The sequence below is a fragment of the Paenibacillus auburnensis genome (genome assembly GCF_927798115.1).
In the GTDB taxonomy this organism is placed as follows: Bacteria; Bacillota; Bacilli; order Paenibacillales; family Paenibacillaceae; genus Paenibacillus_AQ; species Paenibacillus_AQ auburnensis.
The window spans coordinates 113,509-171,179 of sequence record NZ_CAKMMG010000006.1; the positions used below are offsets into that span (position 1 = coordinate 113,509).

Below are 57,671 nucleotides of genomic sequence, written 5' to 3' on the forward strand. Positions count from 1 at the left end.
ATCCATTACATCTCTTGAAAGGGGAATACATCATGAACGGACAAGTTAGAGCGGATATCCGTCCCGGACTTGAGGTGGATATTGTGCTGAAGCAGGATCAGGCTACAGGCAAACTCACCCATGGTACAGTAAAAGATATTCTGACCAACTCACCCCGCCATCCGCACGGCATCAAGGTGCGGCTGAGCGACGGTCAAGTCGGACGGGTCAAGAATATTACGGGCTGAATGCACAGCCCGCATCATTATAGTTCCGAAAGCGCTCCGCCTGATGCTATTTTGCCGGTTAATCGGCTAGTATCAGGCGGACGCTTTTTTTTCTGCTCAGCAGCACGGCTCCTAACGCCCCATGAATTCCTCGACATACTGATCCGCTTTGGTCTGGTTGCACAGATTGCAGGCACAGACACAGTTATCGGGAGTGGTATGGCCGCCCTTGGCCCGGGGCAGAAGATGGTCGATGGTATCCCCATACAAGCCGCAAAAATGACAGGTATAGTTATCCCTTGTCAGAATTAAAGCACGGAAATCCTTGTTGCTGTACAGGCGGCGGATGGTACGGCGGTTTACAACCACTGCGGCATGCTCCCGGACGAGCGTAACAGCCAGCTCAAGGTCGATTTCCTGATGCCAGCGCCGCCCTTTATCGCTGTGACCGCGCATGAGGATCATCCCCTTGGCAGAGGGGATAAGTGCGGAATAGTCGCCGGGTTCCGGCCTGAATCCCGCGGTCTGAGGGGGCCTCCGCCGTTGTTCGCCCTGGCGCGGCCGCGCTTTTGCCCGGCTGCCTGCGGCAGCCGCAGGATGCTTGCCTTCCTTGGAGCGCTCCGGCAGGGAATGCTGATGCACCTTAGGTGCGGTTGCCTTGTGGCCCGGCAGACTTGCCGGGACTGCTGCTGTTGATTGCACCGGCTGTCTGGCAGCAGAGGCTGTAGCCGCAGGTGCGGAAGCCCGCGCCAAAACAGAGGCCTCCGCACCCTGGACTTGCAGAAGCCCCTTGGCTGAACCGCTCTCGCGGGCCTTGCGGCATTCGCGGCAGGCCCCGCGGCGGGACTGGCCCTTGGACCGCTTGCCGGTCCGCCTGCGGAATTCGGAGAGCGGTTTATGCTGATGGCAATATGCGCATTGTTTAGATAAAGGCAGGCTGATATCGGTCATAAGTATGTTTGGAAGGACGCTGCAGCAGCGCCTGTCCATTCCCCTCATTTTTAAGATAACTTTAGTATAGCGTAAAGCGCGGCCATTCACACGGCAGGCAAAAAAAGCTGCGAATTTTCTAATTTGTGACATCTGTCTTGGCGGCAATTAGGGAAAACCTGTAAAATCAATAAAAAATACGAAAGCGGGGAAGTGGGTATGAGGCTAAGCAACAGAAGGCCGGCTGCTGTTATTGTACTGTATATTCTTCAGGCTTTTCTGGGGGTAGGAGCGATTGCCGGCGGGGTGATGCTGCTGATTGACCCGAGCGGAGAAATGATGGGAATGCCGGTCTCCGTGCTGGAAAGATCCCCTTTTCCTAATTTTATTATTCCGGGTATCCTGTTGTTCCTTGTTTTTGGCGTTCTGCCGCTGGTGGTGCTTTACGGTCTGGTTAAGAAGCCTGACTGGGGGTGGGCTACGCCGTTGAATCCCTTCAGGGCACTGCATAGTGCCTGGGCATTGTCCCTTTATATCGGGTTTGGGCAGATCATCTGGATTATGGTTGAAACGTACATGATGAATGCTGTCTCTATGGTGCATGTATTCTATACAAGTCTTGGGCTGCTCATTCAGGCAGTCACCCTTCTGCCGCCGGTGCAGAGATATTTTGTGCTGGACGGCCGGCAGGAAAGAAGTTAGAATGGCATTGAACAAAAAAGGGCTTTCATTTGACCCTGGAGGTGAACCGGAATGACTACAATATACGATATCGCCAAAAAAACCGGTTACTCTCCGACTACGGTATCTAAGGCGTTTAATAACTATTCCGATGTGCGGGAAAAGACGCGGGAGGAAATTCTGCGTACAGCCCGGGAGATGGGTTACCTGCCTAACGCGCATGCCCGGACACTGACCACGAAGAAGTCCTGGACCCTCGGCGTATTGTTTGTGGAGGGCACGGGGGTAGGCATCCGCCATCCTTTTTTCGGTGCGGTTATTGAGAGCTTCAAACAGGTGGCTGTAGCCAAAGGATATGCCCTGATGTTCATCTCGAAGGATGTCGGCGGCAAGCAGAGCGGATATTTGGAGAATTGCCGGATTCACGGTGTCGACGGTGTGGTGGTGTTCCTGTCCGACTATGAAGACCCGTATTTCCTGGAGCTGCTGGAGAGCGATATTCCGACAGTGATTCTGGATTATGAGACAGCTCAGTCTCATACGGTCTGCTCGGATAATACAGCCGGAGCAATGCTGGCGGTAGAGTATCTGACTTCTCTCGGACATAGCAGAATTGCTCATATCTCCGGCGGTCTGAACACGATTCCCGGCAGAAGGCGTGAGGAAGGCTATGTGGCGGCGATGAAGACGCACGGTCTGGAGCTTCGTAAGGATTACATCGTGGAAGGCGCATTCTATGCACTGGAGAATGGGTATGCCGCCATGCAGAGGCTGCTGGAATTGCCTGACCGTCCAACTGCTGTATTCGCTTCAGGCGACTTGCTGGCACTGGGTGCCGTAATGGCGGCCAGGGACAGCGGCTTGTCCGTACCGGAAGACATCTCCGTTATGGGCTATGACGATATCGAGCTTGCCAGATACGTTACACCTGCATTAACGACAGTCCGGCAGGATACGGCCAGTCTTGGCACAAGGGCAGCGGAAATTTTACTTGCTTCGATTGACCGCAAGGGGACAGGAATGGAAGCCATCGTACTTCCTGTGGAAGTGGTTGTGCGGGAATCCTGTGCGCCGCCTGGCGAGGTTTAACAGCGTTTCGCCGGGACGCGCTTTTTTTTCGAAACAAATCGAAACCGGTTTCGATTTGGAGTTAAGCTTTTAAATTAACTAAGGAGATGGATTCATAATGGCAGCAACCCGCTCGGTCGTAACAGCAAAAGAAACAGGGGAACGTTTAAGTCCACGGGAAGGTTTGCAGTTTAAGACCTGTACCGCCGGCCAGCCGGCTGATATTCAGCTGCAGCCGGAGAAGGAGTTCCAAAAGGTGATTGGTTTCGGCGGCGCTTTTACAGAAGCGGCGGCTTATACCTTATCGCGGATGAGCCCGGGGAAGCGGGCGGAGGTGATCCGCAGTTATTTTCACCCCGAGGAAGGCTTAAGCTACAGCATGGGACGCGTGCATATTCATAGCTGTGACTTCGCGCTCGGCAACTATACGTACGTGCAGGATGGGGATACAGAGCTGGCTACCTTTGATATTTCCCATGATCATCAATGGGTGCTGCCGCTGATTAAGGATGCCATGGAAGTCAAAGGCGGCACCTTTACCATGCTGGCTTCGCCCTGGAGCCCGCCGGCCTGGATGAAGACGAACGGAGAGATGAATAATGGCGGATCGCTGAAGCCGGAGTATGCCGCTGTCTGGGCACGGTATTACACAAAGTTCATTGAAGCCTACCGTAAAGAGGGAATTCCAGTCTGGGCCGTATCCGTACAGAATGAGCCTGCAGCGGTGCAAACCTGGGATTCCTGTGTATACAGCGCTGAGGAAGAGCGGGATTTCGTCAAAAATCATCTCGGCCCGGCTATGCACGAAGCCGGAATGGCGGATGTAAATATCGTCATTTGGGATCACAACCGCGACATTATGGTAGAGCGCGTAACTCCTATTTTGTCAGACCCTGAAGCTGCGAAGTATGTATGGGGAACCGGCATCCACTGGTACGGCGGTGAGGAATTCGACAAGGTAGCCAAGGTGCATGAGCTTTTCCCGGATAAGCATGTGCTGTTCACGGAAGGCTGCCAGGAAGGCGGAGTCCGTCTGGGAGAATGGTTCACCGGAGAACGTTACGGACGCAATATGATCGGTGATCTGAATGCCTGGACGGAAGGGTATCTGGACTGGAATCTGGTGCTGGATGAGACCGGAGGGCCTAACCATGTGGGCAATTTCTGCGATGCGCCGATTATCGCCGACACGGTTACGGATGAGGTTCATTACAACAGTTCCTATTATTACATCGGGCATTTCAGCAAATTCATCGCTCCCGGCACTGTACGGATCGGATTGGAATCCACGGCAGAAGGCATTCTGTCTACGGCATTCCGCAACCCGGATGGCAGCATAGCCGTTGTGCTGATGAATGAGAGCGGGGAAGCGCGCAGCGTGACGCTTGGGCTGGGGGATGAGCAGGCCGGCTGCCTGCTGCCGCCGCACTCTATTGCCACACATGTGATTTCGTAATTGCGGCGGGAACAACACTGGAAGCAGGCTTCCGTTGCGGGTTGTATTTGAAGGAGATTCGATGAAGTATAGGCTCATAAAACTGAGCATATGCTTCCGATGCCAGTTTTGTACGAAGCTAAGTCCAAGATGTAACGCTAACAAAACCGAGCGTATGCTTTCGAAGCGAGTTTTATTCGAAGGAGAATCGATGAAGTATAGGCTAACAAAACTTTTAGGAGGTCATCAGCATGAGCAATTATTATTTTGATTCCGGCAAATTTGTAATGGAGCAGTTTCATGAGAGCAAGCCGTTTGCCAGCTTTCTGCCCGGGCTTGCGGGGCTTAAGGGGATTCCGATGTGGACCTTTTATGTCAACCGCGGGCAGGGAGTGTGCAGCTTTGGGGTGCGTGACAAAAACTCGCCGATCATGGAGTTCTCACCGGCGAACATTTCCCACAAGAATGTAGCGTCCTCCGGGTTCCGGACGTTCATCAAATTGGGCCATACTCCGGAGGTCTATGAGCCGTTCCAGTCATCCCGGCCCGATCCGGCGGCCAAGCGTAAGATGACGATTCTGCCAAACGGGCTGACGATCGAGGAGTCACATGCCGTTCATGGCCTGAAGACGACCGTACATTATTTCAATCTGCCGAATGACGACTATGCCGCTCTAGTGCGGCGGGTGGAGATTGAGAATACCGGCAGTGGAGTGCTTGAGCTCGAGCTGCTGGATGGTCTGCCGGAGATTCTCCCGTACGGGTCTGCCAACAGCGGATACAAGGAAATGGGTAACCTGCTGCGCAGCTGGATGGAAGTCTACAATCTGGAGAATGGCATTCCCTTCTACAAGCTGCGCTCCAGCACGAACGATGATGCGCAGATCAGTGAAATCCAGAACGGCCATTTCTATCTGTCCTTTACCGGGGAAGGGGAAAGGCTGAAGCCGGTTGTCGATTTCGAGCTGATCTTTGGCGGCAACACCTCTCTTGCTTATCCGGACCGGTTCGCCGGCCTGTCCCTGGCTGAGCTGCTGGAGCAGCCGCAGTATCCGGTGAATAAGGTGCCTTGCGGCTTCAGCGGCCATGCGCGGACACTGGCTCCGGGCAGCAAGCTGACGCTGAACACGATTATCGGGCATGTCAGCGACATCGATAAAATCAACCGGAAGGCGGATCAGCTCTGCCGCGATGAATATATTACCGGCAAGGCGCAGGAAGCGGCTGAACTGACCGAGAATCTGACCGCAGACATCGCCACCCATACATCCTCGGCTTTGTTCGATGCCTATTGCCGCCAGTCATATCTCGACAACTTCCTGCGCGGCGGGTATCCGTTTATTTTTGACAATGGAAAAGACGGCTTTGTGGTCCATCTGTACTCACGCAAGCACGGCGATATGGAGCGGGATTATAATTTCTTCTCGCTGGCTCCGGAATACTATTCACAGGGCAACGGGAACTTCCGCGATATGAATCAGAACCGGCGGAATGATGTGTTTTTCCATCCAAAGGTCGGCAGCTTCAACATCAAAATGTTCTACAGCCTGATTCAGGCCGACGGCTATAATCCGCTCAGTGTGCAGGGCACCAGCTTTGAAGTCCGGCCTGAACATGCCGCGCAGCTCAAAGAATGGATTGCAGCTTCCGCAGCGGATCACCAGGCTGAGCTTGAAGCAATGTGCTTAGGCAAATTCACACCGGGCCGGCTGATCAACTACATCGCTGATCATGATGCGGTGCTGAAGGTGGATGAACAGGAGTTTCTCCGCGGCGTGCTTGCCCTGTCGCAGCAGAATATTGAGGCCGCGTTCGGCGAAGGTTTTTGGAGCGATCACTGGACCTATAATCTGGATCTGGTCGAAGGTTACCTGGATGTTTTCCCGGATAAGCTGGAAGAGCTTTTGTTCGGGGATGAGACCTACACCTTCTATGACAGCCCGGCTTATGTGCTTCCGCGCAGCGAGAAGTATGTAATCAGCGGGGGCAAGGTCCGGCAGTATGGTGCACTGCTGGAAGATGAAGAGAAGCTGCATAAGCTGCAGCGCAAAGCCGGAGATACCCAGTGGCTGCGCACGGAAGGCGGATTCGGGGAGATTTACCGCACGAGCCTGTTCGTCAAAATGCTGTCCCTGACATTGAGCAAGTTTGCTACCCTTGATCCGTACGGCATGGGAGTAGAGATGGAAGGCAACAAGCCAGGCTGGAACGATGCCATGAACGGTCTTCCGGGCTTGTTCGGCTCAGGGATGAGCGAAACGTTTGAGCTGAAGCGGATGATTCTCTTCCTGCTGGAGTCGCTGGAGAGCGGAGAAACCGGTGACAGAGCGGTGGCGCTTCCGGTAGAGATGGCTCAGCTGCTGGAGCAGGTGAATCATGCTGCAGCCACAGTGCTTGCCGGCGGGCTCACTGAGTTCGGCTATTGGGATACTGTAGCTACAGCGCGCGAGACTTATCGTGAGAGTATCCGTTTTGGAATCTCCGGTGAAGAGGCTGATGTTAGCCTTGCAGTGATCCGGGAAGCCCTGAGCAAGTTCCTGCACAAAATTAACGCCGGGATTGACCGGGCTGTTGAGATGGGCGGAGGACTGGTTCCGACGTACTTCCGCTTTGAAGCTGTGCGTTACCAGGCGGTAACGGATGAGGCGGGCAAACCGATGATCAGCGGCTATGGCCTGCCGAAGGCTACCGTGGAGGAATTCGAGGCGATCGCCCTGCCGTATTTCCTGGAAGGCCCGGCCCGCTGGCTTAAAACGCTGGAAAGCACCGGCCAGGCCAAGGAAATCTACAGCAAGGTTAAGGGAAGCGGATTATTCGATCCGGTAACCTCGATGTACCGGACCTCTGTATCCCTGGAGGAGGAGTCGCATGAAATCGGGCGGATACGGGCCTTCACACCGGGCTGGCAGGAGCGGGAGTCGAATTTCCTGCATATGTCCTATAAGTATTTGCTGGAGCTGCTGAAGGCGGGGCTATATGAGGAATTCTTCAGTGAAATGAAAACCTCGCTGATCCCATTCCTTGATCCGGAGGTCTACGGGCGCAGCACGCTGGAGAATTCCTCCTTCATCAGCACAGGCGGCAACCCGGATCCGGGAACCCATGGCCGTGGCTTCGTAGCCAGACTCAGCGGCTCCACTGCAGAGTTCCTGAGCATGTGGAGAACGATGATGGCGGGCAGCCGGATGTTCTCGGTAGAGAGTGGCGAGTTAACGCTGGAACTGGCACCGGCGCTGCCGGGCTGGCTGTTTGACGAGCGGGGCAATCTGTCGTTTACGTTCCTTGGAGGGACGGAAGTAACCTATCATAACCCGCGGCATGCGGATACTTACGGTACGGAGCGTGCAGTCATCAAGCAGCTCACACTGGTCTACAGTGACGGCACTGTCCGGCAGATTGCCGGATCGCAGGTGCGCGGTGAGGACGCCGAGGCGCTGCGCCGGGGAGAGATAACATCGATCCGGGCAGAGATGGTGTAGAGGGAATTACGGGGGGCTGATGAAGCCTCCCTTTTTTATTGCTGTAAGGGTGCGGCTAGTGGAAATGAGGCGGCAGGCGGAAAACAGAGGGAAAAATCCCTCTGATTTCGCGGAAAGTCGGGTAGTCGGCGGAATGAGAGGCACTAATACCTCTGATTTCGTAGAAAGTGTGATATCCGGTGAAATGAAAGGTACTAATACCTCTGATTTCGTAGAAAGTGTGATATCCGGTGAAATGAAAGGCACTAATACCTCTGATTTCGCAGAAAGTGGGGTAGCCGGCGGAATGAAAGGCACTAATACCTCTGATTTCGCAGAAAGTCGGATAGCCGGCGGAATGAGAGGCACTAATACCATCGTCACCCGAAAAATGAGCCCCTAAAACGGAAATTCGCTACCTTACCCTCCGCCGTGAAGACGGTTACAATAAGCACATAGAGCTGCAAGCGCTTTAAATATAGAAAAAGATTGTTCTTGGAGGTCCATACGATGGAGAATAAAACAAGCGGCGGCGTAAGTCCGATGAAAAAGCAGCTGATTCCGGCTGTTATCGAAACCGGTTCAGGTCGCAAAAGCTCACTTTGGAAAAGGCTGCTTGCCCAAAAGCATCTGCAGACAATGGCTCTGCTCGGCGTGGTCTGGATGATTATTTTTAACTACATTCCGATGTACGGGCTGATCATTTCCTTCAAGGATTATAACATCGTCAAGTCGATCGCTGAGGCTCCCTGGGTAGGACTTGACCACTTCAGAGAATTCTTGGATGATGAGGACTTGCGGAACGTGATTAAGAATACACTCGGCATCAGCTTGATCAAGCTGCTCATCGGGTTCCCGCTGCCGATTATCTTCGCCCTGTTTCTTAATGAGGTCCGTTCCCTCCGCTATAAAAAGACGATTCAGACCATTTCCTATCTGCCGCATTTCCTGTCCTGGGTTGTCCTGGGCGGAATCCTTGCTACCTGGCTGGCGGATGTGGGAATTATCAACAATATCCTGCTGGCGCTGAATGTGATTGACAAGCCGATTACCTATTTGGCTGAACCGGGCTACTTCTGGACCATTATTATTACCTCCGACATTTGGAAGGAGCTTGGCTGGTCGGCCATTATTTATCTGGCGGCTATCTCCGGGGTATCGCCTGAAATGTATGAAGCGGCTACGATTGACGGGGCCGGGCGTTTTCAGAAAATGTGGTTTGTAACGCTGCCGTCCATCCGCTCGACAATCAGCATCCTGTTCATCTTGGCGGTCAGCGGTGTGCTGAACTCCAACTTTGATCAGATCCTGGTGCTCCGCAACTCACTGAACGACAGTGCCAGTAATGTAATTGATTACTATATCTACTATACAGGGATTGTATCCAACCGCTTCTCCTATTCTGCGGCGGTCACCTTGATAAAAGCGGTCATAGCATTGATTCTGCTGCTGATTGCCAACCAGGTATCCAAAAAAATCAACGACACGTCGCTGTTCTAGAAGAAGGAGGATCTATACCATGTTTTCTCTCAAACGTAAAACGACAGGTGAGGCGCTATTCGATATCGCCAACAATCTGGTGATGCTGTGCATCTGCTTCATTACTTTATATCCTATCTGGTACGTGCTGATCAATGCCTTCAACGACGGAAACGACGCTATGCTGGGCGGGATTTACTGGTGGCCCCGCATGTTTACCCTGAAGAACTTCGATGCGGTATTCGCCAGTCCCGGCATTATGACGGCCATGGGTATTACGGTGGCCAAGACGGTCCTGGGCGTACTCGTGCACGTGTTCTTCACAGCGATGGTAGCTTACGCGCTGTCCCGCAAAGGCCTGATCGGCGGCAAGCTCTACATTCTGCTCGGTACGATTACGCTGTTCTTCAACGGGGGACTGATTCCGACGTTTCTGCTGAACCGGGATCTTCACCTGCTCGATAATTTCCTGGTCTATATTATTCCGGTAATGTTCAGCTTCTTCGATCTGATTATCTTCATGACCTTCTTCCGGGAAATTCCCGAGGGACTTGAGGAAGCGGCGCGGATTGACGGCGCTAACGACTGGTCGATTTTCCTCCGGGTAGTGCTGCCGGTGTCCATGCCGGTCATTGCGACGATTGCCCTCTTCCACGGGGTGTATCAATGGAATGATTATTTTGCCGGGATTATCTATATCAATAACCCGGACCTGCAGCCGATCCAGACCTATCTGTTCCGGGTAGTGGCCCAGTCCAGCTCCAACCAGATGATGGTTGCTCTGCAGGGCAGCAGTGTTACAAAGACCGTAACCTCGCAGTCCATCAAGCTGGCCACGATGGTGGTGACTACGCTGCCGATTGTGTTCGTCTATCCGTTCCTTCAGCGTTACTTCGTAAAAGGCATGATGATCGGCTCGATCAAAGGCTGATTAGCAGCCGTCTAACACAGGGTAACTCCTTCGGAGTCAGCATAGGGCCGGTTCCGGGGTTGAGCTTATAATTAACATTTTAGAAAAGGGGTAAATAAGCATGGGCATGAAACGCAAGCCGAAATCAATGGTGCTGCTGCTCTTGGGGCTAATGCTGGCTTTCTCGGCGTCAGGCTGTTCAAGCAACAACAATGCCGGTGGCAATGCCAACGAAAATAAGGGGAACAGCAATACGCCGGCTGCAACAGCGGAGGCTTCGACAGCACCTACAGCCGCAGCCGTATCCGCAGATGAGCCGGGCTGGAAAAGCGACACTTCACCAATTACCTTCGACTGGTATCTGAATTTCTCCTGGTTTCCTAATAAATGGGGTGTAGATCCTACTTCGCAATATGTAACGAAAAAGACCGGCGTTAACATTAACTTTATCGTGCCAGCCGGCAATGAGAATGAAAAGCTGAATACCATGATTGCTTCCGGACAGCTGCCTGACTTCATTACACTCGGCTTCTGGGAAGATGCGATCAAGAAAATGATTGAAGGCGACATGGTGCTTCCGCTCAACAAGCTGGCGGATGAATATGATCCGTACTTCTACAAGGTTTCCGATAAAGATAAGCTCGGCTGGTATACTCAGGAGGACGGCAATGTATATGGCTATCCTAACTCTTCTTCCTCACCGGCAGACTATGAAAAATACGGCAAGAACTATGTATCCAACCAGACCTTCGTCGTTCGTAAGGATATTTATGAAGCGATCGGCAGCCCGGATATGCGTACACCGGAAGGCTTCCTGAACGCGCTGAAAATGGCTCAGGAGAAATTCCCTGAAGTGAACGGCCAGCCGCTGATTCCACTCGGTTTGCATGAGTTCACAGAGAACGGTAATGACTCGCTGGAAGGCTACCTGCAGAACTTCCTGGCGATCCCATGGCAAAAAGACGGCAAGGTGTATGAGCGCGAAACCGATCCTGAATTTGTCCGCTGGATGAAGACACTCCGCCAGGCGAATGAAGACGGCCTGCTGGCCAAAGACATCTTTATCGACAAACGTGCACAGATGGAAGAAAAAATTGCGCAAGGCCGCTACTTTGCAATGCTGTACCAACGTACTGACTTTGCTTCCCAGCTCGGTACGATTTTCCAGAAGAATCCTGAACAGACCTATATTGCTGTAGACGGACCTTCCAATGCGGCGCTGGATCAGCCGACACTGAACGGCCCTGGGATCTCCGGCTGGACCGTAACACTGATCTCCAAGAATGTAAAAGATAAAGCACGCGCAATCAAATTCCTCAGCTATCTGAACAGTGAGGAAGGAAATAAAGACTTGTATCTGGGCGAAAAAGGCGTCAGCTATGATACAATTGACGGAAAGGACCAGTTCCTTCCTGAGGCATTTGCTCTGATGAACAGTGACCGTGCGGCATTTGATAAGAAATACGGATCTTCCTTCACTTTCTGGATGATGCAGAACACGAATATTACCGATCAATGGGCACCTAAATCAGTAGAACCGTTCAAACAGCTGGAAGACTGGACACGCGGTAAAGCAATCAACACCTCCGAGTTCCAGTTGATTGACCCTACCGGCAACTCACCGGAAGGTATTATCGCTACCAAGCTGAAGAACCTTCGCGGCAAAACGTTCCCGAAACTGCTGATGGCCTCCTCTGATGCCGAATTCGACAAGATCTGGACTGATTATCTCGCGAAGAAAGACAAGGAAGGCTTTGCTACCTTCGATGCATACAGACAAAACAAATATCAGGAAAACAAAAAGAAACTCGGCATGGAATAATATAGATTAAGCCCAATTGCCCGCTGACCGCGGGCTTTTGGGTTGTTTTCTTCTATATATGTAATTGCAGGACCGATGCAATAACGGGAGAGTGCGTATGCGTAAACGGATTAGAGAGCTTTGGAGTTCCTTCAGCTACTGGTGGGGGCGCAGATCGCTGCAGAGCAGGCTGGTGGCCGCGTATATTTTTATCATCCTCGGTCCGAGTCTGCTCGTCTCCGTGTATTCCTTCAGGACGATCAACAATACGTATGTCCGTGATGCCGTGGACAAGAACAACTACCTCCTGCAGATGGAGAAGCTGCACATCGTCAATCAGATTGAAGTGATGGAGCGTGCGGCCCAGATGGCCGATTCTGATAAAGTGGTTCAGAATTACCTGATGAATGAAGTCGATCCTCCGCTGGGCGAGCTGATTGACTTTAATAATACAACCTATATGAATTTAAACCGTATCCAGGTCATTAATCCGAGTATTGAGCATTTGCGCCTATATTCTCCAAGCCCCAATATGTATGAAATCTGGCCGATTATTTTTCGCGAAAGCCGGGTTTCTGCAGAACCATGGTTCCAGGAAGCCTTGGAGCTGAAGGGACGGGAGCTATGGGTATTCCAGAATAATGACCCGGATCTCATGGAGCGCTCTGCGAATCTGATGACCGAAGAGCGGCCAAAGGTATCTTTGGTCAGGGAAATCAATGTTCCGGCCGGTCACCATATAGGTATGATTCAAGTCGATATGATGCTGAATAACTTCACCCCCAAAACCTATACAAATGTAAGGGACAATCAGTCGCAGATGTTCATTGCAGACAGCGAGCTGAAGCTATTTACACGTACAGACCATTCGTTCACCGAGAATAGTCCGCAGCTGGAGAGTGCCATTGCTGAGCGGCTGAAGAACTATCAGGAAACCGGTGAGTGGAATATTGATTATAAAGAGGGCGGAAAATCTTTTCTGCTGATTCATGCTCCACTGGACCGGATCGGTGCCTCGCTGCTTAATGTCGTATCTATGGAAGATGTAATGAAGCGTATCTCTCATACCCGCAACCTGCTGATCGGCGCCAACATCGGTTTTATTTTTCTGCTCACCGCTATTGCTTATGTAATGAATGCATTCATCCTGAAAAATCTGCGCCGTTTAACCGAAACGATGAAGAAGGTGCGCAAGGGCGAGGCATACACAGGGATCACGATCCGCGGAGGCGGAGAGGTGGGAGAGCTGGCGCATCATTTCTCCAAGCTGATGAATACCATTAATACCTTGGTAGCTCAGGCTGTCTACAAGCAGGCGCTTTCGAAGGAAGCCGAGCTGCGCACGCTGCATAATCAGATTGATGCCCATTTTCTATACAATACGCTGGAGAATATCAAGATGCTTGCGGAGATTGAGGACCAGCGGACCATCTCGGATGCCTTGACCTGGCTAGGCGGCATGATGCGTTATAACTTCAAATGGTCCGGCGAATATGTGAAGCTGCGGGATGAAATCCGCCATATTCAAAATTATATTGAAATAATGAATATCCGCTTTGAACACCCCATCCGTCTGGAGTTAAATATAGAGAATACGTACCTGGAAGTGGAAGTGCTGAAAATGTCGCTGCAGCCGATCGTTGAGAACAGTGTGAAGCATGCCTGGAATACCGGCGGAGAGGAGCTCTCCGGCCGCACCATCCGTATCGATGTGACAGAGGCAGAGGGAGAACTGTTTATCCTGATCCGTGATAATGGCCTGGGGCTAACACCGGAACGGCTGGCCGCTCTGCATGAGGCGATTTACGCCAGGGAAGAGGAAAGTCAGGAGTTCTCCGGTTCCGGAACCGGGGGTTATAAGGCCGGGGGGATCGGTCTCAGAAATGTCCATCAGCGGCTGCAGCTGTTCTATGGCGAGGCATACGGACTGGAGCTGCAAAGTGAGCCGGGGCAATGGACTACGGTATTCATGACGCTGCCTAAAGTACTTTTGACGGGGGATAAAACTTCATGAAGAAACTTCTGATTGTAGATGATGAGAGAATGATCCGCCAAGGTCTGAAGGCGATGATTGAAAGGGAATATCCTTCCCTCTACAGCATTGCCCTGGCCGGCAACGGCGCGGAGGCGCTGGAGCTGTTCCGGCAGGAGCCCAAAGATATCATCATTACAGATATCCGTATGCCGGTCATGGATGGCATTACCCTGCTGGAGCATCTGTCGGCGGAGTCCGCACCCGGTAAAGGCCCGGCTGTGGTTATTCTGAGCGGCCATGATGATTTTGAATATGCCAAAAGCGCGATCCGCCACCGGGTCAAGGATTATCTGCTGAAGCCGATCCGCCGTGAAGAGCTGTTCGAAACGCTGGAGCAGATTAACCTGGAGCGCAGTGGTAAAGAGCAGGAGTCCGGTGTACAGCAGCTGGAGCAGGAAACAGAGGGGTACCTCAGGGAGCTGCGTGCCACGCGTCTTCAGCGGCTGCTGTTGCAGCAGGAGGTACAGCCGTCACCGGAACAGCAGGAGGAGCTGGGCCGTCTGCAGCTGCCTTTTACGGTGGGCGTACTGAATTATTATTATAACGACGGTACACGGATGAAGCCGGGTGAAGTTCAGGGGTTGCTTGAACGGCTGTCCGGGCCGCTGGAGGAGCATTTCAGCGAAATTTTGACGGATTGGGAAGGGAAGCTGGTTCTGGTCAGCGGCGGCAGGGATCCTTTTCGAAACCTTTACCGGCTGGCGGAAACTAAGGAAATTAAGGGTCTGCTTATTGGAGTTGCTGAGGCAGGACACAGCCCCGGGGAGTTCCAGAGCTGCTATAAGCAAGCCTGCCGCGCGCTGCAGTATACCTTCCTGTCGCCGCAGGCGAGCTTTATGGATTATGCCAGTATCCGGTCGGACCGGCTCAGCTTCCCCTCACCGGATGAGGAGCTGCGCAAGCTGCTCAATATGCTGGGTACCGAGCGTGAGAAGGAGCTCAAAAGCCTGCTGGGCACCATTTTTCATACGGAGCATTTGCCGCACCTGGATTTGTCTTACCTGGAGAGTGTCGCGCGGAGCATGAACGAACGAGTGCTGGATGAGGTGTTCCGGGTACACGGGGAGGCTTCCGTAGAGGTGCTTAAGCTGTATCGTACCGTCGGCGACTTGTACAATTACCGCCATTTTCATGACTATTACCGCGCCCTGGAGCATTTGCTCATTAGTGTGAACGATTATATTATTGGGATAAGATCCGCACATACCGAGCATGCCGATATGGAAGCGGCACTGGCTTATATTGAAGAGCATTATGCCCGCCCGCTGAATATGGCGATGGTCAGTAATTATGTGTCGCTTAGCTACTCCTATTTCAGTGAGGCTTTTAAGGCCTATACCGGGGAGAGCTTTGTCGTATATTTGAAAAAAGTGCGCATCCGCCATGCGAAAGAGCTGCTGTCGTCCAGCCGTATGAAGCTGTCGGGAGTATCGGAAGCCGTCGGATTCGAGAACAGCAAGCAGTTTACCCGTGTGTTCAAGGAATTGGAGGGAATCTCTCCGGGAGAGTACCGGGCGAAGCTGCTGGATCCTGGGTCGATTCGTCCGGAAGATAAGGAATTCTATTGATTAAGGCTTGAACGTTTGGGGGATGGAAAGTGGAAGAAGTGCAGGGTAATTTGATTACGGTAGAGACCTTAGCGGCTGATTTCCGCAGGTTAGGGGTGCAGGCGGGCATGACGCTGCTGCTGCATTCCTCGTTTAAATCGCTTGGCCAGTGGGTGGCCGGTGGTCCGGTGGCAGTAATTCTGGCGCTGGAGGAGGTGCTCGGCGCAGAGGGGACGCTGGTTATGCCGACACACTCCTCCGATTTGACCGATCCGGCAGGCTGGAGCAATCCTCCGGTGCCGGAGGCCTGGTGGCAGACCATCCGGGAACAGATGCCGGCCTATGATCCGGATATGACCCTGCTGCGGGGAATGGGCGTTATTCCCGATACCTTCCGCAAGCAGCAGGGGGTTAGACGAAGCAGCCATCCGGTCCATTCTTTTGCCGCCTGGGGGAAGCACCGGGATAAGATTACCAGCGGGCATGAGCTGGAGTTCGCCTTAGGGGAGCAATCCCCGCTGGCCAGGATCTATGATCTGAACGGAAGCGTACTGCTGCTTGGCGTGAATAGTCTGAACAACACCTCTCTTCATCTGGCGGAGTACCGGGCTGATTATGCGGGGAAGCAGGCAGTGACTGCCGGTGCGCCAATGCTGGTGGGAGGAGCCAGGGAGTGGGTGCAGTTCAGGGACCTGAACTGGAATTCCGATGACTTTGCGGAGATTGGTGAAGACTTTGACCGGGAGACAGGCCGGATAACCCATGGTAACGTTGCAGCTTCAGAGGCACAGCTGATCCCGCAGCGGGAGATCGTGGATTATGCGGCAGGCTGGCTGGCGCGGAAGCGGAAATAGCGAAAGACCTGACAAGGAGAGAGCTGAGTTATGGGGACAACAACAGTATATTTGACACGGCATGGCCAGACAGAGTGGAATGTGCAGCAGCGTATGCAGGGACACCAGGACTCGGCGCTTACTCCGCTAGGGGTGCAGCAGGCGCAGTGGCTCGGCCGGGGGCTGCAGGAGGTGCAGCTGGATGCGGTGTATGCAAGCTCCAGTCCGCGCACACTACGTACCGCGGAGCTGATTCTCGGAGAGCGGAAGATTCCTGTAACGGCTTGCGATGAATTCAAGGAGCTGTGCATGGGCGGCTGGGAAGGCCGTGAGTCCTCCGCTATTAAGCTGAGTGATCCGGAGCAGTACCGTTATTTCTGGGAAGATCCCGGGAAATTCGCTGTAGAGGGCAGCGAAACCTTCGCAGAGGTGCAGGAGCGGGCGCTGAATAGGCTTCGGGAGATTGTGGACAGGCATGAAGGACAGACACTACTTATAGTGACGCACACGGTGGTGATCAAGGTGCTGATGGCGTACTTTGAAGCCAGGGCTATGGATAAGCTGTGGGAGCTACCTTACATTTATCCGGCTTGCCTGTGCAGAATCGATATTACAGATGGTGTGCCGGAAATCCTGCTGCATGGGGACATCAGCCATTATGAAATTATCGAAGCCGGAATGGAATCCTAAATTTTTGGTGGACGATGTACCAGCGACTTTCCTATAGCTATAGACGGCAGGCGATGACCTCTGAAAGCGGGCATCGCCTATTAATGCTGCTCATTTTGGGCTGCTTAACCAGCGTCCGGGCAATGCTGAACGGACGGAGGATTTCGGCTGGAGGCGCGAAAGATCGCCATCCAGCGCTTTAAGAGCGGGCAGCAGTGCAGCTAAGCCGGCGCAAACGGCGGAGAGCAGTCCAGCCGCCAGGAATAGAGCGGGTACGCCATAGTGCTCTGCAAGGATCCCGCCGGCAAAAGCACCGAGCGGCTGCAGGGCGCCACCGATTAGGAAACGGATCGAGTTCACCCGGCCCTGTAAGCTGCCGGGAACCAGCCGCCCATGCAGGGAGGAGCTCAACGAGCCAAAGAAGGGGCCCAAGACTCCTGCCGTAAAGACGGCGGTGAGGGCAAACGGATAACTTGGAATAAGCCCCCACAGCGCTGTGATCAGCCCTATTCCCATCAGACTGCCAAGTAAGAAGGGGCGTCGGCGTCTAATCTCCCCGATCAGCGAGACAATACTGATCCCGGTTAAGTAGCCCAGTGCAGATGCCGTAGACAGAGCGCCCAGTACTGACGCATCGCGGTGCAGCACTTCACGGACATAAGGGACCATCATGGTCCAGACGGCAATCGAGCTTAAATTGCTGACCGAAGCCAGGATCATAATGATTAGCATGGCCGGAAACTGCTTATAGAAGCTGAGTCCTTCGGCAATTTCCCGCAGGTATGCCGGGACGGAGAAGCTGACGGCAGCTTCACGGGGCTTGGCTGGCTTCGGAAGGTACAGCAGGGTAGCGATGGCGGCTGCATAGCACAGCGCATTGATGCCGAGCGCCGGCAGAGCACCGCTGCTGGCGGTCAGTACGCCGGCCAGGGCCGGGCCGAGCAGGGCGGCGGCGCCTTTGCAGCCGTCAATGACGGCAAAGGCGCGCATCAGCTTGCGTTCGCCGGCCACGCCCGGAACGATGGCCATGGCCGTCGGCAGGAATAGCGCGGAGCAGGCACCGCTGAGCGCTGCAGCAGCGAAGAGATGCCAGAGCTGCAGCTGGCCGGCCAGGCCCATCCCGAGCGGCAGGACGATGGCCAGCAGACGGATGGCAGCCAGGAAGGCCATGAGTCGCACTCGGTTCAGCCTGTCGGACAGCGGCGAGCCCAGCAGGCGGATCAGCAGCTCCGGAATGCCGGAGCAGAGTACAAGCGCACCCATGGCCAGCTTGGAGCCGGTCAGCTCATAGACCATCCACTCCATGGCCAGGAGTCCAAAAGTATCACCGAAGGTGCTTAAGGATATGGTGGACAGCAGTCCGAAATAGCTGCGTTTTAACATGGGAAGGCTCACCTCTATCTTTGGATTGATTCTGGTTTAGCTCTCCAGATACGTCCCGATTTGATGAGGCAGTTCATTCAGAGCCTCTAATCGCAGGCTGTAGGAGATGCTCTTGCCGTTGTAATGGACGATGACCAGACCCGCCGCACGCAGTGCGATCAGATGGTAGTGGATTGTGCTTTTGGAAAGGCCGACCAGCTTAACAATCTCAGTGAAATTCAGCTGCTTCCCGGTAAGCAGGCGAAGAATGTACAGCCGCGTCTCATCTGAAAGTGCCCGGGTAAGCCGCAGCAGCGCCGGTGCTGGGCGTCCCGCCTCCGGCGGAAGGACATCACAGGAGTAGCTGGTGAACACAAATTCATCATAAAAAGCCGAAGTAACCAGCGGCCGGGGATGATACTGCGGGATAAGGATGACCTGTTTCAGCTGTCCGGCAGGATACAACCTCATGCCTGCCGTGGCCTGCTCGTAGACCTCCATGTCATTGCCGCCGGTTAGCATGTCTTTTCTGGCATCCGCCTCTTGCTGCAGCCCTTCAAGAATCTGCGGATCAATCCCGCTGAAATAGCCGGCATCCCAAACGCGCAGAATTTCAATGGCGGCACTTCGCAGCTCAGCCAAATTCGAGGGGACGGATTGGCCGAAACGGCCAGAGATCTCGTACAGCTCACCCGTGCTCAGTTCATCGAACCAATTCAGGAACCCGCTGACGGTGCGCTGCCCCGGGCAGGTCCAAATATATGGAGCTAAGCTGAAATCCTCGGCTATGGTGATAATCTCCCGCATTCTCTGCAGCTGCACCGGAGCGAACTGCTCCTGTACCTCGCGGACCCAGAGTTTCCCGGCGTCCATGGCGTTATGATTCTGTTTGTAAAGAAAAGCATTCAGGCTGGCGATACATTCATACATTGGCGCAAAATCTACTTGAACCGTATAGCTCATAGGGGATTCCTCATTTCGGTTGTTGTGATGCTAATGAATATATTGTTCTATAAATATAGAACCACTTGTTGGTTTTATTATATGCGAACAAAATTTAGATTTCAAGATAAAGGAAAAATAATATTCAGCTGAGCTGGAAATGACTGCGCCAGTTATGGCAGTAGTAGCATAACCGGAGGGGATTTGCGGGGGGAATTACACGATCAAAAAAAAGGCGGTCCCCGGTGGACGTTATTCACGTCCCGGGAACCGCCTTTTCAAGTGAGGTTAAACGTTAGTTGATAAATCCTAGTGTCTTCAGGGTTTTCTCCAGCATCGTGGCGGCTTCCGCGCGGGTAGCCGATTTCTGCGGAGCGAACGAGCCGTCCGGCTGCCCCTGAATGATGCCCTCAGCGGCAATCTCAGCTACGGCCGTCTGAGACCAGGCAGGGAGGGCTGCTGCGTCACTGAATTTCTTCAGCGCCGAGAGATCCCCATTTAATGTTTTGCCGGTGAATTTCATGGCCTTGGACAAGATCGCTGCCATCTCCTGGCGGGTGATCGGACTGCTTGGCTTGAAGCTGCCGTCAGTATAACCGGTGATCAGTCCTGCTGCAGCTGCCGTCTGCACAGCATCTGCATACCATGCACCCGCACTGACATCACTGAAGGTGGTGCCGCTGCTTGCCTTTGCCAGACCCAGCGAGCGGGTAATCAGGGCCGCGAATTCTGCCCGGGTCACCTGCTGCGAAGGCGAGAATGCTGTGGCACTGGTTCCGGTAATAATCAGCTTGGATGCGAGGAGATCAATTGCTGATTTGGCCCAGTGGCCAGTAATATCTTCGAACGTCTTAGTAGACTGGACAACGGTGTAATAGCTGTTGCTGTTGCGTTTGATCGCAACCTCGGTAGTTCCATCTGCCTTCGTGGTGAATACGGAAGGTACGAAGGAGATTTTTCCGGTTACCGGGTCAAAGGATACGGCTGTTGCCGACCCCGGATTCAAAATGGATGGAGCTGTAAGCGTCCGTTTCACATAGATGCTGCCGAAGCTGTTCAGCGGTACGCTGGCAGTTCCCGATTTCGCAGTGATGCTGAACTCAATTACCGGCGCTGCCAGGGTGCCGGAACCCGCTTGTGCAGCAATAGCCTGGTTCACACTGCTCAGTGTGGCCGTGCTGGCTGACAGAATAGAGACGGTGATCGTGAAGTCACTGCTGCCAAGCTGTGCTGCAAGTGCCGTTCCGTTCACGAGGCTGAGCGGAAGTGAATAAGAGCTTCCGTTCGTTGTAGTAAAGGTAAGCACTGTTGCCGGATTGGCCGCAGCCTGCTGGATCAGCACACTGCCTGGAAGCACAATCTGCGCTCCGCCGCCTGAGGCGGTAACCGGAATGACGAGTTCGCTGCTTCCGGTCGGCAGAGCTGCCAATTTCGCAGTCAGATCAGCTGCGGTAATTGTAGTCACTTGCGGTGTTGCTGATGCGCTGGCGGTAGGGGAAGGTGTTACGGTTATTACGCCTCCGCCAGGAGCACTGGTAGCTGATGGAGTCGGTGTAGGTGTAGCTGTTGGAGCCGGAGTGGTTCCTTTCAGGTCGGTGATCCGGCCTTGGACAGCGACGTCTACGGGATTGTGTTTTCTCAAATAGGACAACAGAACTTCAAAATCCGGAAGACCGAGCTCATAATAACGTCCGTCCGCCTTGGCTGCAGCCAGCGCCCGGTAGAAGTCGCCGCCGCCTGCCATGAAGGAGTTCGTGGACAGAATATAGTAAGCGTTCGGATCAACCGGCACATAGGAGCCGTTAGCCTGCTGAATCTCAACAGATACAATGCGTTGTCCGGCTTGTGTGACATTGCCGGTTAACGGATCGACAATTTCCGGCGTCTTCGTAGAGTCAAACGTATATTTCATGCCGGATACCTGTGCGAACCGGCCCTGGTCGGAGCTAAGGCCGCTGACGGAGTTCTCCAGTGAGGAGATGATTTCCGCACCGGTAACCTTGAGGGCAACCAGGCTGTTGCCGAAAGGCAGAGTGGTCAGCACTTCACCCATTGTGATGTCGCCCTTGTCGATGGCTGCACGGATACCGCCGCCGTTCTGGATAGCAACAACACCCTTAATCGAAGCGAGGTCACTTGCCGATACGAAGTTCGGCAGCAGCTCTTTAACTTTCTCCGAGATACTGTCGGCAATCATGTTGCCGATCGGTGTTTCTTCCTGACGTACAACCCGTACCGATTTTCCGTCGATCGTGCGGTTGACGTAAAGATCAACATTTGAGGAGCCTATGACCGCGCTGCGTACTGTAGCCAGTTCGGCATCATATGGAGCAAGCAGTGCTTTGGCAGTTGCATCTTCCCCAAAGCGGTTAACATCCAGCAGTGCACCGCTGTAACCGAGAATTTCGCCATTCTTATCAAAGGTAACATCCAGCTCACCGAGGAATTGGCTGTATTCACCGGTCTGTACGATGAGTACCTTTTTGCCGGTTCCTACATTCACAATCGGAGACGGAGGATTATCGATCTTCGTATGCGAGTGGCCGCCGACGATAATGTCGATGCCCGGAACGGCTTTGGCCAGCTCCTGGTCAACGGTGTAGCCCAGATGGGTAACGGCGATGATTTTGTTTATGCCCTGGGCTTCCAGCATCGCTACCGTATTCTTAGCACTTTCTACATGATCCTTGAAGCTGATCTTGTCTCCTGGCGAGGACAGCCCTACCGTATCCTCAGTAGTCAGGCCGAAGATCCCGATCTTCTCGCCGTATACATCTTTGATGACCGAAGGATAGATGTTTCCATCCTTTGCTGTGCTCTTGGTCTCATCAGTTTCGAGCGTTCCGGTGGTATTGTGATAGAGCTCCGCAAGCTCGCTGTTCTTCGTTGTGAAGTCAATGTTGGCGCTGGCGAATGGGAATTTGGCCGCCGTCACGAAGTTTTTCAGCACTTCCGGCTGCTCCTTATTCAAGTCAAACTCATGGTTACCGAACGTCATCGCGTCATAGCCGATGTTGTTCATGAATTTGATGTCTGCCTGTCCCTTGAACTGGGTGAAGTACAGGGTGCCGGAGAAAACGTCACCTGCATCGAGCAATACGGAGTTGCCTGTCCGTTCACTGCTGATCGCCGAGGTGCGCTTCGTTACATTTTCCAGATGGCTGTGTGTATCATTCGTATGCAGGACACGCAGGTTAAAGTCAGCTGGGGCAAAATCAATCTGTGCAACCAGCGGGTCATGGTCACTTACCCGGATATCCTCAGGGAAGGTAACGCTGCTGCCGTAATCGCCTGGATCGGCGAAATCAGCATTGAGATGCACGATATCCAGCTTGCTGCCGGATGCCAGCCTGTTGTTAACGAGAATGTGATCGAGCGTTTGTGAATTGCCCTGATATACGTAGGAATAGCGCTCGTTTAGCGGCAGGGTGTTTACGAGATTCGTAAGTGCACTGCCTTTTAACAGATTCAGAGTGTTTGAGAACTGGAAGTCATTCAAATCACCGAGCACGACGACATTGGCATCGGCGTTCTGCTTAAGCACATTTGCAACGAATCCATTGACTGCCTTGGCGATATTCGCCCGCTGGACTTCGCTGCTGAAGGCTGGCGGCTGAGTGGCGCCGAACAGATAGCTATCGCCGCCCTTGGAGTTAAAGTGGTTTGCGATGACGATGACATCATTACCCTGGAAAGTAAATTCGGCTGCCAGCGGTTTGCGCGAATCGTTAAAAGCCCCATTCAGCGGATCAATCCGTCCGGGATTTAGACTAAGGCCCGAAGCTGCGCTGTAGCTTACCGCTTGCGTTGCAGTTCCTTTGGTACCTGCTTTAAGTTCGACGCGGTTCTTATTGTAGAGGAAGCCGGAACGGATGTTGCCGCCCGGAGCACCGCCGTCTTTGTTATTCTCCGGAGCGATATCCGTATAGGCATAATCTGTGCCGCTGCTGCCGGGAAGTGCATTGATGGCGTCGATCAGCGCCTGGAAGCTCTCGCTGGCATCGGTCACGCCTGAATTGGCGGCACCGTCATTGTCCTGCACCTCTGTGAGGCCGACAATATCGGGAGTCTTCAGGTTGACCACAATATCCTTGGCTACATTGGTTATCTTTTTGTTGTCATTGAGCTTGGAGAAATTCTCAATGTTAAAAGAGGCAACCGTCAGCTTGCCTTCATCGTAGGCGAGGGTAGTGGTTTCTCTTTGCAGGGTGCTGGCGCTTACTCCAGGGAGTGTTCCTGATTCCGTGGAGATGATGAATTTACCGTAATCGTAAGACAGAATACCGGTGATATTCTCGGTGAACTTCTGCCCTGTGGTGAGAATAGGCGCGGTCTTCACAGAGAGCATCAGGCGCTGCGGATTGAAGTCGGCACCGGTCAGCACCAGGCCGCCTGCAGCGGAATAGACTTCGTTTGTATTGGCCGTGCCATTATCCGTAATGACCGGAATTTCAAACGTGCTGCTGGATGCGTAATAGACAGCCGGACCGACGGTAGTCGGCTTGTTGAGCTGCAGGCGCATGCCCTCCAGACTCTCGTAGAAGTCGATGGCATCCGTAGCCGGCTCAAATTTGGTCAGCTTGTCATCATCGATGACTGCCGTAGGAATCACTCGCCCGCCTGTACCTGCTACAATTGCAGCCGGCAGGGCATTGCCACTGCTGAGCACAGCAATTTTGGTGGCGGCGATTTCCGTTGTGGTCAATTGGCCGCTGAAGCCGTATTCCTGAACGGTTCCGTCAACGGCAACGGAGTCGCCTGCCTTGACAGCGCTGCTGCCGCCTTTTTGATAGATCATCACCGCTTCGGAGGTTTTGATATCACTATCCGCATCCGCATCGGATGATTGAATATAGAAGGTGTCTGCATCCTTTATATAGGTGACAATTCCTTTCACATTCGTAACCAGACTGTCGGCATACGGTGAAGTATGTGCGGCTCCCTGGATTTGATTAATCTTCAAATTATCGAGTACAGATACGGCTTTGTAGGTAAAAGTAGCTAGAGGGCTGTCTGTAAGCCCCGGTGAAGTGGAGTAGGCTTTAATGGTAAGGGTATTATAGCTAGCGTCAACTGCAATGGGCGCCTGATACCATACATTGGCGAGATCTGCGGTGGTACTACCGTTGGCATATACACTGTAATACACGCTTGCTGTGACCGATGAAGTACTTAAAGCAATGGTGGAACCTTTGCCTACCGTGGAACCGGAGGCCGGGGAAGCTGAAACAGGAGGGGTGGTGCTGAACATTTCTACCTTGGAAACACTCTTAATGCCGGGTACTAAAAAGTAGGCTTCTGTCTTTCCTGTGATCACAATCTGTGTGCCCAGGAGCGAAGGGTTGGTCTTCAAACCAAACTGTTTGCGGATATAATCGGGTGAAGCTGGAAGCTGGACCGGCATGATTTTGGCGGGGTCCGTCTCTGCGGGGTTGTCTGCGATGGCAAGATTAGAGTCATTGGCGAAGCTGGACGGGTTTTGGGAATATGCACCTGTACCCGTGGTATACCCGACAATATAACCTAAGACTGTAACGTTCTCGATTGCCGTCTTGGCTAAAGCGGCTTCCACCGTTATCGGCGCGTCTGCTGAAGCCTTGCCGGTGCCAGGAGAAATTCCCGGGAGGCCCCCGGTAAGAAGTAGGACTAACACCAGAAGAAGACTGAGTGTTTTCCTGCTTGGTGAAGACAATTTCATGTAAGTATACCTCCCCATAAAATATCTTTCGCACTCTATTATAATAGTAATAAAATAATAGCGAAGCAATTTTTCGTTAATATTTGTTAATTATGCATAAATTAATAGGATAATATTACGAAAATGGATAAAATTTTTGATTAAATTTGGGATGAGAACGGTTGGTTTTGAAGCTTGTGTTAATTGAGTGTTAGGGGAGTGTTAGCGGGAGGGATACCGGAGGTCATGACTATGACACGGCACGGCTAAACCGGTGCAGACAACCACAACGGCAGCGCCTAAAAATAATACAACTACAACAAAGCCGGCAGCATCCGGCGGATCATCAAAGAATAACTCAGGCTCAGGTAAAGCAAACGGTACAACAAATACAACAAAAAATTCAGTGTCATCGAAGAATAATGCCCCTGCTTCCAATTCCGCTTCTTCCAAAGCGCTGCAAACTGCGTCAGCTGCGATGAGCAAGCTGGAAAATCAAAATCAGCAGTTGGCGAAGCAATTGAACCAGGAAAAGAAAAAGGAGCAGGCAGCCACAGCGAAAGCCAAGCAAAACGATCCTGGTGATAAGGGGATTTCTACGGCTAAGCCAGCGGCTACTTCAAGCAACAGCTCGAAACCGAATAACTCGAAATCAAACAACTCCATCCTGAACACTGTTGCAAACGGGGCTAAGAAAGCGGCAGTGGGCACCTTTAATTTCTTGATTGGTGATGATCTCAAAGCAACATTTGGGAAAAATTCGACTGTGGCCGAAAGACTCATTGGAGGAGCATCCTTAACCTTATTCGTGGCGACCTTTGGTGAGGGCAAGGTTCTCACATCCGGAGTCAAAGCGCTCGTTCAGGGAGCAGATAAGCTGCTGATGAAGAACTTGGCCGAGACAGCCATCGTAAAGGAAGGCGTACAGGTAGCCAAGAGTAATGCTGTCAGCCAAAGTGCCAAGGCAATTGAAAAATCTGCAGCCAATGAAGCCAAGCAAGTTGCTGGCTCGACAACCAAGCAACTTTCGAAAAGCCGATGGCTGGAGATAATCTTAGTAGCATGCTGCGGTCTGGGGGGAAGACAGAGGGCACAGGAAATCCTGTTTTTGAGGTTTCAAAAGAAAAATATCCCAATCATACGACGATGTTAGAAAATGCACAAGAAAAGGGCCATTCTTTAGAAAATCTTGAGAGGGGGGAGGGGACACGGGCGGCACAAAAAAATCGTTATGAAGCACAGAAACAGATTAGAAAAGAACAAGGCCCTCCACCACAAGGATATGATTATGATGAGTTTCCTTATGCTTCCACCAAGCAAGGCGGTGCTGGTGCACATGTAGAGCCAGTTCTAAATAATGAAAACCAAGCAGTCGGAAGAGATTTAGGACAGTTTTATAGAATAAATGGTATTGCTAAAAATGGTAAATTTGATGTTAAAATTATAGATTGATACATTTTATCTTTCATGAGGATTATATATTAAACTCTATTAGAGTGAAAATAAGTGAGGTGCAAAATGTTAAAGAAATTATTCAATGAGTTCATAGAGTATTCAGGCGGATTAAGGACTGATTATCCAGAGAGTTTAGGAAAGGCTACAGAAAATTGGACAAAGGCATTTGATGAGCTTGCTGAAATACCAGAATTGTTCGAAGTAGTGTACAGTTCTGTGCAGGGAACGAAAAGGGACATGAAAGATCAGAGATTAATGGATTTCATTCCGGGATACCGTTTAATACACATTGAGGAGTTAGCTCAAGAGAAGAACAATCTAGATATCTTGGGTTCTTGGCCCAAAGATTCTACAGTTTTACCTCTACTAGTTAACTATTCTAGTGATTACTTTTGTTATGTGGAGAATTTTAAATGTAATTCTGGCATCTGTTTATTTATGCACGACGAGGGCGTTCTAAATTTAGTATATCGCTCGGCAGAAAAATTTCTAAATACAGTCATTGAATTGTATAAGCAACATATCTACTACTTAGATGATGATGGTTACCTTGATTATGATTTTCAAAAAGAAGGCACCATAGGCCATAGTCTGAACCCAGACGTGGATTACTGGAACAATTAAGGGGCTGTTACCTTGAGAGGCCTCAAGCATTTCAAGGCTTTTTTGGTGGAAGAATCCATTAACTATGGTGAGACACCTTATGCTTTCTTCATACATTCTCATTTATCAAAAAATGCACTTAGGTTTCATAGATTACTCTGATAGCTTCAAGTGCCTGATGTAAACATTGTCCCAGAAAACATTTATGGGGAAAGTAAAAAGTTTAAGAAACATGTTGGCAAAACAGCAAAGAGGCGTCTCCAAAGACGCCTCTCTGCCGTTTTTTATTTATTTCCCTGCGGCACTTCAAGCCGCTCCAACCCGTTCATATATTTACGCAGCGCTGCCGGAATATAAATCGACCCGTCCTCCTGCTGGTGGTTCTCCAGCAGCGGTATTAAAATCCGCGGCGTAGCCACTGCGGTGTTGTTGAGCGTATGACAATACTGCAGCCGCCCGTGCTCGTCGCGGTAGCGGATGTTCGAGCGTCGGGCCTGGAAGTCATGCAGGTTGGACGCCGAGTGGGTCTCGCCGAAGGCATCCCGGCTGGGCATCCAGGTCTCCACATCATATTGCTTATGTGTCTTCAGCGACATATCGCCGCTGCAGACCGCAACGATGCGGTAAGGCAGCTCCAGCAGCTGCAGGATATGCTCGGCGTTGCCCAGAATCTCTTGCAGCATCTGCTCCGAAGTCTCCGGGTCGTTCTTGCATAACACAACCTGCTCGATCTTCGAGAACTGGTGCACCCGGTAGAGGCCGCGTACATCGCGCCCTGCCGAGCCGACCTCCCGGCGGAAGCAGGCCGACATGCCGGCGAGTCGCATCGGTTCATCAAGCTCTACGATCTCATCGCTGTACAGCGAGACCAGCGAAACTTCCGAGGTGCCAGCCAGCCAGCGGTTCTCCCCGTTCAGCTCATAGGTCTGATCCTTGCCTCCGGGGAAAAACCCGGTCCGCTCCAGCGCTTCCGGACGGACAATCACCGGCACATCCATGGCCGTGAAGCCGCGCTCTGCGAGTACATCCAGGGCCAGCCGCTGCACGGCCAGATGCAGATAGAGGCCGGCATTCTTCAACACATAGCTGCGCGGTCCGCCGGCTTTAACTCCGCGCGGGATGTCGAGGATGCCGTGCAGCTCGCCCAGCTCCACGTGATCGCGCGGCGCGAAGCTGAATTCCGGCAGGGTTCCGGTCCGCCGCAGCTCCACGTTCTCGCTGTCGTCCCTGCCGATCGGCGTATCCGCCGATACGGGATTCGGCGCAAGCAGCTGAAGCTCCCCGCAGTGGCGGTCGGCCTCGGCCAGATCCGCTTCCAGAACTGCCAGCCGGCTGTTCAGCTTCCGGACCTGCTCCTTAGCCTGCTCTCCGGCAGCGGCTTCGCCCTGGCGCAGCAGCCGCTCTACCTCTTTGGTCAGCCCGTTGCGCTCTGCCCGGTGCTGCTCCGTTTCCCGGCGCAGCAGGCGCCGCTTGTCGTCCCACGCCAGCAGCTCATCCAGCGGGAATTCTACTCTTTTCCACACCGCCGTATTTCTCACAAGTTCTTCGTTCTCCCTAATCCAGTTCATGTCCAGCATGCCGCATTCGCTCCTTTTTGTCTTAAAAAAATACAAAAAACGCCCTCATCCATGGGACGAGGAGCGTCAGCTCGCGGTGCCACCCAGGTTGACCGAACTCCATAAAAATAGCTTAACAGCGGAATCCGATCCTCTTTGGTCTTCGCGGTAACGGGCGAAACCCGGTAAACTTAGGGAACAAAGCATTGCTCCGGTCGCAGACGCCTCACGGTTGGATGCCGGTCATTGGCCTGATTGAGATGTAGGTTTGCCGCTCATTATATCCCAGAAATCTGACATATGCAAGGGCTCCGAATCTGCCAGCAGCGTAGATCAAGTTTGACAATAATCCGTCTTTTTTGATAGGATTATTACTAATTTAAAGTAATTAAGCCTGCATTAAATGGCATATTCTATTCATAACCAGAAGCGGAAGAGGTGTAGAAGTGGCCAAAATAGTTGTAATTAACGGAACGCCATCCCTGGTATCACGGATTAACGCGGTCATCGAATATGCAGAGGGGGATCTGCGCGGGCGCGGTTTCGAGGTGGAGCGGATTAATGTTGCCGAGCTGCCAGCGGAGGATTTGATTCATACCAAGTTTGAGAGCGAAGCCATTGTCAAAGCCAATGGGCTTGTAGCTGAGGCCGACGCGGTAATCGTGGTTAGCCCGGTATATAAGGCTTCTTACACTGGTGTGCTGAAGACCTTCCTCGATCTGGTTCCGCAAAAAGGCCTCGCCGGCAAAATCGTGCTTCCGCTCTTCATGGGCGGCAGTCTCGCGCATCTGCTGGCAATTGACTACTCGCTGAAGCCGGTGCTGTCCGTACTCGGGGCGCGTCATATCCTGGGCGGCGTATATGCGGTGGACTCCCAGGCGGTGCGTAACGATCAGGGTGTTGTTGAGCTGGCCGAGGAGCTCAAGCTGCGCCTGAACAGCGTGCTGGAGGAGCTGGCGGAAGAAACCGCGCATAAATCGGCGCGGAAAGCCGGAGAGTAGCTAACTCAGTAACATAGACGCACACTAGAACAGTCAAAAGCCCCAACCTGCCGGAAATCCGGCGGGTTGGGGCTTTTTTACATTTTTACAAATCATCGAATCCGTTGTCGTCGCCGACCTTACCGTAATTGCGCGATTTGGCTTCGAAGAAGTCGGTTTTGGTCGCATTCAGCGCTTCGTCCGAGAAAGGTTTGATCCATGGCATGCAGTTGACGTCGACGCCCTGGTAGGCCTTGTCCAGCCCCATCAGGGTCAGGCGTTTATTGGCAATATATTTGATATAGTCGCTCAGCTCGTTCATGTCGATGCCGCGTACATTGGTCAGCGTGTAGTGCCCCCAGTTGGTTTCCAGCTCTACAGCGCGGTCAATCGTACGGTAGACGTAGTCCATGTTCTCTTTCGTGTTCAGCTCAGGGAAGTCGACCAGCAGCTGCTTGAACACTTCGGCAAAGAAGTAGCAGTGCTGATTCTCGTCACGCTGGATGTAGGAGATCATCTGGCTGGTCGCCATCATTTTCTGGTCACGGGCCAGATTGTAGAAGAAGGCAAACGTGCTGTAGAAGAAAATCCCTTCCAGAATGAGATCGGCCACCAATGCGCGGAAAAAAGTTTCCTTCGATGGTGCATCACGGAACTCCTGATAGATGTCGGAGATGAACTGGTTGCGCTCCAGCAGCACCGGATCATGCTTCCAATATTCAAAAATCTCCTTCTGCTCACTGTCAGAGACGATCGAAGAGAGGACGTAGGAGTAGGACTGGTTGTGTACAACCTCCTGCTGTCCGATGATCGCCGAAATCGCTTCAAGCGAAGAGTCGGTAAAATAACGCTTCACGTCACCGACGAACATCGTCTGCATCGAGTCCAGCACCGCCAGCAGCGAGATGTTGATCTTGAACACACGCTGTTCCTCAGCCTCCAGCTGCGGGAACTGCTGGGCATCCTTGGACATCGGGATCTCGTCAGCGATCCAGTGGTTAAGCAGCAGTACCTTGTACAGCTTGTACATATGCGGCATGCGGATATCGTTCCAGTTCAGAATCCCCGAGCATTCCCCGTCGATGATGCGGGTTGATTGGTTCGGTGCTTCTGTATTAAAAATCTTTTGTAATTGCATTTTGGTTCCCTCCTGTATTTGCCTGAGCTAAGTGGTCACTTTAAAAACGGCACTTTATTTGTCACTACGAGGAATGTTTGGACTTCCGGCCGCTGTTGTCTCCAGATTTTTTGATTTATACCGCTATAGTGGATAAAATCCGGAGACAGTCTATGCTTTCGATGTGAGCTTTCCTGCAGAAAGCTTTCAGGCGAACGCTAACGCTCCTACAGTTCCAAACTTCCTCTCCGTGACTCCAAGTGCCCCATGTTAAAGTTAGTTTTTAGCTCGCGCAAGATTCACACTCTTCTATGGTCAGGGCACGGCTCCGCACATAATACGTTGACTTCAGTCCGCCCTTCCAGGCGTTCAAATGCAGCTGCAGGAAATCGGTCGCCTTGATGTCCGGCGTCACGTACAGGTTGAAGCTCTGGCCCTGGTCAACGTGGCGCTGGCGGGCCGAAGCCATACGGATGGACCAGTTCTGGTCAATCAGGAACGCTGTCTTGTAGTACCAGATGGTTTTCTCGGACAGATCCGGTGCCGGGTTAGCGATCTTGTAGGTCGTCTTCTCCTCGTAGGAGAGCAGCTCATAGAGCGGATCGATGCTGGCGGTGGAGCCGGCAATGATCGATGTCGAGCCGTTCGGTGCAATCGCGAACAGCCAGGCGTTGCGCACGCCGTCCGCCGCCACTTCCTGCTGGAGCTGGCGCCACTGCTCTGCTGTCACGTACTTGCCTTCCTGTTCGCCGCTGGTATAGCCGCGTTTCGTGAAGTATTCGCCGGTCTCCCAGTCAGAGCCTGCGAACTTCGGATAGCGGCCCTTTTCACGGGCCAGCTCCATGCTGGAGCGCACAAGCAGATAGTTGATGTGCTCATACAGATGGTCGTTGTATTCGATGGCTTCCTCGGACTCCCAGCGGATGCCTTCCAGGGCCAGCAGATGGTGCAGGCCGAAGGTGCCGAGGCCGACAGCGCGGTATTGGCTGTTCGTGTACTGCGCCTGCAGCACTTCAATATTGTTAATGTCGATGACATTGTCGAGCATGCGGACCTGAATCGGCACCAGTCTTTCCAGCACACCCGCCGGAACTGCGCGGGCCAGGTGGATGGAGTTCAGGTTGCAGACTACGAAGTCGCCGGGGATTTTGGAGATGACGATCCGGGTCTGGCCGTCTTTGGTAACCAGTTCTTCCTGCTCGATCACGGTCGCCGACTGGTTCTGCATAATTTCCGTGCACAGGTTGGAAGAGAAAACCATGCCCTGATTGCGGTTTGGATTGGTGCGGTTGACGGTATCGCGGTAGAACATATACGGCGTACCGGTCTCCAGCTGCGACTTCATAATCCGCTTCATGATGTCGATGGCCGGCACCGTGATGCGGGAGAGCTCCAGATTAGCCGTGGCTTCAGCGTATTTCTCGCGGAAAGCGCCCTGGCCAAGCTCTTCGTCATAGAAATCCTCAAGGCCGAGCGCGCGGCCGTTCGCGTCTTTCCAGCCCATGACCTTCTTCACTTCATGCGGGCAGAACAGGTTCCAGTGGCCGCGTGCTTCTACGGCTTCCATGAACAGATCGGGCAGGCAGACGCCGTGGAACACGTCATGGGCGCGCATCCGCTCATCGCCGTTGTTTAGCTTCAGGTCGAGGAAGGCGAGAATATCCTTGTGGAACACGTCAAGATAGACCGCAACCGCGCCTTTGCGCGTGCCGAGCTGGTCGACGCTGACAGCGGTATTGTTCAGCTGGCGGATCCAAGGGATAACGCCGGAGCTGGTGTTTTTGTGGCCGCGGATATCGGACCCGCGGGCCCGGACTTTACCTAGGTAGACGCCGATGCCTCCGCCCATTTTGCTGAGCCGGGCTACGTCAGTGTTGGAGTCGAAAATGCCTTCCAGCGAGTCGTCCACAGTGTCGATGAAGCAGCTGGAGAGCTGCCCGGCGACTTTTTTACCGGCGTTAGACATGGTTGGCGTGGCAGCGGTCATATAAATGTTGCTCATAGCCCAGTAGGCTTCTTTTACCAGCTCAAGGCGCTTCTCTTCCGGCTCACGGTGCATCAGGAACATCGCAATAATCATGTAACGCTCCTGCGGCAGCTCCATCACGCGTCCATCAAAATCATGGGCCAGATAGCGGTCGGACAGTGTCAGCAGCCCGATATAATCGAACAGCAGGTCACGGGTGTAATCGATACATTCGCCAAGCTCGGCAATCTGCGCCTTAGTGTAGTGAGTCAGCAGCTCTTCGCGGTAGATGCCTTTTTTGACCAGATCGGTAATCAGTGGGTAGAGCTCACCGTAGGGCTCCTCCGGATAGGCTTTATAGCGGCGGTTGACGGCGGCTTTCTTATAGAGGGAAGTCAAAAGTGAACGGGCGGCGGCAAACTTCCAGTCGGGTTCTTCCTTCGTCACGAGTTCAAGGGCGCTCATCGTAAAAGCATTGCTGATTTCTTCTCCGCTGACCTCTTCACGGCGCAGCTTGGACTGCACTCCGCGTAGCAGCGTTTCTTTGCTTAACTGTTCCAGGCCGTTTAGGATACGGTCGGCATATACGGAAAGGCGCATTTCATCAAAAGCCAGCTGGCGGTTATCGGGTTTCACTACGAGTTGTGGCATAAATTAATCATCCTTTCGCATTTGAGTTTAATTTTGACTATCAAAATTTTATCTATAGGGGCGAAAAAAGCGGCCTGCAAGGCCAGTGAAAAGCGTATTACCGTCCTATGCAGGACGGCACCGCTTCAATAAAAAACACAAGAGTAGATTATAGCATGTATTGTGAAGCAATATCGCTTAATTAACAGTTACAGCACTGCTGGCTGCCAAAGCACGACTTCGCTGCCTGCCAGACTGGCCGGAATATCAATGATCCGCTGGTTGCTGCTTCCCCTGTAGGGGAGAGTAGTGTCTTTAAGCTCTTCTACAAAACGTCCGTCAATGACCACCTGGCACTGGGCCAGCAGGTTCCATTCCGGTGAGCCGGGAGCAGCAGTGAGCTCCTCGTACGTGTAGCCGGTATAAATCCAGATCGGAAAGTCCGGCAGGACGGCACGCAGCTCTTGGATAAAGCCTGAGGCCTCCTCTGCCGAGAAAAAAGGATCGCCGCCCGCCAGCGTCAGTCCATCCAGCAGCGGGTTGGCGGCCATTTCGGCGATGATCTCCCTCTGGCGCTCCAGGGTGAAAGGTTCACCGAAATTGAAATTCCAGGTCTTCGGGTTGAAGCAGCCCGGGCAGCGGTGCCGGCAGCCGCTGAGGAAGAGGACGGCCCGCATGCCTTCTCCCTCGTTAATCGATTCCGGGTAGTAGCCGCAAATATTCATAGATGCTTAATGCGGTCTCTTACTTCTGCCTGCTTGGCGGCATTGAAGCGGGTCTGATAGTCGCCAGTCAGATATCCGGTTACCCGGCGTAGCCGGCGGATATGCACGTCATGCTCATGTGCATCGCAGGAAGGGCAGTTCGTGCCGATTACGCCTTCATAGCCGCAACCGGAGCAGCGGTCAATCGGATGGTTGATGCTGAAATAGCTAATCTCTTGCTCCAGCGCGTACTTGATGATTTTGACAAAAGCCGACGGATTGCTGCGGGCATTGCCGTTCAGCTCGACGTAGGAGATGGCTCCGGCGTTGCAGTATTCATGGAAAGGAGCTTCCAGGCTGATTTTCTGCGCAGCGCCGAGCTCATGGTATACAGGGATATGGAAAGAGTTCGTATAGTATTCACGGTCAGTTACGCCCGGAATGGAGCCTAGTACCTTGCGGTCCACTTTAGTGAACTTGCCGGACAGGCCTTCAGCCGGTGTGGCGAACAGCGTAATGTTAAGATTCAGCTCGTCGCTCTTGCGGTCGCAGTATTCACGCATGTGGCGGACGATGGCCAGCGCTTTGGCGTGAACTTCCATATCTTCGCCGTGGTGCTTGCCGTACATGGCCTTCATGCACTCCGCCATACCGATGAAGCCGATGGACAGACTTCCGTGCTTGAGCAGCTCGCCTACGTTGTCGTCAGGCGCAAGCTGTTCGCCGCCCTCCCAGACGCCTTCGCGCATCATGAAGTCCGAGGCTTTGGCTTTCTGGGAAGCCTGGATGCGGAAGCGGTGCAGCAGACCTTCCAGCGCGATGTCCATATAATGATTCAGGTCATCGTAGAAGCCTTCCTCATCGGCGGTAAGACGGCGGCCGGTTACAGTCCCATGGGCGAGGCCCAGACGGACAAGGTTCAGTGTGTTGAAGGAAAGATTGCCCTTGCCGGAGCAGTGATTGCGTCCGAAGCGGTCGCTAAGCACCCGGGTGCGGCAGCCCATGGTGGCAAATTCCGTGTCCGGATCGGCCGGATCGTAATATTGCAGGTTGAGCGGCGCATCCAGATTGGCGAAGTTCGGATACAGTCTGCGGGCCGAGCATTCAGCCGCTTTAAGGAACAGCTCATAGTTCGGATCGCCCTGCTGCTGGTTGACGCCTTGCTTGCACTTGAAGATTTGAATCGGGAACACCGGTGTTTCCCCGCTGCCGAGGCCGTTCATCGTTGCAGTCAGCAGAGAACTGATGACCAACTGGCCTTCCGGAGAAGTGCAGGTGCCGTAGTTAATGCTCGTAAAAGGAATCTGCCCGCCGGAGCGGCTGGACATCGTATTTAGATTATGTATCATGCTCTCAGCGGCCTGAAGAGTTTCGCTCTCTGTTTCTTTCTGCGCAAAGCGGAAAGCCCGCGGATACTGCTCAGCCAGATCGGTGCGGCTCATAGAGATGTCGCCAAGATGCTCGCCGGCTTGTCCTTCTTCGAAATACTCCAGTCCCTTGCGGAACAGCTTAGCAAAGGATTTGGTTACATAAGGCGCAAGATCGTAGTCAATCTTATTGGCCGATACCCCGCCGTACTGGGCATTCTGTTGAGACTGAAAAATAATCGCAACTAGTGACATCGCGGTCATAATTGAGTTCGGAGGACGGACGCTGCCGTTGCCGGTGTTGAAGCCTTCACGGAGCAGGCGTTCAAACGGGATGAAGATACAGTTGGTGGTTCCGATGGCGTATTGGTCCAGATCGTGGACGTACACGACATTATCGAGCGTCGCTTGCACCAGCTGCGGCGGCATCGTGAAATTGCGGGCGTACCACTTGGAATACTCACTGCCGAATTTGCTCATTTTACCGGAGAAGCTCTCCCCGTTCAAATTGGCATTCTCGCGCAGCAGGTCGAGGTCCCGGCTCTCGATAATATCCCGTCCCAGATGTATGACTTCTTCCAAAAGAACCTCCTGTGCAGCTTGTCCACCATTGTACCGTTTCTCCAGCAGCGTCATGTATAGCTCTCTCCTCTCGGTATAGTCGCTCTAGTAATAACTTTCCTGTAATTCCCTCTATCTGAACTCAGTAAAAAGGCATCTCCCGCCTTGGAGGCGGAAAATGCCCGGATGCGTCATAAATATCCGCCAAGCGGATATTTCCAGTGGTCTGGATGTAAAAGACAAGCGGGCATAGCTTAGCCCTCTTGCCTTTTTGCAGAAGCCGATACCTGAAGGCGATAAGGGTTATCGCCTTCAGGTATCGGCAGCCCTGTGCTCCCATATCCCGGGTAGGCTATTTCTGCTGCTGCAGGCCGCATACGGACACCTCTCCTGTTCCTCGCAGGCATGAATACGGTGCCCGGAAACAGGCAGGTCTCCTGGCTTCCGGTACATCTTCCGTGCCTTCCCAAGGGCTTCATGCCCTCAGTGGCTCTTATGCTGGAAGATGCTGGCGGGCAGGCCCTGTTAGGCCTCCCGCATCCGGTTACAGTGGCGGGACCGCAGCGGATTTGCACCGCGTTTCCCTATTAAGCTTCAGCTCCCTATTTAAGAGCAAAGCACCTGTTTCCACTATATTTTGTTGTCGTTAGTTAAAAATAACCCAATATATTGTGTTTGTAAACCACTTTTTAAAAACCCGCTCCCGGCGCGGGTTCGGCCCGCTTACTCACAAGTGATCCACAGTTAGTCCACAGGTAATCCACAACTTGAGCATAAAAAACAGCGTTCCGGGTCATAAATTGTCCGAAAAAATGCCACAAAGACTCCATAAATATTGTGATTGTGACACTGTAATTGTGACTCGCGGATAAACCTATTAATAGATTCGAATAAAAGGGGTCTGGAGAAGATCCTCCGGGTAATTTGTAGGAGCGCAGCGGAGTTGCTACAATAAGAAGAGACTAGCGTGATTTAACGGATTCGATAACGGGAAGGCTCACCAAATCTTGTTCAGGAGGGATTTAGAGATGGCTATTGGCGAAGTTACGGTAATTCCGATCGGTACAGGCAGCACCAGTCTCAGCAGCTATGTGGCCGACATGCAGCGGGTATTGCAGACGGTGGAGGGGATCACCTTTGAGCTTACTTCTATGGGAACGATTATTGAGGGGCCGGTATCACGGATTCTGGCTGCGGTAGAAGCACTGCATGAATCTCCGTTCACCGCCGGGGCCCAGCGTGTATCCACCTCGCTCAAAATCGATGACCGCCGCGACAAGCCTTCCACCAGCCGCAGCAAGCTGCAATCGGTAGAACGCAAGCTGCAGGATAACTAGTATCCAGGCACAAAAAGTGTTGCGTTTTTAGCTGGAAGTTGTATAATATTTTTTGTTTGACGGCAAACCTGCTTCAAGCTGGTGTAGCTCAGGGGTAGAGCAACGCACTCGTAATGCGTAGGCCGGGGGTTCAATTCCCTTCACCAGCATCCCGATAAACTATGTATGGCGCGGATTCTTGAGTTTTCAAGGGCCGCGCCTTTTTATTCTTCTAACACTCTTCTACCGAAAGCATTAGCAAATTGGGGAGAACATGTGAATAATAACTAGACCCAAATCTAGTTCCAAACTTAAATTACGCCTTCTCCTCCAATAGCAGTTGCTGTGAATGATATAGGGCCAAATAGATTTATAGGCAGGATGCTATCATTTTGAATGACCAACTCATAGTTATGGGTTCCAAGATAAGGACCATCGACCCACAGAACATTTAATTGAATATCAGTGATTGTAGTAAACCGGAAAAAGGATCTATAAATATCGGCTCCCGCACGCCGGATTATAATATAAAATTGACTATTAGCAAGTGCAGTAAGACTTAAGCTGCCATTTAACTCTACTCTACTGGAGTAAGAGGCAGGATTAGCCGGACTAATATTTACTTGCGCTGTGGCCAGACCCGCTCCAGCTCCGGGAATCCCCGCAACCGTTATTGCAGGAGTAAGCGGGTCTAACGGGATTTTTGCCTGCGAACCATAACTTATTATTGATGCCATTGGTCATCACTCCAATTCAAGGTTATAGATTAATATATTGTGAATCTGCAATTATAGTTTGGACTTACTTCCTGATGATTATATACATTTAGCTGTACTTTGCTTGATCATATAAACCTAGATACTAGAAATATACAAACAAGGTTTGGCTTTGCGGCATTTGACAAATAATCAGTATGCTCTATATTTAAGTAAGTAAGATCTATATTAATGGAGTCTTGCTTTGAAAAGAAATCAACCGTTTAAGTGGTATGTATCGGGTACCTGGCGGGTATCTTCTTAATAGAGGTTTTATAGATGTTCAGGAAGGAGCGTATGCATAGGAAATGGGCAGTATTCTTATTGCGTGGCTTTGCATGCTTTGTCTGTTTTTTGCATTTAAAGATAAGGTCAGCCGGAGAATTCTTTATCCGGTAGCACTGGTTGTGGTTTTCGGCACGTTGGGCTATTGGACAGTTTTAATGTAATCTTTAGATAACTATCAGCTTATTTTCAGGTAGATCATTTATATTGAAGATACCAAACACCCCCCAGTGTTATATGGTACCCTGCAGGTCTTGCCAACTCCCATGGCAAGGCCTTTTTGTTTCCCGGGAGGGAAGGCGTAGTTGTGGTTTAAACAATTATATAAAAAATAATTAATTATATTTCTTAACAACCAGGTTTATGTGACTTTTTTCACAATAAAATATCTTGAATTGATTTATATTGAATTTGAAATACTAAAGATGAAAATAAAGCTTAGGGAAAGAAGGAAAAATGATGATGAATCATGAAGGAAGTCTCCGCCGCGGTTTGATCTTTGGTTTGGTTTTAAGTGTTCCTTTGTGGATGTCCATGATCGGCTGGATGCAGCTGCTATAAATATACTGGTGTTTGCTTTACTGAAGCTGTTGCCGGAGTAAATCGGGCGACAGTTTTTTTGGTGTTTTCAGAAGCTGCAGGCGGCATGTTATACTATGCTGAAATCAGTATCTTAAGGAGACAGGATGTATGTGGACGATTATTTTACTTGCAGTTATAGTTATCGCCGCCGCAGGGCTGGTTTATGCGGGCTTCTATTTTTACGGGGTGGCGATCAAGCGGGCGCCAAAGGATTTTTTGGCGAAAACGCCTGATTTGAAGGTGGATCCGCCGGTTGCCGGAGCTTCCTGGGGAGAAGGGGCCGAATGGATTTCCCGGCAGCATTTCCGTGAGGTTGAGCTGCGCTCGGACGACGGTTTGAAATTGAAAGGCTACTTTTTACCGTCTGAGAGGGCTGAAGGCCGGACTGCGATCATTGCACACGGTTATTCCGGGAAAGGCAAGGATATGGGCGCAACCGCCAAGATTTATTATGAGCATTCCGGCTACAATGTGCTGATTCCGGATGCGAGAGGGCATGGGCAGAGTGAAGGGGATTACATCGGCTTCGGCTGGCCGGAGCGCAGGGATTACCTGAAATGGATAGAGTTTGTTCTTCAGGAGACCGGGCCACAGGCCCAGATTGTACTGCATGGGGTATCAATGGGAGGCGCAACGGTGCTGATGGCTTCAGGGGAAGAGCTTCCGCCGCAGGTCAAAGCGGTGGTTGCCGACTGCGGGTATAGCTCAGTAAAGGCACAATTATCCTACCAGCTCCGCCGGATGTATCATTTGCCGGGGTTTCCCTTCATCCATTTCGCCAGTCTGATTACCCGGATCAAAGCAGGTTATTTCTTCGGTGAAGCCTCCGCGCTGAAGCAGGTACGCAAAGCGAAGGTGCCGATCCTCTTTATTCATGGAGATGCCGACAAGTTCGTGCCCTTCTTTATGATGGAGGAGTTATATCAGGCCTGCAGTGCTCCCAAGGACAAGCTGGTGGTGCACGGAGCCGGACATGGGCTTGCCTATGACACAGATAAATCGAAATATATCGCCAGAGTAGATAATTTCATTGCGCGGTATGTTCACTAATCCGTGAATATACCCCCAGAAAGTAGACGTGCCCGATACCCGCAAGCAGCGGTTATCGGGCACTTATATGTTCCACACATGGATGTGCTCTCTGCAACAAGAAAGCAGCTAAGCCATGTCTTCTCGGTATATTTCATCCCCCGCCGTTCGTGAGCGTAACGGGTATCGTAATTCCTTGTTATTTCCAGCAGCCGTGTGGCGAGAATAATCCTTCCAAAACGACAAAAGCCCTACCTCTCTCTTGTCCTTGCGGCTCCGTGGCCGCGCCAGTGTGAATCGGAATGCTATGTTCGAATTTAGTCTCATAAAAAGGAAGAGTCATGCAAGAAAACGTAAGATTTTGTGTCCAAAATGCCGATAATAAAAGGAAGCAAAGCAATCGGCCCGACATCTTCTTGATGGGGATATATAATACACCTAAACAAATATTATTTTATTATATCACGGAATATATGTTATTGCAAATATAAAAAAGCGCTCGGTAAGACTGGGGATGGGGGAGCAAATGAATATATACGGGGCTTTTTTAAAGAAACAGATCGGAAATTATTTGTTCGGCTCCGTTCTTGCTGTAATGGCGGTGGGAAGTCTGATATTGCTGTCTTCTTTGGAGATCAGCGTCGTGGAGTATGGCCGCTTGTTAATTGTATTGGTGCTTTCATTCATGATTATGGCGGTTGCAGAGGTCAGCATATTCCTGAAGCAAATCAGGCCGGTCCGCACCGCTTTAATGGAACCAAAACCAACGCTGGCTGTGCTGGAAGAAGCTTATCTGCATACGCATCAGCTGCCAAGGCATGCCGTCCTGCGGATTCTTGGTCCTCACCTGCTTGGTTTGTCTGTGCCAGCAACCCTGATGACATTATGGATGATTCACAGCGGGCTGCTCAGCATTCCCTATTTTTATCTGCTGCTCGCGGTAATTGGGGCGGTTCTTGTTGCCAGCATGCATGCACTGATTGAGTTCTATCTGACCTGCTCGGCGATTATTCCGCTGATTAAGGAATTCAGAAACCGGGCGCTTGAGATGTACAATGTAGATTTCTCGCTGGAGGGGCATGTCTTCGTGCCGATCCGTCCCAAATTTTTGATCAGCTGCATGCTGATCGGGACGTTTCCGCTGTTTCTTTTTATTATGGCCACGCAGATACGTATGAACAATACCGGAAGCGGGCTGATTGGCCTGCAGAGCTATTGGGCCTGGGCAGGTATGGTGCTGCTGATCGGCACTTTTTTCTCCTCCGTAGCGGCACTCCTCTTGACCAACAGTGTGCAGCATCCGATCAATGAGCTATACAACGCGATGAATCACGTAAAGGATGGACACCTCCAGCAGGTGCAGGATGAATATTCCGATGAATTCTCTAAGCTGGTCGCCGGATTTAATATGATGGTACGGGGGCTGCAGGAACGCGAGCAGCAGAACCGGCAGCTGCTGGACAGCTACTTTACAACTCTCGCCGTTGCTCTGGATGCCCGCGATTCCTACACTGCCGGTCATTCGCTTCGGGTGGCGGAATACTCTGTCATCATCGGGCAATTAGCAGGTCTGTCCGGACAAAGTCTGGATGATTTGCGGAAATCAGCACTGCTGCATGATATCGGAAAAATTGGCGTGCCGGATAATGTGTTGTTCAAAGAGGCGAATCTTACAGATGAAGAGTTTGACCAAATCAAAAGCCATCCGGTGCTCGGAGAAAATATTTTGCGCCAGATCGAACCGGTGGAGAAAATGGCCCCGTATTTAAGCGGGGTGCGCTCGCATCATGAACGCTATGACGGCAAAGGTTATCCTGATGGGCTGGCGGGAGATGATATTCCGCTGCACGGCAGGATTATTGCGGTGGCGGATGCTTATGACGCTATGACCTCGGACCGCCCGTACCGGAAAGGGATGGACCATGAACGGGCCCTAATTATTCTTGAACAAGGCCGGGGCAGCCAGTGGGATCCTGAGTTCGCCGGACTATTCCTGGCCTACTTCGGGAAAGCTGTAAAATCTGGCGAAAGACAGTATCCGGGACGGACGGGGTAATCCAAGCACTATGCTGTGAATGCAGATGCCCCTAATATTTCTAGCGAAAGCGGATACTTCCATTTTGTGGAGGTGTCCGCTTCTCCTTGCGTGCCTATTTTGTGAACAGCTCTGTAAAACCGACAATTAACGACTACATTCATTGAAGGATTGAGGGTAGACCGTTATAATTATTAAGTCTGGATTTTAATTAAAAAATAAGGGAGAATTTTATGAAACGCGCAGATGTACTGCTAATTTCCATCGTGCTGATTGCTGCGCTTGCTTTTCTCGTGCCAAGATGGCTGGGCGATGATAAGGGCGGGCCGGGCAAGAATCTCGTGGCCAATATAACGGTGGACGGCAAGCTGTTTAAGACAGTACAACTTACAAAAGAAGAGCAGACGATTGAAATCCGTACAGACCGGGGTTATAACATTTTGAAGGTTCATGATTACGGAATCGAAATGTATGATGCGGACTGCCCGGATAAGGTATGTCTGGGGTTTGGAAAGATCACTCAACCAAAACAGACCATCGTATGTCTGCCGCACCGGGTACTGGTAGAAATTGCAGGGACATCGGGAGGAGATGAGATCGATGGCTATGTCCAGTAAGGAATCAGCAACGGCTCTGAAAAGAACGGTGATTATTGCGATTTTTGCTGCGGTTGCCGTGGTGCTGAGTATTGTGGAAGCCCAGATTCCACTCGCTGGTATGGGCCTGATGCCCGGGGCGAAGCTGGGATTTGCTAACATAATGATTTTGACCTGTATTTTCTTTTTACGCGGACGTGACGCTTTTGTGCTGGTCATTCTGAAGACTTTGCTTACCGCATTTTTGCTCGGTACTTTCTCAAGTTTGCTCTTCAGCCTGTTTGGTTCACTGCTCAGTTTTGTAGTCATGTTCCTGCTGGTCCGCTTTGGCCGCAAGAAGCTCAGTGTCATCGGAATCAGCATCGCCGGGGGACTCGCCCACAATACCGGGCAGCTGCTGGCTGCATCTATGGTATTTAACTCTACGAGTATTTTATACTATCTGCCTGTATTGCTGGTTACAGGTATTGTGACGGGGATTCTTGTCGGCTTTGCGGTGCGTTATCTGGTGGCTTCACTGTCGAAGATTTCGCTGTTTGAAGAGTTTCTGAACTGACCGGGTCAGTAGCTGCGGAAGGATGACTAACATGAATGAATCTTACAAGGAAACGGAAACCGGAGAGGAAGCAGCAGTCATCTCTCTGGAGGGAGTGGCGTTCGGATATGATCCGGAGCACCCCATTCTGCAAAATATTACGCTGTCCATTCCTAAGGGACAATGGGTGAGCGTAGTGGGCCCGAACGGCAGCGGCAAGTCGACGCTGGTCAAGCTGCTGAATGACCTGCTTCCCAAAAGCGCAGGAGAAATCATAGTCTGCGGACACCGATTAGAAGAGGCTAACATCGGAGCCATTCGCGGCTGTATCGGCATGGTCTTTCAGAACCCCGATAATCAGTTTATCGGTGCAACGGTAGAGGAAGACATCCTGTTCGGCCTGGAAGGGCTGTGTTTATCCTACACAGAGATGGACGAACGCCTTAAATTCTATACAGAGAAGCTGGGGATCGGCCATTTGCTGTCCAAACACCCGGGTGAGCTGTCCGGCGGTCAGAAACAGCGGGTTGCCATCGCCTCCATTCTTGCCATGAAGCCAGGCATCGTCATCTTTGACGAGGCCTCTTCCATGTTGGACGAGGGGAGCCGGGATGAGCTGCTGGATATCCTCCGGGGGTTGCGGGATGAAGGGTACACCATTCTGATGATTACGCATGATGCCGATGAGATTCTGGCTTCTGACCGTGTGCTGGCGCTCCATGGAGGCACTCTGGCCGCAGACGTTCTGCCGGAGGAGCTGTTCCAGGATCAGGAGCTGCTTACGAAGTGTCATCTGCGCGAGCCTTATCCCTGGAGGCTGGCCCGTGAACTAGAGCGCTTAGGGATCCAGGTGGATGTTCCCGCCAGTGAAAAGGAGCTTATAGATACAATATGGCCATACAACTACAGCAAGTAAGCTATACCTACGCTGACCGGAGCCTATGGAAGCAGACGGCGCTGCATGATATTAATCTGAATATTTCAAAAGGGTCCATGGTGGGGATTGCCGGTGCAACAGGCTCCGGCAAGTCTACGCTGCTTCAGCTGTTCAACGGGATTCTGAAGCCGTCGGAAGGAACAGTAAGCGTGCTTGATGTGACCATCCGGGCCGGTGAAAAATCACCGAAGCTGCTGCCGCTCCGCCGCAGGGTGGGCCTTGTCTTTCAATTTCCGGAGCAGCAGATGTTTGAGGAGACCGTAGAGAAGGATTTGATTTTTGGACCGCTTAATTTCGGCATGAGTCCCGAGGAAGCCAAAATACGTGCCCGCCAGGCCATGACGGATATGGGCCTGGACCTTAGTCTGCTGGAGCGCAATCCGTTCCGCTTAAGCGGAGGGCAGATGCGCAAAGCGGCCATTGCTTCGGTGCTGGCCATGGACCCGGATATCGTTGTGCTGGATGAGCCGACAGCAACGCTCGATCCTGTCAGCCGTGCAGAACTGATCAGCCTTCTCGAACGTCTCTGCCGGGAACAGGGACGGACGATTATCATCGTAACCCACCGGATGGACGAACTGCTGCCTTATGCCGACCACTGGGCCCTGCTTAAGGAAGGGCGGATTGCCTTTCAGGGGAGCGGGCAGGCGCTTGCTGCAGATCCTGGCCTTCTGGAGAGCTGCGGATTGACAGTCCCGCACTCACTCCGGTACTGGCGGGCGGTTGCCGAGCGGTTCGGTCTGGAAGGCGAGAAGCCTTGCCTGACTGCTGAGAGTCTTGCCGCGCGTATCGCCTTACTGCATGGAGAAGCGGAGAGCAGCGGGCCTGCGGGAAAGAGGGATGGCTATGAATGAACGGCTGCTGCTTGGACGCAGCATTGAGACCGGCTCCTGGGTGCATAAGCTGGATGCCCGCTCCAAAATAACCGGAATGTTATTGTATTTAGTCATTATTCTGCTGTCGCATTCCTGGGCAGCGATGGGGCTGCTGGCTGTATTCTCGATTGCGGTGATGGCGTCGACACGCATTCCGCTCAAATATTTCATTAAGGCTGCCAAGCCTTTGCGGTTTTTGATGTTATTTATTTTCATTGTACAGATCCTGTCGGTGAAGGAAGGCGATGTATGGTTCTCACTGGGGTCGTTTTCGCTGTACGAGGGCGGACTGCGTCTGGGATCCTTTTCGGTCATCCGCATGCTGTTTCTAATCACCTTCACGGCACTGCTGACCTTCACGACGACACCGGGCAAGCTGAATCAGGGCCTCGAAGGCATTCTTTCTCCGTTCAAGAAGCTGGGGTTATCACCCGACCGGCTCACGATGATGATTGGCATCGCCCTGCGCTTCATTCCGACGATTCTCGATGAAGCGCAGATCATTATGAAAGCCCAGGCCTCACGCGGAGCGGATCTCAAGGAGCTGCCGCTGAAGGAAAAAGGGCGGATGCTCGTATCGCTGCTTGTACCGGTAATCACCAGCGCCTTCCGGCGCGCCCAGGATCTTGTCTATTCCATGGAAGCACGCGGCTTCCGCATGGATGCCCCGCGCAGCCAGTATCACCGCCTGAGGTGGGGCATGGCTGATACTTTGTTCGTCGTTATGTTCATCATCATGGGAGTTGCAGTAGCATTATTGTAATAGTTTAGGGGGAAACAAGCATGGCACGTTATTTTAACGGCAGAGAAATTGAATTATTGGCACCGGCAGGGACGTTTGAGATTTTCAAGGATGTGGTTCAGTCGGCCTGTGACGCGGTTTATTTTGGCGGACCGGTTCTTAATATGAGAATGATGCGCAAAGGCTACAATCTGTCACACGAGGAAATTGCCCAGGCGCTGGTGATTGCCCACAGTCTTGATAAAAAAGTGTATGTTACCGTCAATAACCTGTTTAGTGAAGAAGATGTGGAAGAAGCCAGAGAATACCTGCGGTTCCTCGACGAGGTTCAGCCCGATGCGCTGATTGTACAGGATATGGCCGTGCTGGAGTTAATCCGCGAGATGGGGCTTACGGTCCCGGTTCACGCTTCCGTAATGATGAACGTCCACAACCTGGAGATGATCTACGCGCTGCGCGAGCTTGGGGTAAGCCGGGTAGTAACCTCGCGTGAGATGGATTTACAGACGGCGAAGCTGCTGGGACAGAGAAGCGGAATGGAGCTGGAGTATTTCATTCACGGCGATATGTGTTCAGTGCATGGGGCCAACTGTTATTTCAGTTCCCAGGTGTTTGGAATGAGCAGCAACCGGGGGAAATGCATGAAGCCTTGCCGCTGGGATTACCGGATCAAGAAAGACGGCTATGTCTTCCCGGCAGAATACCCGCTGGCTGTCAAAGATATGTTCATGTATGAGCATCTTCCGGAGCTGATCGAGTCGGGGATTACTTCCTTTAAGATCGAAGGCCGGATGCGTGACAAAGAATTTATGGTTATGCTTGCGAACAGCTACGGTGAAGCCATTGACCGCTACATCGATGATCCGGTCGGCTTTGACCGTACCGTAGACTCCAAAGAGCTGTACAAAAACCGCAAACGCGATTTTTCCACTGCTTATGCTTTTGGCAAACCGGGGTTGTCGAATATTAACCGCCGTTATGAAGGTACAGGCAAATTTTACAGCACAGGCAAGGTATTCAGCACACCTACTGCAGAACGGGAGTTGTCAGAGGACCGGGTAATGCAGCTGCGGGAACGGTTTGCGGAAGGTAAAAAAGCAAAATCAGCCAAACCTGAGCTTGCGGTACGTGTAAATAATATGGAGCAGGCAAAGCTGGTGCTTGAACTGGGTGTAGACCACCTGTATCTCCCGGGGGATGTATTCGAGCCGGATCTGCCGTTCACCAAACAGGATATTAAAGAACTTGGGGCGCTGAAAGGCCGGACGAAGCTGTACTTAGGAATGCCGCGGATGATGACGGAGCTGCATTTTGATCAGTTCAGTCAATTGCTGAGCGGGGAATGCCTGCCGGTTGACGGACTTCTGGTTACCAATTTAGGGGCGATTCACCGCTTCAGGGATATGGGATATCCCATGATCGGAGACAGTAATCTTAACGTTTATAATCATCTTTCCGCTGGTTTATATACAGGCCTGGGTCTCCAGAAGCTGACGGTTTCACCGGAAATGACCATGGAGCATTTTGCCTCCTTTACCTCCCGATGCGATCTGCCGCTTGAAGTTGTGGTTCACGGTACACCGGCACTGATGTATATGGAACATGATCTGTTTGAGAACACGGAGGTTATGGAGCCGATTGGCGAGGAAGATAATCTGCATGTCAGCAACAAGGTGCTCGTGCTTAAGACAGACAAAGGCGAAAACCCGGTCTATCGTGACCAGTACGGCCGCTGCCACCTGCTCTTCTCCAAAGAACTGTGTTTCCTGCCGATGCTTGGTGAAATGAGTGATCTAGGGATTGCCAGCTTCCGGATTGAAGGAGCGACTTATAGCACCACTGAACTGCGGACCATCATTACAGCTTATCAGGCCGCTATTAACGGCACTAGTGATACAGAAGATCTGCTGGGCGGATTGCAGCCTGTGTATGCAGGATATACCCTGGGTTCACTGCAATTTAATTAAAGCCTAAAATTTAAAATACTGAGTAACAGTGTTTACTAGAGATAGATTATAGACTGGAAAGTTATATTTTTCACAAACAATACGAATGGCTAGGGTTAGGCACGGACGATATAATAAGTAAAAAGTGACATGGACCATTCCTGCAGGCCATACCATTTCATAGATGAAAGAGAGGGATCTTCATGGAGCAATCACCATTCATCGGCAGAGAGGCTGTAGCCGCCAAACGCAAGCAATATTTCTATCCTTGTACAGCGCACTTTTATCGTGATGCCCCGCAAATAGTCCGGGGAAGCATGCAATACGTCTATGATGAGAACGGCAAGGAATACACGGATTTCTTCGCCGGTGTTTCTGTGGTGGCCTGCGGCCACTGCAACCCGGCTATCACGGCCCGCACCATTGAGCAGCTGCAGCAGCTGCAGCATACATCAACGGTGTATTTGACACAGCCGAACGTGGATCTTGCAGAACGGCTGGAAGCGGTGCTGCCGGGCAGGCTGCGACGGAGCTTTTTTGTGAACAGCGGCTCCGAAGCTAATGAGGGGGCATTGCTGCTGGCTAGAATGCATACCGGACGCAAGGGTTTTATTGCGCTGGAGAGCGGTCTGCACGGGCGGACCAATCTTACAATGAGCGTAACCGGCCTGCAAATGTGGCGGACGGACAAGTATCTGGATGAGGATGTTACCTTTATTGAACGGCCGTATCATCCTGAGCTGTCGCTGGAGGAGGCTGCAGCACGCTCGGTTCAGAGCCTGAAGCGTGTTCTGGAAGAGAAGGGTGACAGCATTGCCGCAATGATCGTTGAACCGATTCAGGGCAATGGCGGCATGATTATGCCGGCACCCTCTTATTTCCGCGAGGTTAAAACGCTGCTTGAGCAATACGGTGTACTCTTGATTGACGACGAAATTCAAACCGGCTATGGGCGTACGGGTGCCATGTTTGCGATTGAGCATTTCGGAGTCGTTCCGGATATCATCAGTATGGCAAAAGCGCTCGGCAACGGTGTTCCGGTGGCGGCCTTTGCAACCACTGATGAAATTGCTGCTTCCTTGAACCGTCCATCGGCATCTACCTTTGGAGGTAATCCGGTGTCTGCGGCGACGGCACTGGCTGTCCTTGATTATATCGAGAATGAGAGGCTGCCGGAGCGTGCTGCAGAGCTGGGTGGACATCTGAAACGCGGCTTGCAGCAGCTTCAGGCAAGTTATCCTGCACTTATCTCTGATGTACGGGGCACCGGCTTCATGCTTGGCGCCGAATTAACCGGCAATGCAGCAGTCACTGCTGCTGAGCTGACGGATGATGTGCTGGAAGAGATGAAGGACCGCGGGTACCTGATCGGCAAAAACGGTGTGAACCGCAATGTTCTTGCCTTCCAGCCGCCGCTTGTCGTTACAGCGGAGAATATTGAGGGTATGCTTACAGTACTGAATGATGTGCTGCTTCAAGCATCACAAAAGCTATCTGCGGCCGTGCCGGCCGAGTAGACAAGCAGACACAGGAATCGAAGGTAAAGGACGAATGATATGGTTATATTAAATGCTTTCAAAACAACGGCGCTTAAGCTGAAAATGTTCAGCGAGCTGGTCATGTTCTCACATACGCTCTTCTCCCTGCCGTTTGCCATCATTTCGATGGTCTGGGCGGCAGGCGGATGGCCTTCGGGGCATATGATGCTGTGGGGGCTTATCGCACTGATCGGGGCGCGCAATGGTGCCAATGCCTTTAACCGGCTGGTGGACCGTACCTTTGATCAACAGAATCCGCGAACCGCACACCGGCATCTGCCGCAGCGGCTGCTGGCGGAGAAGGAAGTTGTTCTGTTTATCGTCATCAACTATGCACTGTTTATTGTTGCCGCCGGTATGCTGAATTTGCTCTGCCTGGTATTGTCGCCTGTGGCGATTGTCCTGATCTCTACCTACTCTTATACTAAACGCTTTACCTTTCTCAGCCACTTGTACCTGGGATTTGTAATTGCTTCGGCACCGATAGGTGCCTGGTTCGCTGTAACCGGGAATATCGCGTTTACGCCGTTCGTCATTGGCACGGTCGTTATGCTGTGGATTGCCGGCTTTGACATTATCTACGGCACGCAGGACATCGATTTTGACCGGCGGCATGGCCTTTGGTCCATCCCGAGCTTCTTCGGGCTGGAGAACGCCCTGCGCATCTCTAAGGGCCTGCATTTCATCATGGTGCTGCTGCTGCTCTTTCTGTACCTCTGGCGCGATCTGGGCTGGATGTACCTGGTGGGCATCGGCATAGCTACGCTGCTCCTGATGACGGAGCACAGGATTATTAAACCTTCGAACCGTAAGCTGATGAAGGTGGCTTCGTATAATTTGAATCAGGTGATCAGTATGGTGATATTGCTGTGTACGCTGATTGATTATTTTTATGTTAGCTAGGGGCAGGCTCGGTTAGGGTGCTCTGCTGCGAGGAATGTTTGGACTTCCGGCCGCTGTTATGTTTGGATTCCCTGATTGGAAACCGCTGTTCGCGGTAGGAATCCAAACATAAAGGCGGACGCTATCGCTCCTACAGTTCCAAAATTCCTCTCCGCTCGCCTATACCTCGCCTGGGCTAACAACAAAAGACAACATGCCTACCCAGCAGGGGGGCGGCAGAAAGGCGCGTAAAAGGCTGACTACGGCGCCTTTTTTGCTATTTCTAAAAAACCAAAAACCAAAAACAAAAACAAAAACCCCACCCCCCCCATGCTAAACTCACTCACGGGCGCTTCGCTGCGTTCGGCTAGTTTAGCGGATGGAAAGAATTGGACGCAAAAAAAAGAGCCCGGAGGCTCTTTTTTGCGTTTGAGGGGAGGCTTCAAGTGTTTAAAGATAGATTACATAAGTGATTAGTGATCGCGCCCTGCAAAATACTGCAGCAGAGTGTCCAGATCAGCATGGGCCGGATAATCGGAGAGCTGCTGCACGATGGCTGCGGCTTGATCCAGGTAGCTCTGGCTGACTGCCTCGGTACGAGCTAGGGCATCACTGCTGATGATGAGATCCAGTACATATGACACCTCTTCTTCGGAAGAGGCGGGGCCAATCGTACGAATCGCCGGAGCGAGCTTAGGGTCCTGAAGAGCAAAGAGCACGGGAAGGGTTACCTGGCCATGCCGCAGGTCGCTGCCGGCTGGCTTGCCCAGCACATCTGCGGACTGGGTGAAGTCAAGCAGGTCATCCTGTATCTGAAAGGACATGCCCAGGGCCTCTCCAAAAGCGTAAAGGAGCTGCGCGACTTCTTCTGAGCTCTCTGTAGACAATGCGCCGACCCGGAGGCAGGTAGCCATTAGCATGGCTGTCTTGTTACGGGATTTCTCCAGGTATTGCTCAAGTGTCAGATTATAATCGAAGGCATGCTCCATCTGCTGGTATTCACCGAGGCAGAGCTGAGCGGTTGCTACGGCAGAGAGATCATGAACGTAACGGTTTTTGTCTCCGGTATACTTGCTTAACAGCTCGATTACCCTGGCAGACATGTAATTGCCGATATGAACAGCGGATAGAACACCGGTCTTCACGTGCAGGGCGGCTCCGCCGCGCCGCAGTTCGGCATCGTCGATAATATCATCATGAATTAAAGAGGCTGCGTGTATAAATTCTGCAGCTGCGGACAGCTGCAGGGTTCTGCGTCCTGAAGGCTTGCGTCCAAACCGTCCGCCGACGATGACCATAAGCGGGCGGAGACGTTTGCCACCGGAGCCGACCAGCTCAAGAATGCTCTGGGCCAGCTGCGATTTTTTGGGAACATCCTTATCACGGGCCACGAGATTTTCGATTTCACGGTTAATTTCATTCAGATCTATATTCAAGGCTTCGTGCAGCTTCATGTTTAGGATCCCCACCTGTCAAATGGCTTTGCTTGTGCGGCTTCGCTGGCTGCGCTCTTGGAGAAGGAACTCTTCGATTCCAGCCGCCGGATTTTGCTCTGTGAAGTCTCCATTTGAACGTCTGATCTGCAATTTTTTAATGGATGGAGCCAAATAAGCAACGAGGTCCAGCTCACGGCATTTCACTGCAAACTGCAGATAAAAGCTATACAAGTAATCTCCGTCCAAAATGTTGCGGGTAAGTTCGGGATGATGTGGGACACATTCCATATGGCGCTGTGCCGCCACGGTAAGAATGGTATAAATACCTAGCAAATGGACTTTGCGGTCATATTCCAGATCATGGCGTTCCAATACCGCGAGCAGCTGCTCACATTCCGCCGGAGAGAGATACAATTGAATACCGGCGATAGGGGACATTTCAGTCTGCAAAAGCCGGAAGGTATCTTCAATGAGTTGTCTGTTCATTAAGCTCCTCTCCTTCATGTCGGTTTTGACGGAAGCAACCATTGCCCTGATTATCCCTACAAAACCATTCTTTAAAACCTTGTTAAATAAGGAGAGTAATGTGTCCTAGGGACACATTACTCTTAAGAATATCTTATTCAACTGTAGCACACATAAATCACATAATAATATGGTTAAATGAATTATGACTTATAAATGGTGGAGAAAGTAGTGATATACATCAGTCCGTAAACAGATACCAACGCCGGACGAGCGGAATTCTCTTCCATTGCTTCTTGAGCCAAGGCAGGACGTAGTAGTCCAGACCGAAGACGCTGCCCGATCCGCCGATGCATGCAATAGCTGCTCCAACGTACCAGAGCATTTCTGTTGATGCCATCTTGGTAGACCAGATCATAACGGCCATACCTATGGTCGCTATGGAAGCAATTGCTGTAAACAGACCGACGATAAGCATCACACCGAAGACGATTTCGGCACAAACCATGCCGATTTGGAACCATTTAGCCAGGGCTGTATAATCTGTTCCGCCACTGTTATAGAACATCAAGTTCATAAACCAGTGGGTAATATCATAAATCCATCCTGGAACCCACAAAGCTTCAACCGCTTCCTTGGCAGTTGTAACTGCGGAAGCTGCGGATTGGGCGTCCACTGTATCCTTGACGGCATCAACGGCAACGCTGGCCGAGGAGGCTGCATCTGTAAGATGCGCAGGGGCAGGGATCAAGAAAATCTTATTCGGATCTTCCCAGATCTTCTTAAACTTATCGATACCTTCATAGAGCCACATACCGCCGAGAAGCATACGCAGCGGAACGAGCCAGAAGTTCGGTGAACGTTTGGAGAAGTACCCGCCCACGAAACTCTTGCGGTTCTCTACATGGAAGAACTCGTGCATCATATAAGTCCATACTTTATTGAAGCCGACTACCTGTGACAGGTAGAACATGTTAATGAAATGCTTGGAGAGCATAGCCATGAAGCCGGTCAGCATGAACAGTTTGCCTGGAAGGCCAACGTTCGCTACACCGTAGCGGCTGCCGATGGAAACCATCGTACCGTGGAATCCCGGTTTGTAGGCTTTCTTAGCAGTACCTTTGATATCCGCTGTAATGTTTCCGGCAATGATTGGAGCCGCTTGTTCAGCGTTCTCAACCATTTGCGGAACAGGGCGTTTTTCACCTTCAGGGATGAAGAAGATGTTATCCCCAACAACATAAACGTTCTTGTGGTCAACACTTTCCAGATGTTCGTTAGTAACAATACGCTTGCGTCCTTGTTGTTGAACATCAAGATTTCCTACGATTTCAGAACCTTCAACACCGGCTGTCCAGACAATAGTCTGTGCTTCCACAATGTTCTTCTCGCCGAGTGCAACACTGCCAGCTCCAACTTCGGTGATTTTCGCGCTGGTAACAATTTCTACATTCAGCTTGCGAAGACGGGCTTCAGCTTTTTGAATCAGTTTGTCCGGAAGGATAGGCAGAACCTTCGGAGCCATATTAGCAACGATAAGACGTACTTCGGAAGGATCAATAAAGAACTCTCTGCACAGCTCTTCGCGTTGCTCGGCCATTTCTCCGACCAGCTCGACACCTGTAAAGCCGGCGCCAATGATAACGAAGGTCAGCATGGAACGGCGGACAGCCGGATTCTTTTCTTTAGCCGCTTTGGTGTACATATCGCGGATTTGACGTTTCAGCGCAACGGCGTCGTCATAGGACCAGAAAGAGAAGGTGTTCTCTTCAGCTCCGGGAATACCAAAGAAGGTTGGTTTGCTTCCTGTACCGATAACCAGGTAATCATATGCATAAGTAGCTTTATCGGATTTAAGCTTTTTGCCTTTGAAATCAATATTGCTGATTTCATCAAGCGCTACATCTACTTTAAGACCTGCAAAGATTTTCTTCAGATCAATCTTAATTGAATCCTCAGGCGCGCGGTTCGCTGAAACCTCATGCAGCTCAGTCAATAGAGTGTGATAGGGATTCCGGTCGATTAGTTTGATTTCTACATCTTTGTCGTTCTTAAATTTCTTTGCCAGTTTCTTAGCCGTGAGTACGCCGCCGTAGCCGCCGCCCAAAATGACTATTTTCTTCAAGAGAAATTCACCTCATTCGTCTGATTAGCTGCAAGAGGTAAGCGAATTATTATTTCGCGCCTTCGAGTGCTTTTTCTGCAAGTGTAAAGTATTCGCCTACGTTGATGGATACGCCGGAAATTGCATCGGTTTTGCCTTCAGCATCCATAGTAGGTGCGGCACCTTTATTGTCAAGGAAATACTTCTCAGCCAATGCGATTTCTTCATGCCATTCAGCAGAAGCACCGCCGGCTTTCATGCCGTATTTGCCATCTACAGAATATTGTTTCTTGTCATCACCTGCAGCATTCACGCCGCTGAATTTAGCAGCTACGATGTTACCGTTAGCGATAGTGAGGTCAACAGTGGATTTGAAGCCGTTGTTGGCATCGAATTCTGCGCCTTCTGCATGGTACCCACCGTCTTTGTAAGGACCAGCTTCAGTAGGGCCGGCAGCAAGAGCGGCTTGTGCTGCTACTACGAAGTCGCTGACACCAACGGATACGCCGGAGATTGCATCAGTTTTACCTTCAGCATTTACTACAACTGCTGCTGGATCCTGCTTTTCAACCAAGAAGGCTTCAGCCTTAGCAGCCTGCTCATGCCATTCCGCTTGGCCGCCGCCTTTGGATACCAGACCGTATTTGCCGTCTTCAGAAACTTTTTTCTTCAGGTCGCCGGCGTTCTTAACGTTGAAAGCATCCCAATCCGCTTTAGTGATTTTTCCGCCTTCAACAGTCAGCAATACGAAGGATTCCCAGCCTGTTTTTTCGTCAGCAGGTGCTGTTCCGTAGTAAGTTCCATCTTGATATTGTCCAGCCTCAGCTGTGGCATTACCGGAGTTTGTTGCTGCAGGAGCAGTTGTTTCAGCCGGAGCGTTGGTAGCGGCAGTGTTAGCAGCGTTGTTATTGTTGTTGCCACACCCTGCGAGCAGGGTACCAAGTACCAGTGCGCTCGACAAAATTACAGAAGCTTTTTTCATTTGTGATGACCTCCAAATTAGTTTAAAATATATATATTAAAATGTAAAACATTTTAATAGACATGGAAGTGATAAATATCACTTTATAAATGACAAATGTCACTCTTATTATCGGCACGAAACCCTTTTTGTTGCAGTACTTTGACATATATCAGTAAACATTCGATAAAATTTTAAACATCTTGTTTCTGCTCCGAAGGCATTTTAGCACAATAAACAGATCATACATGTGAAAAAAATCACTAAACCTAAAATAATTTATCTTTATCTAATTTATCTATAGTTGGATTATATCAAATTTTAAAAGATTTGAATACTCATTAAAGAGACTATTATGTGACAAAATACGACTTTGGCCATTAAGCGCCTGCTTCTCCCGATTCAGTTCCTATGGCAGGGGGTAATACATCCTAAGCACGTGAAACTCTGAATATACCTTAAATTTAGGGAAACTAAGGAGATGAACTTGTAATGGATAGCAATGTATTTAAAGGGAAATGGATGCAGGTTAAAGGTGAGGCCAAGAAGCAGTGGGGCCAGCTTACTGATGATGACCTAGATGTAATTGATGGTGAAAAAGATAAATTAATCGGCAAGTTGCAGGAGCGGTACGGCCATACCAAGGATCAGGCAGAGGCGGAGTACCGCAATTGGGAGCAATCGGTCCGCAGCTAATTAAAATGAAGCTTTGGATGATAGGGTAGTCACATTTGCATGAAGAGGCGGTGTTCTATGTACAAACCGACCGTCGTCACCGGCAGGATTATTGAAGTAAATGCTGATCGCGTGCTTACACAGCAGGGAGACATGTTCTGTACCTATCATCCCCGGTATTATACATTTCCGGATGCAGAGATTTGGACACACGCCGAATGTGACCTGGAAGAAAAGACTGAACAGGATTTTGCAACAGCAGAAGGTATGCAGGTGACCAAGAGGCGCTGGAATCCGATGTGGCTCTGGTTTTTGCCTCAGAAAAAGAGCGCAAATCGAATTTGATTTGCGCTCTTTTTTGGTTTTCAATCCAGAAGTAACTGCAAGACCCAATTATTCCTATACATAGTACTAGAACTGTGGTTTCATGAATTTAAATTATTATTATGATAGTATGAGTTAGGAAAAGTTATTAACTTATAAAAGCTGCAGGAGTGAGGCTATGGAGTATCTGAAAATCTTTTTTATCAACACCGCCCTGCTGATTACTTTGGCCTATCTGGGCAATTTAATATATAAACATACCATTACATATGCACCTGAGCGGATTAAGAAGATAAGCTGGGTCATTCTGGCGATCTTTGCCGGTTGGATTAGTACGGTTTTCGGATATCGGCTGGGCGAGCATGCCATCTTTGATTTGCGGTATGTACCGCTGATCATTTCCACTCTAGCCTACCCGCAGCCTTTCATTCTTATATTAATTGGTGCGGGCATCGGGATTACCCGGCTTACCTTCGGAATTAACGAGGCGACAGTGGCGGGCGTACTTAACTTGTCCATTCTGGGGTTTGTCTGTGCCGCCCTCAGCTTATGGGTGCGCCGCTCGAATATGGCCTATTGGATCAAAAGACTGGTCGTGATTCTCGTGGTGAACTTAATGAATGCAGTGAATATTATCGCCTTTGGCGTGGTGCCGGACCGGATGTATATCACGGATATAATGCCTATCACCTTATCTGCCGGGCTGGTGCTCAGTCTGCTGTTCGCGATGATTATCCGCGATTTCCAGCTGGATCTGCTGCGCAACGGACAAATTATAAGAGCGAATGAGCTCCTCTCCGCCCAGACCGAAGAATTGCATAAGAACAAAATTATCCTGGAGGAAAGAGCGAAACAGCTGACGCTGGCTTCCCAATACAAATCAGAGTTTCTGGCCACGATGTCACATGAGTTGAGGACGCCGCTCAACAGTGTTATTAATCTGTCTCAATTAATAGAAGAAAATAATGATTCCCTGAATGGGGAGGAGACAAAGGAATATGCGGGGATCATTCACCGCTCAGGTGAGGATCTGCTGATGCTTATTAACGATATTCTGGACTTATCTAAGGTAGAGGCCGGTAAGCTTGATATTAACAAGGAGGATTTGAACGTCAGTGAAATTCCGGAACTGCTGACGTTGCAGTTCAGTGTTGCAGCCAGGCTTAAGGGGCTGGAATTCACAGTTACGCTGGACAGCCAGGTGCCGGAGGTTATTCATTCCGACCCCCAGCGTGTGCAGCAGATTCTTCGTAACCTGCTCTCCAATGCCTTTAAGTTTACAATGGAAGGACATATCTCACTGAATATCCGGACGTTTGAGCAGAAGGAGGGGGCCCTTCAGCGGCGCTGGATTGTATTTGATGTGCAAGATACCGGCATCGGAATTGCCGCGGAGAAGCATGACATCATCTTCGAAGCTTTTCAGCAGGCAGACGCAACGATCGGCCGCAAATATGGCGGAACCGGACTGGGCCTGTCGATCAGCAATGATCTCGCCAGACTTCTGGGCGGATTTATCACGCTTCACAGTGAAGAAAAGCAGGGAAGCAGGTTCTCTCTTTATTTACCTTTATAGCTGATAGGGGGAAGGATCTTCCGGCTCCAACATAATTTGTGATTTTGCTGTATTGACAGCAGGGTGATGCTGAGTAGAATGGAGCCAATGCCGCATCAAAGGAGT

Annotated in this window: 46 protein-coding genes, 1 tRNA gene and 1 riboswitch; of the genes, 32 read left to right on the plus strand and 15 right to left on the minus strand. The window is 51.4% G+C overall.

All coding sequences use genetic code 11. From position 1 onward, the window contains the following. Positions 1 to 32: 32 nt before the first annotated feature. Positions 33 to 227: a YwbE family protein gene (locus tag L6H70_RS19450; RefSeq protein ID WP_054943150.1), complete on the plus strand. Its 195-nt coding sequence runs from the start codon at positions 33 to 35 to the stop codon at positions 225 to 227. 111 nt (positions 228 to 338) lie between these two features. On the opposite strand, the gene L6H70_RS19455 is transcribed toward L6H70_RS19450, so the two are convergent. Further along, positions 339 to 1,157: an HNH endonuclease gene (locus tag L6H70_RS19455; RefSeq protein ID WP_236335703.1), complete on the minus strand. Its 819-nt coding sequence runs from the start codon at positions 1,155 to 1,157 to the stop codon at positions 339 to 341. Between the two features lie 198 nt (positions 1,158 to 1,355). Here L6H70_RS19455 and L6H70_RS19460 point away from each other — a divergent pair, with 198 nt between their 5' ends. The 12 genes from L6H70_RS19460 to L6H70_RS19515 all read left to right on the plus strand — a co-directional run bounded on the left by L6H70_RS19460 (position 1,356) and on the right by L6H70_RS19515 (position 17,073). Then, positions 1,356 to 1,838: a hypothetical protein gene (locus L6H70_RS19460; protein WP_236335704.1), complete on the plus strand. Its 483-nt coding sequence runs from the start codon at positions 1,356 to 1,358 to the stop codon at positions 1,836 to 1,838. A gap of 51 nt (positions 1,839 to 1,889) precedes the next feature. Continuing rightward, positions 1,890 to 2,906, plus strand: coding sequence for a LacI family DNA-binding transcriptional regulator (locus tag L6H70_RS19465; RefSeq protein WP_236335705.1), 1,017 nt, complete (start codon positions 1,890 to 1,892; stop codon positions 2,904 to 2,906). Between the two features lie 97 nt (positions 2,907 to 3,003). Further along, complete coding sequence (locus L6H70_RS19470) at positions 3,004 to 4,341, plus strand: glycoside hydrolase family 30 protein (RefSeq protein ID WP_236335706.1); 1,338 nt, start codon at positions 3,004 to 3,006, stop codon at positions 4,339 to 4,341. A 230-nt stretch (positions 4,342 to 4,571) separates the two neighbouring features. Continuing rightward, positions 4,572 to 7,799, plus strand: a complete 3,228-nt coding sequence (locus L6H70_RS19475; RefSeq protein WP_236335707.1) for a cellobiose phosphorylase — start codon at positions 4,572 to 4,574, stop codon at positions 7,797 to 7,799. A 49-nt stretch (positions 7,800 to 7,848) separates the two neighbouring features. Beyond that, positions 7,849 to 8,181, plus strand: a complete 333-nt coding sequence (locus L6H70_RS19480) for a hypothetical protein (protein ID WP_236335709.1) — start codon at positions 7,849 to 7,851, stop codon at positions 8,179 to 8,181. Positions 8,182 to 8,321: 140 nt separating this feature from the next. Next, positions 8,322 to 9,278 carry an ABC transporter permease gene (locus tag L6H70_RS19485; protein ID WP_423802860.1) on the plus strand — a complete coding sequence of 319 codons (957 nt, stop codon included), beginning with the start codon at positions 8,322 to 8,324 and terminating at the stop codon, positions 9,276 to 9,278. A 19-nt stretch (positions 9,279 to 9,297) separates the two neighbouring features. Beyond that, the gene (locus L6H70_RS19490; RefSeq protein ID WP_236335711.1) at positions 9,298 to 10,188 is read left to right on the plus strand and encodes a carbohydrate ABC transporter permease; all 891 of its coding nucleotides are present in this window, start codon (positions 9,298 to 9,300) and stop codon (positions 10,186 to 10,188) included. 100 nt (positions 10,189 to 10,288) lie between these two features. Beyond that, complete coding sequence (locus tag L6H70_RS19495; RefSeq protein WP_236335712.1) at positions 10,289 to 11,989, plus strand: type 2 periplasmic-binding domain-containing protein; 1,701 nt, start codon at positions 10,289 to 10,291, stop codon at positions 11,987 to 11,989. A gap of 97 nt (positions 11,990 to 12,086) precedes the next feature. After that, positions 12,087 to 13,982: a cache domain-containing sensor histidine kinase gene (locus L6H70_RS19500; RefSeq protein WP_236335713.1), complete on the plus strand. Its 1,896-nt coding sequence runs from the start codon at positions 12,087 to 12,089 to the stop codon at positions 13,980 to 13,982. After that, the gene (locus tag L6H70_RS19505) at positions 13,979 to 15,571 is read left to right on the plus strand and encodes a response regulator (protein WP_236335714.1); all 1,593 of its coding nucleotides are present in this window, start codon (positions 13,979 to 13,981) and stop codon (positions 15,569 to 15,571) included. Before L6H70_RS19500 ends, L6H70_RS19505 begins: the two co-directional genes overlap by 4 nt. Positions 15,572 to 15,600: 29 nt before the next feature. Beyond that, complete coding sequence (locus tag L6H70_RS19510) at positions 15,601 to 16,404, plus strand: AAC(3) family N-acetyltransferase (RefSeq protein ID WP_236335716.1); 804 nt, start codon at positions 15,601 to 15,603, stop codon at positions 16,402 to 16,404. Positions 16,405 to 16,434: 30 nt separating this feature from the next. After that, the gene (locus tag L6H70_RS19515; protein ID WP_236335717.1) at positions 16,435 to 17,073 is read left to right on the plus strand and encodes a histidine phosphatase family protein; all 639 of its coding nucleotides are present in this window, start codon (positions 16,435 to 16,437) and stop codon (positions 17,071 to 17,073) included. Between the two features lie 90 nt (positions 17,074 to 17,163). On the opposite strand, the gene L6H70_RS19520 is transcribed toward L6H70_RS19515, so the two are convergent. From L6H70_RS19520 to L6H70_RS19535, 4 genes are all read right to left on the minus strand, one after another. After that, positions 17,164 to 18,435 carry an MFS transporter gene (locus L6H70_RS19520; RefSeq protein ID WP_236335718.1) on the minus strand — a complete coding sequence of 424 codons (1,272 nt, stop codon included), beginning with the start codon at positions 18,433 to 18,435 and terminating at the stop codon, positions 17,164 to 17,166. A 36-nt stretch (positions 18,436 to 18,471) separates the two neighbouring features. Beyond that, a complete protein-coding gene (locus L6H70_RS19525) occupies positions 18,472 to 19,377 on the minus strand; it encodes an ArsR/SmtB family transcription factor (RefSeq protein WP_236335719.1) in 906 nt (301 codons plus the stop codon). 274 nt (positions 19,378 to 19,651) lie between these two features. Further along, complete coding sequence (locus L6H70_RS19530) at positions 19,652 to 25,054, minus strand: S-layer homology domain-containing protein (RefSeq protein ID WP_236335720.1); 5,403 nt, start codon at positions 25,052 to 25,054, stop codon at positions 19,652 to 19,654. Positions 25,055 to 25,255: 201 nt separating this feature from the next. Continuing rightward, complete coding sequence (locus L6H70_RS19535; protein WP_236335721.1) at positions 25,256 to 25,486, minus strand: hypothetical protein; 231 nt, start codon at positions 25,484 to 25,486, stop codon at positions 25,256 to 25,258. Between the two features lie 25 nt (positions 25,487 to 25,511). Here L6H70_RS19535 and L6H70_RS19540 point away from each other — a divergent pair, with 25 nt between their 5' ends. From L6H70_RS19540 to L6H70_RS19550, 3 genes are all read left to right on the plus strand, one after another. Further along, entirely contained in the window at positions 25,512 to 26,186 is a 675-nt protein-coding gene (locus tag L6H70_RS19540) for a hypothetical protein (protein WP_236335723.1), read from the plus strand. Then, positions 26,180 to 26,485: a NucA/NucB deoxyribonuclease domain-containing protein gene (locus L6H70_RS19545; RefSeq protein WP_236335725.1), complete on the plus strand. Its 306-nt coding sequence runs from the start codon at positions 26,180 to 26,182 to the stop codon at positions 26,483 to 26,485. The genes L6H70_RS19540 and L6H70_RS19545 overlap by 7 nt, the downstream gene beginning before the upstream one ends. Positions 26,486 to 26,551: 66 nt before the next feature. Then, positions 26,552 to 27,112 (plus strand): hypothetical protein, encoded by a 561-nt coding sequence (locus L6H70_RS19550; protein ID WP_236335726.1) that lies wholly within the window; start codon positions 26,552 to 26,554, stop codon positions 27,110 to 27,112. A gap of 263 nt (positions 27,113 to 27,375) precedes the next feature. On the opposite strand, the gene serS is transcribed toward L6H70_RS19550, so the two are convergent. Then, positions 27,376 to 28,668: a serine--tRNA ligase gene (gene serS, locus L6H70_RS19555; protein ID WP_236335727.1), complete on the minus strand. Its 1,293-nt coding sequence runs from the start codon at positions 28,666 to 28,668 to the stop codon at positions 27,376 to 27,378. 425 nt (positions 28,669 to 29,093) lie between these two features. Between serS and ssuE the strand changes: the two genes are divergently transcribed. After that, on the plus strand, positions 29,094 to 29,648 hold the full coding sequence (gene ssuE / locus L6H70_RS19560; protein WP_236335728.1) for an NADPH-dependent FMN reductase: 555 nt from the start codon (positions 29,094 to 29,096) through the stop codon (positions 29,646 to 29,648). Between the two features lie 85 nt (positions 29,649 to 29,733). Here ssuE and L6H70_RS19565 read toward each other — a convergent pair whose 3' ends face one another. The 4 genes from L6H70_RS19565 to L6H70_RS19580 all read right to left on the minus strand — a co-directional run bounded on the left by L6H70_RS19565 (position 29,734) and on the right by L6H70_RS19580 (position 36,047). Next, positions 29,734 to 30,765: a ribonucleotide-diphosphate reductase subunit beta gene (locus tag L6H70_RS19565; protein ID WP_236335729.1), complete on the minus strand. Its 1,032-nt coding sequence runs from the start codon at positions 30,763 to 30,765 to the stop codon at positions 29,734 to 29,736. Positions 30,766 to 31,027: 262 nt separating this feature from the next. Continuing rightward, positions 31,028 to 33,361, minus strand: a complete 2,334-nt coding sequence (locus L6H70_RS19570; protein ID WP_236335730.1) for a ribonucleoside-diphosphate reductase subunit alpha — start codon at positions 33,359 to 33,361, stop codon at positions 31,028 to 31,030. A 188-nt stretch (positions 33,362 to 33,549) separates the two neighbouring features. Beyond that, entirely contained in the window at positions 33,550 to 34,065 is a 516-nt protein-coding gene (nrdG, locus tag L6H70_RS19575; protein WP_236335733.1) for an anaerobic ribonucleoside-triphosphate reductase activating protein, read from the minus strand. Further along, positions 34,062 to 36,047, minus strand: coding sequence for an anaerobic ribonucleoside triphosphate reductase (locus L6H70_RS19580; RefSeq protein WP_236335735.1), 1,986 nt, complete (start codon positions 36,045 to 36,047; stop codon positions 34,062 to 34,064). Before L6H70_RS19580 ends, nrdG begins: the two co-directional genes overlap by 4 nt. A 335-nt stretch (positions 36,048 to 36,382) precedes the next feature. Continuing rightward, positions 36,383 to 36,612, minus strand: a riboswitch (cobalamin riboswitch). Between the two features lie 388 nt (positions 36,613 to 37,000). Between L6H70_RS19580 and L6H70_RS19585 the strand changes: the two genes are divergently transcribed. After that, positions 37,001 to 37,309 (plus strand): MTH1187 family thiamine-binding protein, encoded by a 309-nt coding sequence (locus tag L6H70_RS19585; protein WP_236335737.1) that lies wholly within the window; start codon positions 37,001 to 37,003, stop codon positions 37,307 to 37,309. A gap of 77 nt (positions 37,310 to 37,386) precedes the next feature. Beyond that, positions 37,387 to 37,458, plus strand: a tRNA-Thr gene (locus tag L6H70_RS19590). A gap of 141 nt (positions 37,459 to 37,599) precedes the next feature. On the opposite strand, the gene L6H70_RS19595 is transcribed toward L6H70_RS19590, so the two are convergent. Then, entirely contained in the window at positions 37,600 to 38,025 is a 426-nt protein-coding gene (locus tag L6H70_RS19595; RefSeq protein ID WP_236335739.1) for a hypothetical protein, read from the minus strand. A gap of 993 nt (positions 38,026 to 39,018) precedes the next feature. Between L6H70_RS19595 and L6H70_RS19600 the strand changes: the two genes are divergently transcribed. The 10 genes from L6H70_RS19600 to L6H70_RS19645 all read left to right on the plus strand — a co-directional run bounded on the left by L6H70_RS19600 (position 39,019) and on the right by L6H70_RS19645 (position 50,046). Beyond that, positions 39,019 to 39,960, plus strand: a complete 942-nt coding sequence (locus L6H70_RS19600) for an alpha/beta hydrolase (protein ID WP_236335740.1) — start codon at positions 39,019 to 39,021, stop codon at positions 39,958 to 39,960. Between the two features lie 505 nt (positions 39,961 to 40,465). Then, positions 40,466 to 41,995, plus strand: coding sequence for an HD domain-containing phosphohydrolase (locus tag L6H70_RS19605; protein ID WP_236335741.1), 1,530 nt, complete (start codon positions 40,466 to 40,468; stop codon positions 41,993 to 41,995). Between the two features lie 212 nt (positions 41,996 to 42,207). Beyond that, a complete protein-coding gene (locus tag L6H70_RS19610) occupies positions 42,208 to 42,591 on the plus strand; it encodes a NusG domain II-containing protein (protein ID WP_236335742.1) in 384 nt (127 codons plus the stop codon). Further along, positions 42,575 to 43,126, plus strand: coding sequence for a Gx transporter family protein (locus tag L6H70_RS19615; RefSeq protein WP_236335743.1), 552 nt, complete (start codon positions 42,575 to 42,577; stop codon positions 43,124 to 43,126). Before L6H70_RS19610 ends, L6H70_RS19615 begins: the two co-directional genes overlap by 17 nt. Positions 43,127 to 43,157: 31 nt before the next feature. Then, positions 43,158 to 44,021 (plus strand): ATP-binding cassette domain-containing protein, encoded by an 864-nt coding sequence (locus tag L6H70_RS19620; RefSeq protein WP_236335744.1) that lies wholly within the window; start codon positions 43,158 to 43,160, stop codon positions 44,019 to 44,021. Further along, the gene (locus tag L6H70_RS19625) at positions 43,997 to 44,896 is read left to right on the plus strand and encodes an energy-coupling factor transporter ATPase (protein WP_236335746.1); all 900 of its coding nucleotides are present in this window, start codon (positions 43,997 to 43,999) and stop codon (positions 44,894 to 44,896) included. Before L6H70_RS19620 ends, L6H70_RS19625 begins: the two co-directional genes overlap by 25 nt. Then, positions 44,889 to 45,680 (plus strand): energy-coupling factor transporter transmembrane component T family protein, encoded by a 792-nt coding sequence (locus L6H70_RS19630; protein ID WP_236335747.1) that lies wholly within the window; start codon positions 44,889 to 44,891, stop codon positions 45,678 to 45,680. The genes L6H70_RS19625 and L6H70_RS19630 overlap by 8 nt, the downstream gene beginning before the upstream one ends. Positions 45,681 to 45,700: 20 nt before the next feature. Further along, positions 45,701 to 47,626: a peptidase U32 family protein gene (locus L6H70_RS19635; protein ID WP_236335748.1), complete on the plus strand. Its 1,926-nt coding sequence runs from the start codon at positions 45,701 to 45,703 to the stop codon at positions 47,624 to 47,626. Between the two features lie 182 nt (positions 47,627 to 47,808). Then, positions 47,809 to 49,122, plus strand: a complete 1,314-nt coding sequence (locus L6H70_RS19640; protein ID WP_236335749.1) for an aspartate aminotransferase family protein — start codon at positions 47,809 to 47,811, stop codon at positions 49,120 to 49,122. A 39-nt stretch (positions 49,123 to 49,161) separates the two neighbouring features. Then, positions 49,162 to 50,046 carry a UbiA-like polyprenyltransferase gene (locus L6H70_RS19645; RefSeq protein WP_236335751.1) on the plus strand — a complete coding sequence of 295 codons (885 nt, stop codon included), beginning with the start codon at positions 49,162 to 49,164 and terminating at the stop codon, positions 50,044 to 50,046. Positions 50,047 to 50,498: 452 nt separating this feature from the next. Here the strand turns inward: L6H70_RS19645 and L6H70_RS19650 are convergent, their stop codons facing one another. The 4 genes from L6H70_RS19650 to L6H70_RS19665 form a co-directional block, all read right to left on the minus strand. Continuing rightward, positions 50,499 to 51,479, minus strand: a complete 981-nt coding sequence (locus tag L6H70_RS19650; protein ID WP_236335752.1) for a polyprenyl synthetase family protein — start codon at positions 51,477 to 51,479, stop codon at positions 50,499 to 50,501. 18 nt (positions 51,480 to 51,497) lie between these two features. Continuing rightward, positions 51,498 to 51,947: a hypothetical protein gene (locus L6H70_RS19655; protein ID WP_236335753.1), complete on the minus strand. Its 450-nt coding sequence runs from the start codon at positions 51,945 to 51,947 to the stop codon at positions 51,498 to 51,500. Between the two features lie 220 nt (positions 51,948 to 52,167). Further along, on the minus strand, positions 52,168 to 54,051 hold the full coding sequence (locus L6H70_RS19660; RefSeq protein ID WP_236335754.1) for an FAD-dependent oxidoreductase: 1,884 nt from the start codon (positions 54,049 to 54,051) through the stop codon (positions 52,168 to 52,170). Positions 54,052 to 54,100: 49 nt separating this feature from the next. Continuing rightward, positions 54,101 to 55,012: an FMN-binding protein gene (locus L6H70_RS19665; RefSeq protein WP_236335755.1), complete on the minus strand. Its 912-nt coding sequence runs from the start codon at positions 55,010 to 55,012 to the stop codon at positions 54,101 to 54,103. A 471-nt stretch (positions 55,013 to 55,483) separates the two neighbouring features. On the opposite strand from L6H70_RS19665, the gene L6H70_RS19670 reads away from it, so the two are divergent. The 3 genes from L6H70_RS19670 to L6H70_RS19680 all read left to right on the plus strand — a co-directional run bounded on the left by L6H70_RS19670 (position 55,484) and on the right by L6H70_RS19680 (position 57,566). Then, complete coding sequence (locus L6H70_RS19670) at positions 55,484 to 55,687, plus strand: CsbD family protein (RefSeq protein WP_236335756.1); 204 nt, start codon at positions 55,484 to 55,486, stop codon at positions 55,685 to 55,687. Positions 55,688 to 55,744: 57 nt separating this feature from the next. Further along, positions 55,745 to 56,011, plus strand: coding sequence for a hypothetical protein (locus tag L6H70_RS19675; protein ID WP_236335757.1), 267 nt, complete (start codon positions 55,745 to 55,747; stop codon positions 56,009 to 56,011). 157 nt (positions 56,012 to 56,168) lie between these two features. Beyond that, positions 56,169 to 57,566 (plus strand): sensor histidine kinase, encoded by a 1,398-nt coding sequence (locus tag L6H70_RS19680; RefSeq protein ID WP_236335759.1) that lies wholly within the window; start codon positions 56,169 to 56,171, stop codon positions 57,564 to 57,566. Positions 57,567 to 57,671 lie beyond the last annotated feature (105 nt).

Bases quoted from the DNA above. Each gene is read 5' to 3' on its own strand.
- L6H70_RS19450 (WP_054943150.1), top strand. From the start codon at position 33: ATGAACGGACAAGTTAGAGCGGATATCCGTCCCGGACTTGAGGTGGAT.
- L6H70_RS19455 (WP_236335703.1), bottom strand. From the start codon at position 1,157: ATGACCGATATCAGCCTGCCTTTATCTAAACAATGCGCATATTGCCAT.
- L6H70_RS19460 (WP_236335704.1), top strand. From the start codon at position 1,356: ATGAGGCTAAGCAACAGAAGGCCGGCTGCTGTTATTGTACTGTATATT.
- L6H70_RS19465 (WP_236335705.1), top strand. From the start codon at position 1,890: ATGACTACAATATACGATATCGCCAAAAAAACCGGTTACTCTCCGACT.
- L6H70_RS19470 (WP_236335706.1), top strand. From the start codon at position 3,004: ATGGCAGCAACCCGCTCGGTCGTAACAGCAAAAGAAACAGGGGAACGT.
- L6H70_RS19475 (WP_236335707.1), top strand. From the start codon at position 4,572: ATGAGCAATTATTATTTTGATTCCGGCAAATTTGTAATGGAGCAGTTT.
- L6H70_RS19485 (WP_423802860.1), top strand. From the start codon at position 8,322: ATGAAAAAGCAGCTGATTCCGGCTGTTATCGAAACCGGTTCAGGTCGC.
- L6H70_RS19490 (WP_236335711.1), top strand. From the start codon at position 9,298: ATGTTTTCTCTCAAACGTAAAACGACAGGTGAGGCGCTATTCGATATC.
- L6H70_RS19495 (WP_236335712.1), top strand. From the start codon at position 10,289: ATGGGCATGAAACGCAAGCCGAAATCAATGGTGCTGCTGCTCTTGGGG.
- L6H70_RS19500 (WP_236335713.1), top strand. From the start codon at position 12,087: ATGCGTAAACGGATTAGAGAGCTTTGGAGTTCCTTCAGCTACTGGTGG.
- L6H70_RS19505 (WP_236335714.1), top strand. From the start codon at position 13,979: ATGAAGAAACTTCTGATTGTAGATGATGAGAGAATGATCCGCCAAGGT.
- L6H70_RS19515 (WP_236335717.1), top strand. From the start codon at position 16,435: ATGGGGACAACAACAGTATATTTGACACGGCATGGCCAGACAGAGTGG.
- L6H70_RS19520 (WP_236335718.1), bottom strand. From the start codon at position 18,435: ATGTTAAAACGCAGCTATTTCGGACTGCTGTCCACCATATCCTTAAGC.
- L6H70_RS19525 (WP_236335719.1), bottom strand. From the start codon at position 19,377: ATGAGCTATACGGTTCAAGTAGATTTTGCGCCAATGTATGAATGTATC.
- L6H70_RS19530 (WP_236335720.1), bottom strand. From the start codon at position 25,054: ATGAAATTGTCTTCACCAAGCAGGAAAACACTCAGTCTTCTTCTGGTG.
- L6H70_RS19540 (WP_236335723.1), top strand. From the start codon at position 25,512: ATGAGCAAGCTGGAAAATCAAAATCAGCAGTTGGCGAAGCAATTGAAC.
- L6H70_RS19545 (WP_236335725.1), top strand. From the start codon at position 26,180: ATGTTAGAAAATGCACAAGAAAAGGGCCATTCTTTAGAAAATCTTGAG.
- L6H70_RS19550 (WP_236335726.1), top strand. From the start codon at position 26,552: ATGTTAAAGAAATTATTCAATGAGTTCATAGAGTATTCAGGCGGATTA.
- serS (WP_236335727.1), bottom strand. From the start codon at position 28,668: ATGCTGGACATGAACTGGATTAGGGAGAACGAAGAACTTGTGAGAAAT.
- L6H70_RS19565 (WP_236335729.1), bottom strand. From the start codon at position 30,765: ATGCAATTACAAAAGATTTTTAATACAGAAGCACCGAACCAATCAACC.
- L6H70_RS19570 (WP_236335730.1), bottom strand. From the start codon at position 33,361: ATGCCACAACTCGTAGTGAAACCCGATAACCGCCAGCTGGCTTTTGAT.
- nrdG (WP_236335733.1), bottom strand. From the start codon at position 34,065: ATGAATATTTGCGGCTACTACCCGGAATCGATTAACGAGGGAGAAGGC.
- L6H70_RS19580 (WP_236335735.1), bottom strand. From the start codon at position 36,047: ATGACGCTGCTGGAGAAACGGTACAATGGTGGACAAGCTGCACAGGAG.
- L6H70_RS19585 (WP_236335737.1), top strand. From the start codon at position 37,001: ATGGCTATTGGCGAAGTTACGGTAATTCCGATCGGTACAGGCAGCACC.
- L6H70_RS19595 (WP_236335739.1), bottom strand. From the start codon at position 38,025: ATGGCATCAATAATAAGTTATGGTTCGCAGGCAAAAATCCCGTTAGAC.
- L6H70_RS19600 (WP_236335740.1), top strand. From the start codon at position 39,019: ATGTGGACGATTATTTTACTTGCAGTTATAGTTATCGCCGCCGCAGGG.
- L6H70_RS19605 (WP_236335741.1), top strand. From the start codon at position 40,466: ATGAATATATACGGGGCTTTTTTAAAGAAACAGATCGGAAATTATTTG.
- L6H70_RS19610 (WP_236335742.1), top strand. From the start codon at position 42,208: ATGAAACGCGCAGATGTACTGCTAATTTCCATCGTGCTGATTGCTGCG.
- L6H70_RS19615 (WP_236335743.1), top strand. From the start codon at position 42,575: ATGGCTATGTCCAGTAAGGAATCAGCAACGGCTCTGAAAAGAACGGTG.
- L6H70_RS19620 (WP_236335744.1), top strand. From the start codon at position 43,158: ATGAATGAATCTTACAAGGAAACGGAAACCGGAGAGGAAGCAGCAGTC.
- L6H70_RS19625 (WP_236335746.1), top strand. From the start codon at position 43,997: ATGGCCATACAACTACAGCAAGTAAGCTATACCTACGCTGACCGGAGC.
- L6H70_RS19630 (WP_236335747.1), top strand. From the start codon at position 44,889: ATGAATGAACGGCTGCTGCTTGGACGCAGCATTGAGACCGGCTCCTGG.
- L6H70_RS19635 (WP_236335748.1), top strand. From the start codon at position 45,701: ATGGCACGTTATTTTAACGGCAGAGAAATTGAATTATTGGCACCGGCA.
- L6H70_RS19640 (WP_236335749.1), top strand. From the start codon at position 47,809: ATGGAGCAATCACCATTCATCGGCAGAGAGGCTGTAGCCGCCAAACGC.
- L6H70_RS19645 (WP_236335751.1), top strand. From the start codon at position 49,162: ATGGTTATATTAAATGCTTTCAAAACAACGGCGCTTAAGCTGAAAATG.
- L6H70_RS19650 (WP_236335752.1), bottom strand. From the start codon at position 51,479: ATGAAGCTGCACGAAGCCTTGAATATAGATCTGAATGAAATTAACCGT.
- L6H70_RS19655 (WP_236335753.1), bottom strand. From the start codon at position 51,947: ATGAACAGACAACTCATTGAAGATACCTTCCGGCTTTTGCAGACTGAA.
- L6H70_RS19665 (WP_236335755.1), bottom strand. From the start codon at position 55,012: ATGAAAAAAGCTTCTGTAATTTTGTCGAGCGCACTGGTACTTGGTACC.
- L6H70_RS19670 (WP_236335756.1), top strand. From the start codon at position 55,484: ATGGATAGCAATGTATTTAAAGGGAAATGGATGCAGGTTAAAGGTGAG.
- L6H70_RS19675 (WP_236335757.1), top strand. From the start codon at position 55,745: ATGTACAAACCGACCGTCGTCACCGGCAGGATTATTGAAGTAAATGCT.
- L6H70_RS19680 (WP_236335759.1), top strand. From the start codon at position 56,169: ATGGAGTATCTGAAAATCTTTTTTATCAACACCGCCCTGCTGATTACT.